Consider the following 57,671-nt stretch of genomic DNA (forward strand, 5'->3'; position numbering starts at 1 on the left):
ATAGTGCGTGTTCATAAAGGAGGATGAAAAGGACCGAGAAGTTCGAGGCGGCGAAGAGTTGAGTAGCGGAGCGTATGCAATTAATACGTGAGCAACGGAAAAGCGAGCCAACGAGCTTGCGCGTGTTGTGGTGACTTCTACGTTGCCCACAGGACGTGGGCGGTTTTAGTAGACCTATCGATGTGTCCTTTTCACCGGACTTTTTGAACAACCTCTTATAAGGCCGAGTTTAAAAGATTGGGACACGGTTACAACCCTACCGAAAAGATTAATGAGCGGTAGACTAAGTTCCAAAATCATTTATAAAGTGAATCTTCAATCAGTGGGGGTTTTTTTCATCCCCCACTGATTGTTAGATGAGCGAATCAAGAGTTTACTGCCTGCCCGACCCCCACTTATAATTCTTGAGGCATCTTGAATTCTTCTGGTTAAGGGTCTTACAGCCAGTTAATCACGTGATAAATACATCGCAGTTTATATCTACTGAACATTATAAGAACAACAAAACTTACGAAATGAGCCTTGCCTTTTATTCTTCCTTATCATGAAATCATTCGCTTTTAGTGTTCTAGTAAAGTCCCCAAGCCCCTTCATTTATAACACATTCCATTTCCGCAAAATCTTCTCTAATTGTTCATACGATTCCGTCTTGCTGCCATTGTTATTAATGACTGCATCAGCTATTTCCGCTTTTTTCTTTACTGGAATCTGTGAGCTAATCCGCTGTCTTGCTTCCTTTTCAGTAAAGCCATCTCTTTCCATTAAACGTTGTAATTGAACATCTTCATCGACGTAAACGACAATCGTTTTATCAACAAAATGTTCAAGTTTGCTTTCAAACAGTAAGGGAATATCCAGAACAACACTGGAAGCACCATCCTCTACAAACGCATCTCGTTTTTCCAGCATTCTTTTTCGAATGGCGGGATGGACAATACCGTTTAGCATATTTAACTTATCTTTGTCCGTAAATACGATTTCCCCTAGCTTATTCCGATTTAATGTTTTATCCTCCCGAAGAATTTCCTGTCCAAATAACTCAATGATTTCTTTATATGCTTCTTCACCAGGATAAACTACTTCTCTTGCAATTTTATCTGCATCTACAACAGGTATTTGAAAATCATCAAACATTAAACTAACCGTACTTTTTCCGCTTGCTATGCTCCCTGTAAGACCAATAATTAACGCCATAACATTCACCCCTTATCTTTTTGGCATGTTGTACAAATGTGGGTGCCGCGCCCTGCGACTCTTATCTTTATAATCGGACTTCCGCAATGTTTACATTCCTTGTTTTCCTGTCCATATACGAACAATTCCTGTTGAAACATTCCCATTTCACCTTGTCCATTCACATAGGAACGAATCGTTGTACCACCTTGCTTTACGGCATCACTTAGTGTCTGGATTGATTGTTCCCAAATCCTTTCCACTTCTCTTTTTGTTAATTTATTTGCTTTTTTAGCAGGGTGAACACCTGCACGAAATAATGCCTCGTCCACATAAATATTGCCTAGTCCAGTGACAATCGACTGATCCAGGAGAGCGGCTTTTACAGACCGTTCAGTCCTTTTTAATTTTTGATACAAATAATCTGACGTAAATGATTGATCAAAAGGCTCTGGTCCCAGTTTGTTTAACGGCTTATGTTGAAATTCCTGTCCAATGGGATAAACATGCATCGTACCGAACTTACGAACATCGTTATACCGGAGATCTTCTCCATCTGTAAAACGGAAAATAACATGTGTATGTTTAGCTACTGGTTCACCTGATGGAACTACCCGATACTTTCCTTCCATACGCAAATGAGAAACGAGAACATATTCCATCATATAAAACAAGAGAAATTTACCTCTTCTTCCGATTTTTTGAATGGTTTGTCCTTGAAGGATTTGTTTAAACTGTTCGACATCGTCAGGCTCTTTAACCATCTTTGGCCAGTATACATTCACTTCTTTTATCGTTTTATTGGTTACAAAAGGTATTAATGTTTTTCTTATTGTTTCTACTTCCGGTAATTCAGGCATGTTCGTTCTTACTCCTTATTTTAAAACTATAAATTCTTATAGCCATAATTAGTTATTAAATATTACCCACTTCTAGCCTAACATCCAGCAACGTACGAAAGTTCCCCCTGCACTCACAATAGTTGCTTCGCCAAAACGGACGGCTTTATTTCGCATCGAACCAGCTCTCACCGTATGCATAATCCACTTTAAGGGGAACTCTTAATTCCACGGTATTTTCCATCATAGCAGGGACGATTTCTTTTAGCTTATCGATTTCTTCTCTCGGTGCTTCCAGAATCAATTCGTCATGGACCTGGAGGAGCATTCGCGCTTGCATTTTTTCTACTTTCAGTTTTTCATTCAGGTCAATCATAGCTTTTTTAATAATGTCTGCCGCGCTCCCTTGAATTGGAGAGTTCATGGCCGTGCGTTCGGCAAAACTTCTTACATTAAAGTTTCGACTTGTAATCTCTGGCAAGTATCTTCTGCGATTCATAATCGTTGTGACATAGCCGTGTAATTTTGCTTCCTGGACAATGTCTTCCATGTAGGTTTTTACCCCTGTATAAATATTAAAATAGCGATCAATAAACTGCTTAGCTTCTTTTCTTGTAATCCCTAAATTTTGTGATAAACCATAATCACTTATCCCGTAGACAATCCCAAAATTAACTGCTTTAGCCTGTCTGCGCATATTTGGAGTTACTTCCTCATTCTCAACATGGAAAACATCCATAGCTGTTTGTGTGTGGATATCCAAGTCATTTTGAAAAGCTTGGACTAATTTTTCATCATTTGCAATATGTGCCAATACACGAAGTTCGATTTGTGAATAATCTGCTGCAAACATGATCCAATCTTTTTTGGAAGGTACAAAAGCTCTTCGAATTTTCCTTCCTTCCTCCAGTCGAATAGGAATGTTTTGCAAGTTGGGATCAATGGAGCTTAATCTTCCTGTCTGAGTTAATGCTTGATTAAATCGGGTATGCACTTTATTCGTATCCTTATGAATCACTTTTAACAAACCTTCAATATAGGTGGATTGCAGCTTCCCTAATTGTCTGTACAGAAGCAGTTTAGGTATAATTTCATGTTCATCTCTCAATTGTTCCAGCACATCCGCTGCAGTGGAATATCCTGTTTTTGTTTTCTTGATGACTGGCAGCCCTAATTTTTCGAAAAGAATTGGTCCCAGCTGTTTCGGTGAATTCAGATTGAATGTTTCACCTGCCAATTCAAATACTTCTTTCTCCAGTGTATTTAAACGGTCCTTTAGATCTTCCCCCATTTCCTTGATCCGATCAATATCAACCACTACCCCTTGATGCTCCATTTCACCTAAAATCAGTGCTAGCGGCATTTCTAATTTCTTCAACAGTGTATATTGTTCATTTGTCTTTAATTCTTCTTCCATCTTCTCTTTTAACACATATAATGTGTTTGTTTTACGTACAATATGTTCGGACAATTCGGGTTGTTCCGGGACTTTCTTTTTGGCACCTTTTCCATACACTTCTTCATCAAATAATACATCTGTTTTTCCCATACGATTTGCTATTGCAGGAATATCATGGTTATTTTCTGATGGATTCAACAAATACGATGCCAATACCATATCGAAGCCAATGCCCCTCAAGTGAATATCATGACGCAACAGGGATACTAATGTTTTTTTTGCATCAAAAACATATTTTTCTTGCGTACTGTCCTCTGCCCATTGTTTAAATGTATCAGACTGTAAGGCAATTTCGAGCGGTACAAAGTATTTTTTGTTTTCATTTGCAATTCCAAATCCTAATATCTCTTCTTTATGATAGTTATCTCCGAGCATTTCGACGACAAAAGCATCTTGGCCAGTGAACATACCCTCCTTCACTTCATCAACAACGGAAAAATCAATTTCTTTTAATTCTATTGCTTCCCCTTCTCCCGAATCATTACTAGATACTTTATCCAACAAGGATAAAAAACCAAGTTCCTTAAACATGGTACTAACTTTACTTTCCTGGTATCCTTCATAGACAATATCCTCTATTGTCACTTCAATTGGTGAGTTTCGGTTAATCGTAGCAAGCTTCTTACTCATAAATGCATCATCTTTATATGTAATCAATTTTTCTTTCAATTTCTTACCACTAACTTCATCCACATGTTCATATAGCTCTTCCAATGTCGGATATTGTTTCAAGAGCTTCACAGCCGTTTTCTGTCCAACACCGGGAACGCCTGGAATATTGTCTGAACTATCTCCCATCAACGCCTTTAAGTCGATAATTTGCTCAGGTGTCACTTCCATCTTCTCCATTAAATGATCCGGAGTATATTTCTCAACATCACTAATACCCTTTTTTGTGACGATCACAGTTACTTGTTCAGATACAAGCTGCAGCATATCTTTATCTCCGGAAATGACAGTAACATCAAAGTTACTTTCTTTTCCTTGCAGTGAAAGGGTTCCGATAATATCGTCTGCTTCATACTGATCCAGTTGATAATACTTTATTTGAAACGCGTCCAGTAATTCCTTTAATACCGGGAATTGTTCTGATAGCTCTGGCGGGGTTTTTTGGCGCCCACCTTTATATTCTTGGTATGTCTCATGACGAAATGTTGTTTTCCCTGCGTCAAACGCAACTAATAAATGGGTTGGTTTTTCTTCTTGTAAAATTTTCATAAGCATGGTTGTAAATCCATAAACCGCATTCGTATAAACCCCTTTATCATTATTCAACAAAGGCAATGCAAAGAACGCACGATAAATAATACTATTTCCATCAATTAATACTAGCTTTTTCGTAGACATATTAATAAATCCTCCATTTTCATTACACTTATCTTTCATTTTATCATTGACTAATGGGAAATAAAAATGTTAGAAGGGGTGTATATGGTACAGATAGAGAAAAAACACCCTCTACATGATAATAACAAGCCGTAAAAATTGTAAGACACTGTTAAAAAAGGAGCTGGCAATACTTTTCTAACGTAAAAAGGAGTACAAACCGCATAGTTTGTACCCCTAATCTGTATATCATTTACTGTAAGCCATGAATAACTGAACTCGTTACTCTCGTTAAAAAAGAGAATGTTATTTCTTCGGTAAATAAACGTGGACATTGGTTCCTTTGTTTACTTCACTGTCCATTTCAATTTTACCATCGTGGACATCAACTATATGCTTAACAATGGCAAGCCCTAAACCTGTACCGCCTGTATTTCTGCTTCTTGCTTTATCCACACGGTAGAACCGCTCGAAAATACGAGGTAGATCATTCTTTTCAATCCCCATTCCTGTATCAGAAACCTTTATATGTACATATTCTTCGGTTGATGTAACAGATAAGAAAACCTTCCCTTTATCCGGTGTATAATTCATGGCATTATCCAGTAAGTTAATGATGATTTGTTTGACCTTTTCTTTATCTGCTTTAAAATGAAGGTTGTTTTCAATGGAATGTGTAAAATCTAATTCTTTCTCTTTAGCTTTTATTTGGAAGGATGGGATAATATCTTTTAGTAAATCATTGACCTCAATTTTATTTAAAACAAGCTGAAAGTTCTCCTGTTCCAATCGGGAAAGGGTAAGTAAATCTTCAATCAGGAGCTGCATGCGGTCACTTTCGTTATAAATAATTTTGATAAATTCTTTTTCGGCCTCTTTATTATTTAAATCGTCTTCTAATAAAGTCTCTGCAAATCCCCTAATAGATGTAATTGGTGTTCGAAGTTCGTGTGAAACATTTGCTACAAAGTCTCTGCGCATTAACTCCAATTTTTTCATTTCTGTAATGTCATGTATAACAAGTACTGCACCCTTTAATCGGTTTTTTTCGTTAAAAACCGGTACACCAACAATTTCATAATATAATTTATCAATTCCTATGTAGTGGGAAAACTCATTTTTAACATTTTTTTCGTACAAAAAGGCTTGTTGAACCGTATCATGAAATACCTCTTCTTCCAGTACATCATAATAAAGATATCCATTATAATCTTTGGAAGTACGCCCATACATAGATAAAAATTTACGATTTACTAAATGGATATATCCTTTATCATCTATTAATACCAGTCCGTTATCCGTATTGTCGATAATCGTAGACAATTGTTCACGCTGCATTTTTTCCTGAATGGAATATTCACTTAAATTTCTTGCCAGTGAGTTGATTTTATAGCTTAATTCACTTAATAAATTATTGGAAGTATAATGAAATCTTGCCCGATAATTCCCTTTATTAATCTCACTTAATGTCTTTATTGCTTTTTTTAATGGTTTCAAATAATTTGTGAAATGAAATTGTAAAAAAACCAATATAATTATAAAGTTGATTAATAAAATAGAAGAAAGCAAGATCACATTATTTACAATAGGAAATAATAATAATCCAGTTAATAGAGTGACAACCAAAAATAAAATAACATAATTGATTACTGGCTTTTTAAGTAAATCCTTCATCCTGCTGGTTCCTCCAGCTTATATCCTAAACCGCGAACTGTCTTTATATATATAGGTTTCTTGGAATTCGGTTCTATCTTCTCTCTTAAATGACTTATATGTACATCCACTATACGTGTATCTCCAACAAAGTCATAATCCCAAACCCCACTTAATAACTGATCCCTGGAAATCACTTTCCCTTTATTAGTAGCAAGATAATAGAGTAATTCAAATTCTTTTCTGGTAAAGGTAATTAAATTGGAATTGATTTCCGCCTCATATCTCTCAGGATATATCAATAAATCCCCGATACGAATTGTACTAAAATTGTTCGTTGCTGCTTTCTTCGTTCTGCGTAATATCGCTTTAATTCTTGCAATTACTTCTTTCGGGCTAAACGGTTTTGTCAAATAATCATCTGCACCAAGTTCTAAACCCAGTACTTTATCAAATTCGTCATCTTTTGCTGTTAGCATTAATATTGGTATATCTATTTTATTATTTCGTAAATGTTTGCAAACCTCCATACCATCCAAACCAGGGAGCATTAGATCCAACACAACTAAATCATAATCATTGCTTTCAATTTTTTGGATGGCCTCTAGTCCATCATAAGCAACATCGGTTATAAATCCAGCTTTTTCGATATTATAGTTTAGTAATGTTACAATTGATTTTTCGTCGTCAACAATAAGAATTTTCTGATTCACGTAAAATACCCCCATCAATAAAGTGAAACTCATTCAGTAGGTTTGTTCACCCCCACTAAATGGTAATGAAACCGATCCGTTCTTATTGGCAGATCCAACCACAACTTCTGTTTTACCTTTCAATTCTGAATCGAAGGTCTACCCGCCAGATAAGACGTGACAAAAGTAGAAATATATCAAATTCTCTACTTCCTCATCTTACCATTGAATCAAATTTCTGCGAACCATTATAAGACTTTGTAAATAAAATTTTACACAAAAAATTAGAAAAACTCATATTTGCTCCTTTAGCAAATACAAGTTTTTCCTAAACGGATGATGTATAAATTTTAGTTATAGCGAGTCTGCTTCTTGCTAAAATTTATCCACTCTATTCTTTTTAATGTTAGCACCACAAGAGTGGTCTTACAGTCAGTTAATCAAGTGATAAATAACTATTTTAAGACACGTAGTACACTTTTAACGGAATCAGCAGATTTGTCTAATGCCGCCTTTTCTTCGTCTGTTAAATCCAATTCAATAATTTCTTCGATACCATTTCCACCTAGGATAGTTGGTACACCTAAATAAATATCGTTGTAACCATACTCCCCTTCAAGATACGCAATTGCCGGCAATACGCGGCGCTGATCTTTAAGAATAGCTTCAGCCATTACCGTTAAGGAAGCTGCGGGTGCGTAATAAGCACTTCCATTACCTAATAGATTTACAATCTCTCCACCGCCAGTACGTGTACGTTGTACGATTTCATCCAAGCGGTCTTTCGAAATTAGTTTTTCTAACGGAATTCCACCAGCATAAGAGTAACGGATTAGCGGAACCATATCATCTCCATGCCCACCTAAAACAAATCCTGTGACATCTTTAACGGAAAGATTTAGCTCTTCTGCTACGAATGTACGGAATCTTGCTGTATCAAGCACACCAGATTGACCGATAACGCGTTCTTTTGGAAAACCTGACTCTTTATAAACGGTATATGTCATTGCGTCAACAGGGTTTGTTAAGACTACAATAGTTGTATCCGGAGAATATTTCACAATTTCCTGTGTAACCGACTTCATAATTCTTGCGTTCGTATTTACTAAATCATCACGACTCATACCAGGCTTACGAGCAATCCCAGCAGTAATAATCACAAGATCCGAATCTTTAGTTTCCGCATAATCCGCAGTACCTGTTACCCTTGCATCATATCCTTGAACTGGAGCTGCCTCTGCCATATCAAGTGCTTTACCTTTGGTTGGATTTTCCATATTGGGAATGTCCACTAGTACGACATCACCTAATTCCTTTTGTGCAATCATTAACGCTGTCGTTGCTCCAGTAAAACCAGAACCAATTACGGAAATTTTATGACGTTTTAATCCCATTTTTACTATCCCCTTTTGTTGTATAGTAAACAGAAAAACAAACATGATAAGAAACCGGTTTGCAGCCGATTTCTTATCACAACATGTGTTATATATTTATTTTAAATTCTTAATTAGTTCATCTGCAAATTCTGAGCATTTAACTTCTGTTGCATTGTCCATTAGGCGGGCGAAGTCATAAGTAACTACTTTGGATGCAATCGTTTTATCCATTGATGCTGTAATTAAGTCTGCTGCTTCTCTCCATCCAAGATGTTCAAGCATTAAAACAGCTGAAAGAATAACAGAAGATGGGTTTACTTTATCTAAACCAGCATATTTCGGCGCTGTACCATGTGTTGCTTCAAAAATTGCATGACCAGTGTCATAATTAATATTTGCACCTGGAGCAATTCCAATACCACCAACCTGAGCTGCTAAGGCGTCAGATATATAGTCACCATTTAAGTTCATTGTAGCGACAACATCAAATTCTTTTGGTCGTGTAAGTACTTGTTGTAAGAAAATATCAGCTATGGCATCTTTAACAAGGATTTTCCCTTCTGCTAAAGCTGCGTCCTGTGCTTGATTTGCCGCATCCTTACCTTTATTTTCTACAATGCGGTCGTATTCAGCCCATGTAAATACTTTATCACCGAATTCTTCTTCAGCTACTTCATAACCCCATTGCTTAAATGCTCCTTCAGTAAATTTCATGATGTTACCTTTATGTACTAAAGTAACACTGTTACGTCCCTCATCTAAAGCATATTGGATTGCAGCACGTACTATACGTTTCGTTCCTTCTTCGGAAACTGGTTTTACACCTATACCAGAAGTTTCCGGGAAACGGATTTTATGAACTCCCATTTCATTTTGTAAGAATTCAATCACTTTCTTTACTTCATCTGATCCTTTTTGCCATTCAATACCAGCATAGATATCCTCTGTGTTTTCACGGAAAATAGCCATGTTGACATCCTCTGGGCGTTTAACTGGTGAAGGAACACCGTCAAAATAACGTACTGGACGTAGACATGTAAATAAATCCAGTTCTTGACGAAGTGCAACGTTTAATGAGCGGATTCCACCGCCAATAGGTGTTGTTAACGGACCTTTAATAGCGATTTTGTATTCATTTATTTTGTCCAGTGTATCCTGTGGAAGCCATTCACCGGTTTTATTATAGGCTTTCTCACCAGCATATACTTCCATCCACTCTATTTCTTTCTCCCCATCGTATGCTTTTTCTACTGCAGCCTCGATAACACGTTTTGATGCTGCCCAAATATCGGGACCAGTCCCATCCCCTTCAATAAATGGGATTACCGGATGATTTGATACATTCATTTTTCCATTTTCTACAATAATTTTTTCTCCTTGTGTCATGAACAAATACCTCCTATTGTTGTGCGGTGTAAATAGTTGGGTCAACCAGCTATTCCACAAACTATTCTAATAGATTCGTATATTTTGGTAAAATAAAAACCTCTGAAAACTGCGAATTAACCACGTTGTGAAACAGAAACATATTTTTGTTTGTCTGGGCCGATATACTCTGCACGCGGACGGATTAAACGATTGTCTCCATACTGCTCTAATATATGAGCTAACCACCCAGAGGTACGGCTAACTGCAAAAATTGGGGTAAATAAATCATAATCAATACCTAAACTATGATAAACAGAAGCACTGTAGAAATCCACGTTTGCTGGAAGTCCTTTCTTTTCCTTTACATACTCCTCAATTTTTATCGACATATTATACCATTTTTCCTGACCAGTCAGCTTCGTTAATTGTCTTGACATTTCTTTTAGGTGCTTGGCACGCGGGTCACCATTTCGGTAAACTCGGTGTCCCATACCCATTATTTTTTCTTTATTTGCCAGCTTTTTCTCGACATAAGGAATCGCATTTTCTTCTTCCCCAATTTCAAGAAGCATTTTCATTACATTTTCGTTGGCACCACCATGTAATGGACCTTTTAATGCTCCAATTGCTGCAGTAATACCAGAATAAATGTCTGATAGCGTTGCCACACATACTCTGGCAGTAAATGTAGATGCATTTAATTCATGGTCTGCATGTAATACTAAGGCTTTGTTAATCGCTTCCACTTCAATGTCATTTGCTTCTTTTCCATTTAGCATATATAAGAAATTCTCTGCATAGCTTAAATCCTTTTTCGGTTTAACCGGTTCCTGACCATTACGGATTCTTGCAAAAGCTGTAACGACTGTTGCAATCTTTGCTTGAATACGAATTGCTTTTCGTTCGTTTACATCCGCTTCCATTACGTCTGCTTCTTCATCATATAAACCAAGAAGAGAAACAGCAGTTCTTAAAGCGGCCATAGGATGAACCTTCGACAAATCATATGATTTTAAATGATTATAGATTTGTTCTGGAACTTCCATATTAGCGGCCAAATCCTTTTTGATAGCATCCAGCTCTTTTTGGTTAGGCAACTTCTTATTCCATAATAGAAAAACTACTTCCTCAAAACTAGCATTCTCTGCCAAATCATCAATCATATACCCTACATAAGTAAGCTGGTCATCAATGATAGAACTGATTTGTGACCTAGATGCTACTACCCCTTCAAGCCCTTTAGTAGTTGTTGTCATAAGAACCCTCTCCTTTTCTGTATATTGCTGTCTAATAAACAACTTTCTGACAATATTTATATTTATTATAACATTTATTCGTATTTAACGAAATATCACAACTATTTGATTTTTAGATTAGCGATATAATCTTATCGTATTCTATAAATATTGCCCCCCAAATCTAATTATAAAGTATTATGAATGTAATGTGAATTGAAACCGTTTAATTTTTTTAAAATAACGTAATTAGTGGATTGAGATGTGGTTATTTAGCGACATAAACTGAAAATTAAAAATTATCCCCCTCCATTCTTACGTCTATTTTAAGCTGATTCAACATATATAAGTATATAAGAAGAAAAAGTACAAGCAGTTATATCGGAGGATCAGACAAATGTATAAACAACATTTGATGCAATTATTTCGTTTTTTGATCGTAATTAGTGTAGTTGCTGGCTGTTACGTCGCAATAACTTTAACACTACCATATATTTATCCATTACTTCTGGCTGCTCTATTTGCTTTTATCATCAATCCATTTGTTAATTTTTTCCAAAATATATTGCATTTTCCAAGGGGATTAGCTGCGATTACAGTTATTTGCAGTATATTTATGCTCTTCATCGGGATGCTTTTTGTTATTATCATGGAGATTTATCAGGGGACTATATTTCTGGCAGAAAAAATACCAGGATATTTTCAGGATTTTGTACATTATGTGGAAATATTTTATAATACAAAAATATTACCTATCCAGGAGAGCATTCTATCCTATTTCATATCATTGGATTCCTCACAGCAGGATTCTATCAAAAATAGTTTAAATGAATTACTTAATCACATTGCAACTACCGGTTCAGCAATCTTACAGGAGTCATTATTAAATATACCAAGTATACTCTCTTTATTGCCCAATTCTATCACCATTTTTATATTTATTATCCTGGGGACATTTCTCATATCCAATGATTGGTATTCATTAAAGGGACAAACGCAAAAGTTGGTTCCTGCAAATATAAACAGTTCCACAAAAAAAATAGGCGCTCATTTAAAAAAAGCGCTTGGGGGATTTTTCAGGGCCCAAATTATTTTAATCAGCCTGTCCGGTATCATTATATTTCTTGGTCTAGTTATTTTAGAAGTCGAGCATGCTTTAACGATAGCGGCACTTAGCACACTCGTTGATCTCATCCCCTATGTTGGTACCGGGATTATCTTTGTACCGTGGATTTTTTATCTATTTATTAGCGGAAACTACCCATTAACTATCGGATTAACCATTCTATATATGGTCGTTATTATCAGCAGACAAATATTGGAACCAAAAATCTTATCTTCCAATATGGGGCTGCACCCACTTTTTGCGTTGGTTGGTTATTTTATCGGATTGCAAATTTGGGGACTATTCGGTCTGTTAATTGCTCCCGCCGTCCTTATCTTCATCCAAGCTCTTTATCAAACAGGAGCATTTCGATGGTTGTGGGCATTTATTAAAGGATAAATTTATCTACCATTTCCGGTAAATGATCGTGCCATTGTCAATTTTGCGTTTAATAAAAAGAAAAATTGCCCTTTTTAATGGTTTTCTCGTTATGGGTAGGACAAAAGTGAAACCGACTATGTCCGTTATAAAACCTGGCGATAATAAAAATACTGCACCAATAAAGATGCAGACACCATCCACAATTTGCTCTGTAGGGGCCTGTCCTTGATTCATAAGAATTCTTGCTCGATTCCATGTTTCCATGCCTTGTCTCTTTGCAATTGTAACACCAACGATGCCAGTCATCAAAATAAGCATAACGACCCACAATGGACCAATCATTCCACCAACCCATATAAATACACCAATTTCCGTTGCTGGAAGAATCAATAAAAGTAAAAATAGCCAGCGCATACGTGTAAATCCTCCTTTGAATTACACTAACATTCCATAAATGATAATTAGAAAAACTTACATTCACTCGTCTTTTTGTGAATGTATCGTTTATCTTATATTTTCTCACACCTGTTAATGTGTAAAAAAACTATTTTCTAAAAATGTTATTTTTGACGCAAAATACATAAACTGCGAACTAACTTTATATTTGTTGGAGCTAAAATACCGCTACGGAAATACACTACGCGCACCATAGGGCGGTTGGTGAGCCTACTCGTGCTGTCTTCTTTAGGTGTCTCACCGATGCCTCTTATCCCACAGAGGAGCACTATACTAGTTCGTACTTATAACAACTGCGACTATCAAAAAACAAAACTTACAAAAAGGGTCTAAAGAAACAATCTCTCATTATTAGGATTTTATACATTCCTGGTCATGGATAGTGCTAGATAGACATCAAAGCAATAAATTTTACTTTTTAACTTGTAAAAAAAATAACACATTCACTCATCCTTTAGCAAATGTGTTATTTTATCTATTACTTTTTGATTTATTATTTTACTACGGTGAATTTCCTATGCTATATTCATACTTCCAATCCATGAAATAATAGAAACCGGCATTATATTTACCGATTTCTATTGTTAACCCAATCTTTATAATAACATCAAAGATTACAGCACTTTAGCATGTCCTTTATAAACATCGCCTTTTGTACCATCAATCGTTATTTCCTGGCCTTCTTCAAGCACATCAAAGATATTTTGAACGCCAACAATTACTGGGATTCCTAGATTTAAGCCAACTACAGCAGCATGGGAAGTTAATCCACCTTCTACTGTTACGATACCACTGGCTTTTTCTAATGCAGGCATCATATCACGGTCTGTACCATATGCAACAACAATGTCTCCGTCTTGAACTTTCTCATTTGCTTCTTGAGCGTTTTTAACAAGAACGGCTTTTCCGTATGCACTTCGTTTGCCAATACCTTGACCTTTGGCAACAACATCACCAATAACATGAACTTTTAATAAATTCGTTGTTCCGCTTTCTCGAACCGGTACTCCTGCAGTTATAATAACACGGTTGCCACGGTGGCAAATGCCTGTCTCCAATCCACGGTCAACTGCAATATCCAGCATTTCATCTGTTGAACGTGCCTCTTTACCTACTACAGCATGTACCCCCCATACTAGGGAAAGTTGACGATTTACTTTTTCGTTAAATGTTACAGCTAAGATAGAAGCTTTAGGACGATATTTCGAAATCATTCTTGCTGTATGACCACTTTCCGTTGGAGCAATAATTGTATCAATATTTAAGTTCATCGCAGTATGGGATACAGATTGAGTAATGGCTTCAGCAATTGTCATATCTACATTTTTGGAACGATCATCTAAAATGACTTTATGATCCAATGCTGATTCAGCTTTTAGTGCAATGTTATTCATCGTTTGTACAGACTCAACCGGATAGCTGCCTGCTGCTGTTTCACCAGAAAGCATAATAGCATCTGTCCCATCAAAAATAGCATTTGCAACATCGGAAGCCTCTGCTCTAGTTGGACGCGGGTTGCGCTGCATGGAGTCAAGCATTTGAGTTGCTGTAATGACAGGTTTCCCAGCATTATTGCATTTTTTAATTAATTGTTTTTGAACAAGTGGCACATCTTCTGCAGGGATCTCTACCCCTAAATCTCCTCTTGCAACCATGAGTCCATCACTTACTTCCAATATGCGGTCAATATTGTCCACACCTTCTTGGTTTTCAATTTTAGGGATGATTTTAATATGGCTTGCGTTATTCGTTTCTAATACTTCTCTGATTTCCAACACATCGGAGGCACGGCGAACAAAGGATGCTGCAATAAAGTCTACATCTTGCTCAATACCAAATTGAATATCATTTTTGTCTTTTTCTGTAATTCCCGGAAGTTTCACAGATACATTTGGTACGTTAACACCTTTTTTGTTTTTAATTGTTCCACTATTTAATGCTGTTGTTTTAATTTCACCAGCTTTTTTATCAATAGCAACTACTTCTAATTCAATTAAACCATCGTCCAGCAAAATTTTTGAACCTTCATGAACATCGTCAATTAAACCTTCATATGTAACTGAGAAACGTTCTGCTGTCCCTTCTACTTCGTTCATGGAAATATATACTGTATTTCCTGCAACGATTTCATCCTGCCCATTTTTAAAATTACCAGTTCTAATTTCAGGGCCTTTCGTATCCAATAGAATGGCAACGGTCTTGCTTTTATTGTCTGCTGCTTTTCGAATGTTTTCGATACGCGCACCATGCTCAGCGTAATCTCCATGGGAAAAGTTCAGGCGTGCCACATTCATTCCAGAATCAATTAGTTTTTCTAACGTCTCAATGGACTCTGAAGCTGGTCCAATCGTACAAACAATTTTCGTGTTTCTCATTTTGTTTTTCCTCCTTGAAGACAAATTATATCGATAACTCTTTAGATAAGTTATACATTCCTTTATTAATAAAATGGTGTTCTGATAGAATCGTATCGATATCACTATCCACTATTTCATTATTTTGTATTCCAACCATGCGATCTGCTTTTTCTTCAAGCAGTAGTTCTACAGCTCTAGCCCCTAAACGGCTTGCTAATACTCTATCCTGTGCAGTTGGGGAGCCTCCACGCTGTATATACCCTAACACAGTGACTCTAGTTTCTAAGCCAGTTTCTTCTTTAATGCGTTCCCCATACTCAAAACCATTTCCAACACCTTCCGCCAACACGATGATACTATGTTTCTTACCGCGTTCACGTCCACGCTCCAGCCTGTTACAAATATCTCTAAATTCTTCATCCATTTCCGGAATAATAATGCTTTCTGCTCCACCAGCAAGACCAGCCCATAATGCTAAGTCACCAGCGTCTCTACCCATTGTTTCAATTATATATGTACGTTCATGTGAAGTAGCTGTGTCACGGACTTTATCAATAGCTTCCAAAACAGTGTTTAACGAGGTGTCAAATCCAATTGTAAAGTCACTTCCAGGTATATCATTATCTATTGTTCCAGGCACCCCAATACACGGAAAGCCTTTACTTGTTAGTTTCTGTGCACCACGGAAACTACCATCTCCACCAATAACAACGAGCCCCTCAATACCAAACTTCTTCAATTGCTCGATTGCCCTTTCTTGTCCTTCCTCTGTTTTAAATTCTTCACTTCTAGCAGTAGCTAGGATGGTACCTCCTCGATGAATAATATCCCCAACTGAACCAAGATCCATCTTGATGATATTACCTTCCATAAGCCCCTGATAGCCATATCTGATTCCATACACTTCTACATCATGGTAGATTGCTTTTCTAACGACCGCACGAATCGCGGCATTCATTCCAGGTGCATCTCCACCACTGGTCAATACACCAATTTTCTTTACCATTCCATTCACCTCGATATACTTAATATTGCTGCTTAGCAAACTGTATTAGCTCTTTAAATCAAACTGTATTATAGCTTTATATAAATATTAGATACATGTTAAAGATAAAGTAAAAACCTTTAAATATCAACAAATATCATTAGAAAATAACGAAAAATAAATTTTTAAAATTGAGCAACAATTAAAGGTTGATAACTAAGTATATCAACCTTTAATCAAAATAAATTACAACAGTTTGTAATCGCCTATTCTTTTATATTTTTCCCATCTTTTCTCAAGTAATTCCTCAGAAGTAAAATTGGATAATTGGTTGATGGATTGCTCTAGTACATCGTCAATTAATTTAGCCTGCTCTTGTACATTTTGATGTGCTCCACCCTTAGGCTCAGGGATAACTTCTTCAATGACATTTAAATCCTTTAGATCATTAGCAGTTATTTTCATGGATTCTGCTGCTTTTCTAGCCAGACTTGAATCTTTCCATAAAATAGAAGCAGCACCCTCTGGTGAAATAACAGAGTATGTGGAATTCTCAAGCATTAAAATGTGGTCGCCCACACCTAACCCCAAGGCACCACCACTTCCTCCTTCACCAATGACAATGCAGACAATTGGTACCGTAAAGCCAGCCATTTCCATTAAATTTCTTGCTATAGCTTCACTTTGTCCCCGTTCTTCTGCTGCTTTTCCTGGATAAGCACCTTTTGTATCAATAAAAGTGATTATAGGACGACGGAATTTCTCTGCCTGTTCCATATGACGGAGTGCTTTCCGATAGCCTTCTGGATGTGGCATCCCAAAGTTTCTTTGAATATTTTCCTTCGTATCTTTTCCTCGCTGGTGACCGATTACAGTGACTGGCTTGTCTTTATAATAGGCAATCCCTGCAACAATTGCTTTATCATCCCCAAAGCGCCGATCGCCATGAAATTCAATAAAGTTAGTAAACAATTGTTTCACATAATCAAGTGTGGTCGGACGTTCCGAGTGCCTCGCCATTTGTACACGGTCCCATGGCTTTAAATTTCCATAAATATCACTTTCAAGCTGCTCTAATCTATTTTCCAATGTTGTTATTTCTTCCGTCAGATCAATATCACTATCTTGAGTGAATTTTTTTAACTCCGCTATTTTTTCTTTTAAATTTACAATCGGCTTTTCGAATTCGAGAACCTGCTTCATGATTCATCGGCCTCCTTTTGATGCATTTCCAATAATGTGGTTAGAAGGCTTTTCATCTCATGGCGATGAATGATCTTATCCAGTTGTCCATGTTCCATTAAGAACTCCGACGTTTGGAAATCCTTAGGTAATTTTTCCCGGATCGTTTGTTCAATAACATTTCTCCCAGCAAATCCAATTAATGCGCCAGGTTCTGCAAAGTTATAATCTCCAATGGATGCAAAACTGGCCGACACACCACCTGTAGTAGGATGTGTCATGACAGATATCATCAAACCGCCATCATTACTAAAACGTTTAATAGCAATGGAAGTTTTTGCCATTTGCATTAAACTTAAGATACCTTCCTGCATTCTTGCACCACCTGATGCGGTAAAAATGATAAAAGGCAAGGACTCTTTACGTGCATTCTCAATAGCTCTTGCAATTTTCTCTCCGATAGCTGATCCCATACTCCCCATTCGAAAAAAGGAATCCATAACAGCAAATGCAGCTGCTTGTCCATTAATCTGCCCCCGACCAGTTACGACACCTTCATTTAGTCCCGTTTTTTCCTTGTCTTTAGCAATTTTGGACTCATATTCCGGAAAATCTAATGGGTTTGATGAAGTTAGATTTGCATCCCACTCCTCAAATGTACCTTCATCAAATAAACTCTCAATGCGGTCCCTTGCTGTTAGTGGATGATGATATCCACAGTTCGGACATACATTTAATGATTTTTTCATTTCTTTACGATAATATATTTTGCTGCAACCTTTGCATTTCTGCATTAACCCTTGTGGAACATCTATTTTACTATGTTCACTGGGAATGGTTGCATATTTCCTGCGCTTCGTAAAAATATCTTTAAGCTGCAAACTGTTTCCTCCTTATCTAGCACAACAACCTGAATTGTAATCCATCAATGGAAATAATCATACCAACGAGAAAGGTAGAAAAACTCTCATTCGATCATCTTTTAGTGAAGCAACTCCTAGAGTTACCGCATGATTTTCTACTTAAAACACCTTCTTGTGGATTTGCGAGGAGTGCTGCATGCCAAAATCATCCAGCACCATGACGAGTGCAATCTGTGCTTATTTTTCTTATACGGATAACATGGATCAACTGCACTTGAACCCACTTTTTGGCTGAAAATTAATACTTTCCTTTCGCGTCAAAAGGTGTTATGCCCACTCGATTCCAATCTCATTTGGAAGATGCTTGATTTACAAATAATTCTTCTATTGCTGAATATTCTTTTTTCAAATATAAGTGAATGAGGTCTTGATAGACGTGAGCATCATATCGTGGTTTTTCAAATGTCTGTGAGAATTCAGCGATCAATTGCCATATTTTCATGAGCAGTACATTTTCTGTTTTCATTAATAGATAATTAAAAAAATCCATATCCTTTTGACTTGAACTGGTATCCAGGTCGCAAATGATTTCGTTTAATACGGCAATATCCCTATCCTCTAATTTATTATATGCAAGCTTAGCTGCTTCTTTTTCGATTAATTTCTTTGTAGAAATCAGACTTTCTTTCGTAGTTTTTTCACTCAATATAAAGGAAGCTAATATTTCCACCGTTTGAAATGGACGATAAGTACTAAGGAATGTCCCTTCTCCATGCCTTGTTTCAATGATTCCCAACAGTTCCAGTGCCCGAAGCGCCTCTCTTACAGAAGACCTGCCTGTACCTAACGTTTCCGATAGTTCTCTTTCAGATGGAAGTTTATCTCCAGGATTCAAGTTGTTGGATTCAATGAATATTCGAATCTCCTCCAGTACTCCGTGATAAACTTTCTGATTGGGTAACATTGTCACTGCGCAGTTCCACTCCTTCAAAGCATAGAAATTTAAGCCTCCCTATTTTCAGAGGTTGTTAATATTCTTGTTTTTTCAGCAACCTTATCCGGGTCAATAGTAATTCGTGCAACCCCGGAATCCATGGCAGCTTTTGCAACACTTGCAGCAACAATTGGTGCAACACGATCATCAAAAGGTGCAGGAATCACGTAATCATCATTTAATTCTTCTTCGGTGATAAGTGATGCAATGGCTTCAGCTGCTGCAACTTTCATTCGTTCATTAATGCGTGTCGCGCGCACATCCAATGCTCCACGAAAGATTCCCGGAAACGCCAATACATTATTTACCTGGTTCGGAAAGTCAGATCGTCCTGTACCGATAACCCTGACACCTGCTTCTCTTGCATCCTCCGGCATGATTTCCGGATCTGGATTTGCCATCGCAAAAATAATTGGATTATCGTTCATTCTCGCTACCATTTCTTTAGAAAGGGCACCACCAACAGATACCCCAATAAAAACATCGGCTCCTTCTAAAACTTCCTCTAAACTGCCTTCAATTTTATTTCTATTTGTAAATTTAGCAACTTCATCTTTTACATTATTCATTCCGTATGTTCTACCCTCAAAAATTGCCCCTTTCGAATCACACATAATCATGTCGTGAACACCAAAGCTTCGAAGCAATTTTATAATGGCAATCCCAGCGGCTCCAGCACCGTTTGCTACTACACGTATATTAGAAAAGGTTTTTCCGACAAGCTTCAATGCATTAATAAGTCCTGCCACAGTCACAATGGCAGTGCCGTGCTGGTCATCGTGGAAAATGGGAATATTTGTTTCTCTCTTTAGACGTTCTTCAATAATAAAGCAATTAGGAGCGGCAATATCCTCTAAATTAACTCCACCAAATGTTGGTTCCATTAATTTAACGGTTTCCACAATTTTATCTACATCATGCGTGTCCAGGCAGATTGGAAAGGAGTCAACCCCTGCAAATGTCTTAAATAATACGGACTTTCCTTCCATTACAGGAAGTGCAGCTTCTGGGCCAATATTACCAAGCCCCAATACAGCCGATCCGTCACTAACAACTGCAACCATATTTCCCTTCATCGTATAATCATAAACCATTTCTTTGCGGTCATGAATCTCTTTACAAGGTTCGGCAACACCTGGTGAATAAGCTAGACTTAAGTCTCTAGCATTTCGAACTGGTACTTTGGATTGAGTCGTTAATTTTCCTTGATTTAATTTATGCATGTGTAGTGCTTCATCTTTAAAGCTCGCCATTTCTATTATTCGCTCCTTTTCGGTATCAAAATAATATATTAGGATATAATAGCATCTTTTTCCAAGTGGTCTGACCACCTATAATCCTACATTATATCAGATGGATTTATCATGTAAAGTAATCCATGTAATTGTTTATGAAAGAATACCTGATATACTAGAAAAAATCGCTATTATTCTTCTTTTTATTCTTATCCGTTTTTCGCAAAACAACATTTTCTTTTCCAAATTGTTTCCGAAAAGCTTCCAAGCAATCATAGGTGGCATGAATATAATAGTCACTAGCCAGTTGATATGTTTGCTTCGTCTCCTCCTGATAAACGATAATCGATGTACTGCCAGGATACTGTTGGGCTATCCGCTTGATGGATGGTAATGCATCTTGCTGCTTATCGCGAGTAACTTTCAGAAACAGTCGTTTGTTAGAAACAGACTGTAACTTTTTTTCATCAAAGGGATGAATTTCTTCCAATACCCATTGAAGTCGATTATTTCTTGACTCCATTTTTCCTATAATATAAATCATCATTTCTTCTTTCAGCCAGCGATTACTGTTTCTGTACAATTCCGGAAAAACAACGGCATCCATTTCATTTGTTTCATCACCAACAGTAAGAAAGGCCATCGGGTCACCACGCTTCGTTCGAATTGTTTTCAGTTCCTGTACGATGACAGCTGCTTTGATATGTCGCTTTCCGATTAATTTTTCCGCATTTCTCAATGGAATGTAACCATTTTCCCGAAGATTTGTCCGGTATTCTTTTATTGGATGACTGGAAACATATGTCCCGAGCAGTTCCTTCTCATCTGCTAATTTCTTCACAATACTGAAGTCGTCTATTCTGACATAGTCAATCTCCAATTCAATCTCATTCTGAAATAAACTAGTTTGATTGGAAAACTCACGGAAGAGATCACCTTGTTCAATCGCCTGATCTAACGATGCAAGTATACTTGCCCGATTAGAATAAGTTTCATCGAATGCTCCAGCCATGATTAAGTTCTCCATCGTCTGCCGGTTAACCAGCTTCACATCAACTCGCATACAAAAATCAAAAATATGTTTGAAACGACCATTTTTCCTGGCACGAATGATCTCTTTGACAGCTTGATTACCAACACCTTTAATAGCTGACAGTCCCATACGTATTTGGTTCTTTTCCACCGAGTATTTTCCAAAACTGTTATTGATGGACGGTGGAAGCATTCGTAAATTCATCTCTCTTATTTCTTTCAAGTAAAGATTCAATTTTTCCTGCTGATTTCGCAAAGAACTTAACAATTCCGCGAAAAAGTTTGCGGGGTAATGTGCTTTAAGATAGCTTAACTGATAAGAAATTTTACTATAGGCAACCGCATGACTTCTTGGAAAACCATAATTGGAAAATTTCACTATCCAGCTGAAAATTTCTTCTGCAACGCTTTGCTCATAGCCTTTTTTTAAACACCCATTAATAAACGCTTCCTTCTGTTCCTCCATTACATCCTGCTTCTTTTTACTGACGGCTCTTCGCAATATATCAGCTTGCCCTAAACTAAATCCGGCAATCCGATTGGAAATTTGCATAATTTGTTCCTGATACACTAACACACCATAGGTTTGTTTCAAAATTGGTTCCAAATCTGGATGTGGATAATGAACGGGTTCACGATTTTCTTTACGAGCAATATAGACGGGGATAAAATCCATAGGGCCTGGTCGGAATAGTGCATTAACAGCAACAATATCCTCAAAGGAATCTGGTTTAAGCTGTGTTAAAACCTGTTTCATTCCCTGTGACTCCAGCTGAAAGATTCCGTTTGTTTTCCCACTTCGTAGCAAAGAATACGTTTTCTCGTCATCATTTGGTATCGAATCCAGGGACATTTGGCGGTTTGCGGTATATTGAATCGATTGCAGTATTTTTTCAAGCAAGGTTAAATTACGCAAGCCCAGGAAGTCCATTTTCAATAAGCCCAGTGATTCCAAATCATTCATTGTAAACTGGGTAAGCCTTGTTTCATTGACTCCAACAGTTAATGGAACGTGCTCCAACAGTGGCTGTTGACTAATGACAACACCAGCAGCATGTGTCGATATATGCCTTGGAATCCCTTCTAACTTAACCGCAGCCGCAAATAGCATTTTCAATTTTGTTGATGTTTTAATATATTCCTTTAGCTCTTTTGATTCTTGAAGAATCTCGGTAAGCTTCTTCGATGTTTGTTGTGGAAGCTGTTTTAAAATATAATACGCATCCTGCTGTTCCACATCGAGCGTTTTCATTAATTCACGAATAAGGGAACGGGCCGCAAAGGTTCCAAACGTAATAATTTGCGCGACATGTTCAACCCCATATTTGTTGCGTACATATTCTATGACCTCATCCCGACGCTCATCGGAAAAATCAACATCGATATCTGGCATTGTTTTTCTCTCAGGGTTTAAAAACCTCTCAAATAACAGGTTATATTGAATCGGATCTACATCTGTTATTCCTAAAACATAGGCAACCAGTGATCCCGCAGAAGACCCCCGACCTGGCCCTACCAAAATATTTTTTTCTTTTGCATAGTGAATAAAATCAGCTACAATTAAAAAGTAATCACTAAATTTCATGGATTGAATAGTGTGAAGCTCGTACGCAAGTCGGTTGGAAATAGATTCTGTAATCGTTTCATACTTTTTCGTTACGTTTTCCCAGCATATTTTTTCCAAGTACTGATCGGCATCCATATCCTCTGGAACAGGAAAGGATGGCAATAATCGCTGTTCAAAATCAAACGTGACATGGCATTTCTCTTTAATCACTTCGGTTGCTTCCAGTACTTCTGGCCAGACAGACTGGAAATATTGCTCCATTTCTGCCTCTGACCGTAAATGCCTTTGCTTTACGGTTGGAGAAGATAACTTCATTGTCCATTGATTGCCTTTTTTCATTGCCTGCAAAATATCAAAAGCCATATCATCTTTTTCATCAAGATACCGTACATCACAAATAGAAACGACCTTGATTTTCGATGTTTCCTGGAACGCTTTTAAAGATTGGACAAGTTGATCGTTATAGTCGGCTTGAACTCCTAAGTAAAAATCTCCTGTTTCAAATAATACTCGCCATCTGGTTATGTATGCATCCACTTGATCATAGGGTTGATGAAGCAGCATATCAGCTATTGCATTGTTATTGGCAGGAAGAATTCCAATTAGCTGACTCGTATATTCAGATAACAGTTCGATTCCAATTGTAGTCTGTTGACTGAATTGTATTTTTGAACTCAGACTGACAAGATTTTGATACCCTTCGTTATTCTTCGCTAACAATACCAGTTCAAAAACGGCATCGCTGTATTCCACATGTACCATCATGCCTATAATTGGTTTAATTCCATTCTTTAAACAAGCTTTATAAAAGGGAATAACCCCGTAAAGTACATGTTCGTCCGTTAAGGCCAATGCTTCAAACTGCAAGTCCTTTGCTTTATTTACTAATTTATCAATCGTAATTGTACTGTTCATTAGGCTATAGCCACTTCTAACTTGTAAATGTGTATAAGCCATATTTATCCCGCCTTCTTTCTGCTACCTCTCATTATACCAGTTTAAACAGAACATGCATACGGTTAATATATTGATTATAATCATAACCTGTCCCATTCTATCATAAAATGTATAGAACCTTCCTGAAGGAGGATTGTATACATGGAAGAACGATTTTTTGAGTCATTTATTCATTGTTTTTTTATTGCGTTTGGTGTTGTAGTTGGTGGATCGATTATAGGAAGCATCGGAGCATTCGCAACTGGAGATGCACCGTTGACATCCATTGCCCGGCTTGCAAATAACTTACGAATATGGGCAGTTGTTGCTGCAATTGGTGGTACATTTGATGCAATAGAGAATTTTCAAAGAGGGCTACTTGGCGATGGAACTACAATGGACTTGGTCAAACAAGTTCTTTTAATATTGTCTGCAATGGGCGGTGTTAAAACCGCAACAACATTAATTGAATGGCTCATTCAGGAGGATATTACCTAATGCATATTCCACCATATTATAAGAAACCGTCGTGGCAATTTTTTATTGTTGGAGCAGTATTTGGAAGCCTAATTGCATATTTGATTCTCCTGTATATGTATGGTTCCATGTATGAAGATTTAATAAGAGAGAATCAAGAGCTGGAATCAGAAATAAGAGAACTCACCATTCAAAACGAAGCATTGATTGAAGATAATGAAGATTTAAACGAAAAAACAAATGAAGCACCAACTGTTGAAAGTCTTGAAGTAGAAATTCCCAATTGGGAGGAACTGAAACTTGACCGCCTTATCGTTCATGACCTGGAAGAAATGGTAAAAGAAGAGATTCATCATTTAATTGGAGAAGAAATATCCGTCGTAGCTGAAAGTGACTTTCTGCTTGAACGCGCGATTGAAAATAAAGGTTTTAAAATTGATGACGTGACATATTATTTTGAAGTCACCAAACTTACCATTTCCGAAACCGTAAAACTCACCTTGAAAGCCAAGTTATCCGATTCATAATACAAACAAAAAAACTTATATCCTTGCGAACCTTTCATGAAATATCTACATATAATGTAGAATCGACTGCTTATTTATTATATAATAAAAATTGAAAATAAAGAAATTTTCAACATTGTCGGAAGGGAGTTGAATATACATGATCATTAACAGAAACCGTTTACGTGATGAAAAAATTACCCAACTGAAAAGTGGATACAATGCCTATGCGGAATCACCAGAGCTGATTCGTTTAATGAAACGATATATTGAGAGAGAACATTTACGCGTTTTTTATGATGAAACAGAAACAGGGTGCTGGTTTATACCAATGGATGAGTGGAAAACCAGTTAAAAAGAGATGATTACACAAACAGATGAATCATCTCTTTTTTTGTACATGATTATGTTTAAATTGGCATAGAAAATTAAAGTGGGTCAATTAAGAAAAAACTACCCATTCGCTCAGGCACTTGCGAATGTAGGCCTACCTTTCTTTTTTATTCCTCCACAAAACTTTGACACACTTTATCTAAATCTTGGGTAACTGCCTCTGCTTCATTCCAGGAGAAAATGGTTGCTCCCGATGCTAATGGATGACCGCCTCCATTATATTTTTTAGCAATTTTATGGATTTCCGGACCCTTCGAACGAAGTCGTACCCGTATTTGATCATCTTCCTCAATGAAAAATGCCCATGCTTTAATTCCTTCAATTTCGCTCAAAACATTAACAAGCTGCCCGGTTTCAGATGGGGTAACCTTGTATTCAGCTAAAATATCCTTATTTAGTTTTATAATACATAAACCAGAAGGATAAAGGTTAAATCGTTGTAGTATATAACCTTTTAATCTGGAAATATTGTCTTTTACACTGTACAAATTCGTATATAATGCGGGGCGATTAAAATCATAGGTTATCAGTTCCGAAGCATACTGGAAGGTTTTCTTCGTCGTATTCGGAAACATAAATCTTCCTGTATCCCCGACAATTCCGGCAAACAATAGCCTTGCCGCAGCATCATTTAATTGTAATCCAGCTTCTTTCCCTTCTGCATACAATTCAAATATCATTTCACTAACCGAACTGGCTTCTGTATTTTCCCAGCGTAAATCTCCATATTCATCAACAACGGGATGGTGATCAATCTTAATCAGCTTCTCTCCCATATGATATCTTTCATCATCAATTCGCGGTGAATTCGCGGTATCACAAATAATAACAAGGGCATTTTGATAAACTTGATCATCAACCTGATCCATACGTGTTAAAAAGGTTAAACTCGGGTCCTCTTCACCAACTGCATACACCTGTTTTTTCGGGAAGGATGCACGAATGATTTCCTTCAGGCCCCCCTGTGAACCTAGCGCATCCGGATCTGGTCTGATATGGCGATGTATAATAATGGTGTCATATGCTTTGATGGTTTCTATTATTTTTTTTACTGGCATATAATTACTCCTGTTCTTATGTATTTAAATGCTATTTCTAGCATATAGACGAAAAAATAGTTACAATAAGATTGATGTATTATTCATAGCTTAGGAGAGATGATATGATTATTTTCCCAATTCTTATTGTTTTATCATTAGTATTTTATGTATATTATAAAGTTGCAATTTTAAAGAGTAAAGACGGCCTTACTCAAAGATATTTTAACGCAAGATCGAAAATTTGTCTTGGCAGTTTCGTTCTCTTTTTTGGAATCAATCAATACTTATTCTATTTAACACAGATTTCGTTGTTTATTGGAATTATTTTCATTCTACTCGGCGGTTATCAAATATATGATGGCTTTAAACAAACTAGGCATTATCGAAGTGAATGGAAGAGATTAAATCCTTCTGAGTAAGGCCAACTTGTTCATTTTGAAGAGCCAGCCATAAACACGTAAAATATTACACGGCTGTTTCCTAAAAGATTGTTGCTTTTACAGGAAAATGTTGTTCCATATGTAATATAAACTCCTGACTAATGGTAGGTCGATTAACTCCATTCCAAATCTTGAGAAAAAATTCTTATCAAACGAAAAATCCGAACTAATTCGAATTCTAAATAAAGAATTTTGAATCATTGTTCGGATTTTTCTTTAAGTGCGTGATCAAAAAGGAGGATGAAAAGCGAGCCAACGAGCTTCCACAGGATGTGGTGACTTCGACGTTCGACACAGGACGTGTCGGTACTTAGTCGAAGGTCCCCTTTCGATGTGTCACTTTCACCGGACTTTTTGAACATCCTCTTTAACTAAAACACTTTTACAAGCCTCATTTTAGCGATTAATCAATTGAGCCATAATCAGCCCTTTACCAACCAGTTTATGACCACTAAATACCTCTACATCAATTTTTGCATATACACGCCCAACATCTATCACGTTTGGTTTAATGGTTAGAATGCTCTCAATTTGCACCGGTTTGTTAAAATAAATAGTTAAGTTCTCAATCGTAATGTCTGCTTTTCTATCCTGCAGTAACACTCTTGAACTCGCTTCCGTGATTAAAGACGTGAACACACCATTTGACAAGGTTCCGAGCTGGTTTGTCATTTGCGGAATGACTTCTGTTTCAAATACGTTTTCCTCTTCACCCGATGCGCGCAAATTACGGGAAACAATATCATCTATCGTTTCTCCAACCTGAGGCTGCCGTTGAATTTGCTGTAATGCCTTCAATACGTCCTGTCTGGAAACAACTCCTTTTAACCTTCCAGAATTATCAACTACAGGTATGACTTCAATCCCTTCCCAAACCATCGTATGGGATACTGAAGCTAGCGATGTTTTTGACTGCACCACTAAAGGCTTCTTGCTCATCACCCGGTCAATAACAATATTTTTGTCTTTTCCGACAATGTCCTTTGACGAAACCATACCAATGACACGCAGCTTTTCGTCCACAATTGGAAAACGGGAATGACCGGATTTTTCGTTTAGCTCATACCAATTTTCAATCGTGTCTTTCGTTTTTAAATAGTTTGTCTCTTCCAGGGTGGTCGCAATGTCCCCAACGAAAATAATCTCTTTCTTAATTAATTGGTCATAAATCGCCCGATTGATCATCGCCGCAACTGTAAACGAATCATAACTAGTGGAAATTATGGGTAGCTCTTTTTCATCTGCTAATTTTTTAATATGATCTTCCGTATCGAATCCACCTGTGATTAATACAGCCGCTCCCTCGTTTAATGCGAGCTCATGTGCTTTAATCCGGTTTCCGACAATAAGTAAAGAACCAGCTTCTGTATAGCGCATCATCGCCTCCAGCCGCATTGCACCAATAACAAATTTACTCAATGTTTTATAAAGACCGTCTCTTCCGCCTAATACTTGTCCATCTATGATATTGACCACTTCAGCGAATGTCAGTTTTTCAATGTTTTCTTTCTTCTTCCGCTCAATGCGAATTGTACCTACACGTTCAATGGTACTCACTAACCCTTGATTTTCGGCTTCTTTTATTGCACGATATGCGGTCCCATCACTAACATTTAATTCCTTGGCAATCTGTCGTACTGAGATTTTATGTCCAACTTCGAGCGATATGATATGTTGTATAATTTGTTCGTGTTTTGTTGCCATTCCGATCACCAGCCTTCAACTGTACTATATCAATTTCATGGTTTTATTATACAGTTGAAAGATAAGAAACTCAATGCATATCCACTTGCCTTGATCTCAATTCTTCCTGTTCCATCACAGGAGGTTTGGTCATTTGTAAAAGTGTAGCTAAATTAGCACCGACTACAAGAAATAAAAACATTAGCCAGCTTCCCCAAAAAATCTGTTCCAGTGTAGACTGAGCATAAGGAAAAACAGGCCAGGCCACGTAAAGGAAAAAGCCAGCCAGAAGTAATCTTAAAATGGCATAGTGTTTCATCGTATTCCTCCTCTCTATAATATCAATATGAAAAAGAAGATTCTTTAAGAACAAAGTATATGAAAAAGGCCACTTCCTAAGAAAAGCGCAAGCGCCCGTTTAGCAAAAAAGAAAAGCACTTTCCAAAGTGTAAAAAAAGGATAGCCCTTTTCAAAGATAGAGCTATCCGTTATAAAATACTGTAAATGTAATATTTAAAGAAGCTTCATTGTCTGCTTGCTGTATATTCATTGAATCGATTCTTATAAGTCTTTCATTTTCCAATAAATGATCCATAAACTGATTCATATCAGACAAACTGGCTGCCGTTACTTCTAGTGAATAATTATTTTCCTGAATAACGGTATCACCGCTATCTTCCTCTAAAACGTCTGCTTTTGCAGACTCTACTAGATGAATGGTCACATTAGTATTCTGCGCCATTTGTTCTAACGAAATAAGAACATTGTCTGTCGCTTTATTACTAGGTACTTTTCCGGTAAGTTCATTTGCATCTTCCTCTGAATCGTCTGATTGATTTTGTGTGGAATCTAATTGTTTTTCATACATGGATACTTCATTTTCCAAGGAAACAGTTTTGATTTGTAAAGGTTTAATTATACTAAAATAGGAAATGCCATAAATAGCAGCAACTATAATAACCGCAAACAAAAGATACGTATAAGTCTTTGTCCAATTTTTAAGCATCGTCACCAAGCTCCTCGATCAGTATTTCCCTGTCAACCGTAACCGTCAATGTAGCTTGGTACATGGACTCATAAAGACCTGCGCTGTTAAGTTGTGAATCTGTAATATAGGCTTTTTCTTCGAGTGAACGAAGATAGTTTGCAACTTCTTGAAGGCTGGTAAACTCCGCTTCCGTAGTAAATTGATTTTCTGTAGAAAAATCATAACCAATTAGGTTACCTGGAGATTGTAAAAGCTGTAAAGTTTCTTTATATAAGGCAACAGCAGGAAACATTTCCGCCTCTAATGCCATAACCTCCTGCCGCAACTGCTGTAACACCCTATCGCTTCTTATTCTATCCTGATTCTCCATTAATACGGATTCTATTTGCGCTCTTTTACTTTCCAAACTCTCTATTTCACTTTGCAAATTATTCTTTTGTAAAACTATTACACCGCTGACAATAATTAATAATATAAGAGATAAGATGCCAGTCCAAAGGAAAGTAGTATGTTTTTTAGGTTGTTTCTTCATAAAATTTATTTCTGAATTCATCATCGCTCACCTTACACATCTTTTTTCAAAGCTAAGCCAAGCACATCGATATACCCGGAAGACAATTCTTCCTTTTCAAAAGAATGAATTGGAATCGTTACTTGTTCTGACAGTCTTTCTTTTACTGTTTTTATATATGGATAGTCCCCACATAATAACAGCTGATTAATTTGTGATTCTCCTTTTGAGATAGAATACTGATAAAAGTCAATAATACGATTAATTTCTATTAAATACTCATCAATAAACGATAGATCAACTTCCTCTTTACTATCATTTTCAACAGATAGTTTTATGTTTCTGGAAAAAATCGCCTTATCATTTTTAAATACAGTTAAGATTAGCGCATCGTTATTCCAGTGAATAAGGAGAACATGTTCTTTGTTTTCGTTCTTGGTCAAATAATAATAGCGATAGACGGAAAGTGAGGTAAGATCTGCTACGACAGGTTTTAGACCAGTCTTGGCAAAAGCCTCTTCAAAATCATCTATTTTATCTTTTGGATAGGCAAATAAAAGAATGTTTCGATTCGTTTCATCCGTATCTAAAAAATCAATTTCAATCGCTGGATTTTCAAATGGCAAATAAATGCTATTCCCGATTCTTGTTTGAACATAATCGATTGCTTCAACCTTTGTTAAGGCAGCTGGTATTTGCATTTGACGAATGACTACCGTATCATCCGGAATGGAAAAAAATAATTTCTTGCGTTTCCACTTATATTTTTGGACAAGCTGGTTTATTACCTTTAAAAAGACTACCTTATTCAGCTTTCCTTCCTGAAATGTATCCGTTGGTAATTCAATTTCCCCATATGTGACCAACCCCTCCAATGTATGATTTCGATGATATGTATAACGCAATACTTTATTTGTGATTACAATATTTACTCTGCCATTATTCATGAAACCCATGTAGTCACCTGCTTATAGTAAGTTAAAATACCAATTAATGAGTGAATCCCCATAAAAATAAACTATCAATGCACCAATAACAATATACGGTCCAAATGGAACTGCCTGCTTCCGATTAATTATCTTAAGTAGAAGTAAAATCATTCCTATAACTGAACCTATCATACATGATAGAAAAAATACGAGCAATACATGTTCCCAACCTAAGACGATTCCTAATACTCCAAAAAGCTTCATATCTCCAGCACCCATTCCACCACGACTGACCATAATAATAATAGCAAGTAATCCTATACCAATTCCAGCCCCTGCAAGTGGTGACCACCATGGTTCCAACGGTTCAACTAACCTCAAAACGATAAAAAAGGGCAAAAAGAAAAGAAGAACTTTATTTGGTATGAGCATGTATTTGATATCCGCTACAAGGATGATCATAAGCATGGAAACAAGTAACAATGCCGTAATTAGTTCGATTTGAACACCAATTTCCCAAAAGCTCAGTGCAAATAAGCATCCAGTTAACAGTTCAGTGGTTGGATAGATAAATGATATTTTCCCTTTACAATTCCTGCATTTCCCTTGCTGAATAACATATGACATCAAAGGAATATTCTCATACCAGGATAATTGGTGCTTGCAATGGGGGCATACAGAACGTTCATTAGTAAATGGAATATTTTTTGGCACGCGCAGACCAACTACATTGAAGAATGATCCAAAAATGAGGCCTAGAATGAAGAAAGATAGAGTTAGTTGAATGGTCAATTTCGTAATGCTCCTTCAAATTTTGTTAAAAAGTAAAAGCTATTCCTGAAGAAAACGCCTTGCGAAATGCAAGGCGTTAATAACTCCTTTAAATGTTATTATTCATGGAACTCAAAATTTAGACCGCCACTACTAGTTTCAATGACTTTTACTTTATCAGCTTTTTGGAAACCATCGGGAACCTCATCTAAATATCCTTCAATTGATAGTAAATTTAATGTATAAGCCGGCTGAGAGTCAGCAGTTGTATTTGTTGATAATCCTGATGCATGAGCCAATCTTGCAGCATTTTCTAACAACTCTTTATTTGCTTCCTCTGCTTCCCCTTCAGCTTTTCCAATCACATTTCCAATACTCGGCACTGCAATCGCAACAATAATCCCTAAAATCGCTATCACTGCCAAAAGTTCTACCAACGTAAATCCTTTTTCTTTCTTCATCCATTTCTTAAATCTTTCCAATTCTATTCCCACCTTTTTGTACTATAAAATAAATGTAAACGCTCTTCTCGCATTGCTTGTTGCTATAAATTTGAAATAAACTGCGACCAAACTTGAGATAATCTTGGTGCTACACCTATCACCACGGAAATACACTACGCTAGTTTTGTACTTTTATCTCCCTAACATTTGTTTAAGCTAAATAAAGTCTTAGCAAGTTAACCCTATTAAGCTGGTTGATTGGAGCGGAAGTGGTTGTTGCACTATAATAAGTCGCAGCCTAAAGAAAATGCGAATTTAAATCATTTGCAAAAAGCAAAACCTTATAGAAACAGCCAATTTAAAAAATCTAATACTATCAACTAGCTAATTAAAATGAACTGCTATCACATCCAACTTTTTTCCCATTTCTATATTAATTATATAGTATAAACAACTATTAATCTATTTCTTTTCGTAAAAATTTTGTTACATTTTTTGATGCTTCTTACATATTTTCAAACATGCCAAACATCGGTATAACGACTGCAGCAATAATCCCGCCAACAATAACCGTAAGAACAATAATCATTAACGGTTCAATTAGCGTTTTAATTCGATTCGATAATTGCTCTACCTCTTCCTCATAAAAATCTGCAGCTTTCAAAAGCATTTGATCCAAAGTTCCCGTTTTTTCACCAATTTGAATCATTTGTACGACTAAAGCAGGGAATACCCAATGGTCTTTCATCGGCTTAGCTATCGACTCCCCGGCTGATAGTGATTTTCTAACTTCTGACAGTACTCCTTGAATGACCCTATTTCCAACAACTTTCTCTGTAATTTCAAAAGACTGAAGAATAGGTACCGCACTATTTACAAGTGTACTTAGTGTTTGTGTCAATCGAACCAATGCCCCTTTATGAACTAATACACCAAGAAAAGGAAACTTCATTTTGATTACATCCATCCGATAAACAAACGCATCAAATTTCATGCAATATTTATAAACTGCAACCATCAAGGCAGCAAAGACAAAAAGTAACCACCAATATTTTCCAGTCCATTCACTTATATTTAAAATAAATTGGGTATACGCTGGAACATCCTCACCCATAGAATGAAACATACTGACAAACTGTGGAACAATGAAAACTAATAGAAAAATACTTAGTAAGACTGTTATAACTCCAACTACTGCCGGATATGTTAGTGCAGAGATGATTTTTTGTTTGTTTCGGTACTCTTTCTCATAGTAATCTGCCATTTCATTTAGTATATCATCCAGCCTCCCACTCGCTTCTCCAGCATGGATCATGTTAATCAACAGGTCTGGAAATACCTTCGGGTGAAGCTCGGCAGCTTTGGAAAGAGAGATTCCCTGGTCGAGCTTTTTATCGATATCTGTTAATGCTATTTTCAGTGTATTATCTTCCGTTTGACGGATCATCGTCTTTGTTGCCTCAGAGATGGAAATACCAGCATGTATTAGCGTGGCATACTGTCTTAAAAAAACAACAAAGTCACTTCTTTTTACCGATCGTTTGAGAACAATATCCCTATTCCAAGGCTTGGTTTCTTCAATTTTTAATATAATAATTCCGTTTCTTTCCAATTCGGCCAATGCTGCGCTTTTGGAATCGGCATCCACTTTCCCTTTTACCTTTTCTCCAGAGATTTTCTTTCCTTTATATTGAAAATTCATTGACTAAAATCCCCTCTCCTGGATAAAGGGAGCAGCTGTTTCATAGGTAATTTGGTCTTCCTGAATCAATCGTTTCAAATCCATTTCCAATGTATGCATTCCTTGATCTCTAGACGTTTGCAGAACATTTTGTACTTGATGCAGTTTCTCGTTGCGGATTAAGTTTTTTACCGCAGACGTATTCATTAAGACTTCGGTAGCCACTCGACGTTCCATTTGATCTTTCGTAATTAATAAGCGCTGTGAAATAACCGCCCTTAGAATGCTTGATAGCTGAATACGGATTTGTGCTTGCTGTTCAGCCGGGAATACATCAATGATTCTCTCGATGGTTGAAACAGAATCAGTAGTGTGTAATGTCCCTAAAACGAGATGACCTGTTTCTGCTGCGGTCATAGCAGTAGAAATGGTATCTAAATCACGCATTTCCCCAACTAATATTACGTCAGGATCCTGGCGCAGGCTAGCACGAAGTCCACCAGCAAAACTATTCGCATCAAATCCAATTTCACGTTGGTCAATAATGGACTGATTATGAGTATGCATATATTCAATCGGATCCTCCAATGTAATAATATGTTTTTTCATGGTTTCATTCATATACGCAATCATGGATGCAAGGGTTGTGCTTTTGCCGCTTCCTGTTGGCCCGGTAACCAATACGAGTCCTTGAGGAAATTGAACAACCTGTTTTGTAATGAATGGGAGCCGTAAGTCCTCAATAGACGGAATACTGGTTGGAATAATACGAATGGCAAGCGATAATTCCCCACGCTGATAAAATGTATTAATCCGAAACCGTGATACTCCACTAATCCCATAAGAGAAGTCTAACTCCCGTTTTTCTTCCAATTTACGAGAATGCTCGTCCGATATAATAGACTCTACCATCCGTTTCGTATCCAATGGCTTGAGGTTATCCACGTTTTCCTGTTCAACAAGTTCACCATTAATCCGAAAAATAGGAGCTTTGCCTATTGTTAAATGTACATCAGATGCATTTTGATGAAATGCTCTTATTAATAATTCGTCAAAGTTTTGTTTCATTGCTGTCAATTCCCCTTACATACTTATTGAAACCTGCATCACTTCATCTATAGTAGTTAAACCGGACTTCACTTTTTCTAAACCATCCTGAATTAAAAATGACATTTCCTGACTTTTTACATAATCGCGAATAGCTGTCATGGATTCGTTATTTAATAACATGGTTTTCATATTATCGTCCAGTACAAGTACCTCGTGTACTGCCAACCTGCTTCTATAACCTGTATGATGACAAACACTACAGCCTTTACCATAACTGACCTGACCTGCTTCTATACCGTTTTTAGCGAAAATTTCCTGTTCCATCGACGTGGGTTCCCGATCTACTTTACAATCCCGGCAAATTTGACGAACCAAGCGCTGGGCAACTACACCTGATAATGATGAGACAACTAAATAAGGTTCAATTCCCATATCAATTAATCGCGGGATCGTATCAAGGGCACTGTTCGTATGCAATGTGCTAAATACTAGATGCCCTGTTAACGATGCACGAACCGCTATTTCAGCGGTTTCCTGGTCACGTATCTCTCCTACCATGATGATATTGGGATCTTGTCTCAGAATAGATCGAAGCCCCTCCGCAAATGTTAACCCAATCGAGCTATTGACTTGAACTTGATTAATCCCCTCTAACTGATACTCCACGGGATCCTCTACAGTTATAATATTTACTTTCTCGGAATTCAGTCGATTCAGGGAAGCATATAATGTTGATGTTTTACCTGATCCTGTTGGTCCTGTCAGTAATAAAAGACCTGATGGCTGATTAAGTAAATGAACATATTTTTTGCGATTCTGTTCGGAAAAATGTAACTCACTTAGATCCATTAATGCATTATTTAAATCTAAAATACGGATAACCACTTTTTCACCGTGAACAGTTGGCAAACTGGATATCCTTAGGTCTACTGGTTTAGAGCCGACCCTTGTTTTTATACGTCCATCCTGTGGTAACCTTGTTTGTGTGATATTTAAATCTGCCAAAATTTTAATTCGGGCAACTAGTGAATTTTGCAGAGTTTTTGGTATGATTTTTTGTGTTTGCAAACGTCCGTCAATTCGATATCGGACATGAACATTGGTTTCCTGTGGGTCAATATGAATATCACTCGCTCTTAACTGTACACCCGTGTTCAGCAATTGATCCAGCATACGTACAACAACCGCTTCATCATCCTCTGAGGATTCTTCTATCATCATTTCAAATTCATTGGAAAAATAGTATTTATTAATGGCAAATAAAATATCATCTTTTGCGGCAATAACTGGAGAAATAGTAAAGCCGGTTGATAACTCTAAATCATCAATTACGAAATAATCCATGGGATCCTTCATCGCTACTACGAGTGCATTATTTTTAATTTCTAACGGGATGACATACTTTTCCTGTGCCAACTCCTTTGTAACAAAGCCCAGCACATTTTCATCTATCGGATATCGATAAAGGGAAACATGTGGAATTCCCAATTGAAATTCCAATACTTCTATCAGCTGTTGTTCTGTAATAAATCCAAGCTCCAGTAATGTGTCACCTAATTTTTGATTTTCCTTTTTATGTTCTAGTGCCTGATTGATTTGATTTTCTGATACAAGTCCAGCTTCCTGGAGGAGATCACCTAAGCGTTTCCTGGTAGGCATCGTCATACCTCTCTTTCTTTTACTCTATAATTAATTCGATATTTCCTTCAGCAGTATCTGATTGATTATAAGCTTCTCCTGTAACATGTACGGTAATAACATTTGAAGCATCTACATTCGTTTCAGCATAATTGATAGAGAAACGATGATTCTCATCCAGCTCAATAGTACCGTTATTTCCAACTTGTGGTATAAGTACATGATTCACAAATTCCGTAATATCATTGGCAGAATTAATATCTTCCTGTTCAAAAGTCCCGTCATTTAACATGGATTCCAATTCTTCTTTATTGGTCTCAACGAGTTTTTGAAAATAAATGACACCCATATCAGCTATATTTCCAGCATTTATATGTTTTTCCATCGTCGTTATTTGTTTGGTTGTATTCGTTATTTGAGTAAACAAACTCAAAACAAATAATAAAAGTAAACTAATAATCATTAATGTTAATACCAGTGCAAAACCTCTTTCATTTTTTAACTTACCCATCTACTACACCATCTCTATCTACATACGTGTATGTTTCACTTAATTTCCTACCGCCATCGTTTGTAAAAATCTGTATTTTAGTTCTATATAAGTTAACATTATTTTCATTTTCTATACAAACGTTTAACTGAATTTGATATTCCTGTCCATTGAATTGATAGTCATAGCTAATATTTGTCGGATTTTGTAAATCGCAATTTTTAATGTATTCAGCATGATCACTAATTATAGTCTTATTTTTCACTTCAAAGACCACCTGATCAATTAAGTTACTGGCAATTAATTCATCATCTGCTTGTTTGGACCAGCTCATCATTTGTGGAAAAAACGGTAAAAGTACAGCTATTATTGTTCCTAATAAAGCGATTGATGCTATAATTTCTATAAGTGTAAATCCATTACTATTTAATTTCTTCCATTTGGGATACAATAAAGTTCACTCCAACTTCGTGACTTTTCTCCTATTATATCATTTTATAGGATGTGTAAATATGAATAATCGACAAATTTTTAATGAAAAAGGGATGACCTTGGTCGAACTGCTTGCCTCATTAGGTCTTTTAGCCGTCTTTATTGGACTTTCTTCCACATTGATTTTTCAGTCGTTAAACAGCGAGGAGGAAGCAAATAAAGCCATTATCCTGCAGCAGGAAACAAATATTATTATAAACGAACTAAGAAATGATTATTTAACTAAAAGCAGGAATGCACCATTTGGTGATACGTTTCCTATTTGTTACACAGCAAACGATGAAATAGAAATCTATAAACTGACCATCAATGGGGAATTAAAAGATATAACAAATGGTTGCATTAATAACGTTAAAAAGCAGGAAAATCTGTCAGTAGAAATGGTTACAAGTAATTCCGGTGAATCCATCACCATTCAAACAACATGGACAAACAGGAAAAATCACAAAATCACACTAGAACTGGATACGGACGAAGATGATATAAATATTATTACAGAGGACGACTTAAAAGATTATTGCAATACAAAGGGAAATACCCTTTTCGATATACAAAACATTCATGATACCTATGCCTGTACGGTAATAGATGGGAATGCGACTTTTCCTAATGAATTATACTTCGATAAAGAAAACAATTTGAGAGGTTCACTTGAAATATCGGTAGATGGAAGTGCTATTTTTATGAAACCTCTCTATTTTCAGGAAACCGACTCCAACCTGGTAGACTTGACTATCAATGGAGATGCTGTTTTTGAAGATGACATTGTATTTGAAAAAAATCATCATCAAATTACAATTAATGGAAATGCAACATTTAGTGGGAAAATTTTATTGAATCATAAAATAAATAATAGCATTATCGTTACAGGAAGCGTACAGTGTGGAAATGAAGAATTAGGTAAGGATATGACCATCCAAGAAGACAAAGATTGTTCTTTGCCGGAATAGGAAAACGCGAGCTTTTAAAAGCTCGCGTTTTTTTTACAATGTCCAAGTTCAAATCTCTCCCCGGGACGTTTAACTAGAGGCTTTACTACAGCTCTAATCCTTCCCCAATCTTTAGTGCCTTCCCTTCACCGGTACGAACTTTCGCCGCAAATTCATCCGGATCCTGTTCAATCACCGGGAATGTATTATAATGTATAGGAACAACAATTTCCGCTTGAATCCAATCTGCTGCAACTAAAGCATCCTCTGGTCCCATCGTAAAGTTATCCCCAATCGGAATGAATGCCACATCGATGTCATTCATTTCACCATACATTTTTAAATCCGTAAATAATGCCGTATCACCAACATGATAAATGGTTTTCCCCTCTACCGTAAATAAAATTCCTCCTGGCATACCACCATAGATAACTGTCCCATCTTCTTCTGTATAGGATGAACCATGAAATGCTTGGGTGAATTTCACTTTTCCGAAATCAAATTCACGTGAACCACCAATATGCATTGGATGGGTGTTTAATCCTTTGGAAGCCAAGTATTCTGCAAGTTCATTCGGTGCAACGACTAGTGCATCATTGCGTTTTGCAATCTCAAAGGTGTCACCCACATGATCATTATGGGCATGAGTTAATAAAATAACATCTGCTTTTACAGTTTCAACATCCAGATCACAAGCTTCGTTTCCAGAAATGAATGGATCAAACAAAATAGTGTGATTTGCTGTTTCGACCTTTATGACTGAATGTCCATGATAAGATACTTTCATGTTAAACTCTCCCCTTCGAAATAGTATTTATTACTACTCTCATTCTACAAAAGGATTGCCAATTCCTCCAATATTTAATAGTTTTCCCAGGATTTCTCATAAATGCCAATTAAGTGAGGATCAATAAGGGTATTAGGCTTTAATTCAACTATTTCCCCACTTTCCGTTTCTATTTCGGAATCTTCATCTTTTCCGAAGTAAGTTAAACTAGGCAATAATTGATTGGTCAAAAATTTAGTAGGCGCTTCAATACTCAGCTCCTCAGCATGTATCTCCTCTCGACTTGCCATCACAAATCCCCAGTTACCAAAGCTTGGAATATCGGCATGGAAATTCTCTGTATACAAACCCGTTGAAGCAATGGTTTCTGAAATGGTCCAATATACTTCCGTTGCAAATACAGGGCTAGTTGCCTGAATCATTACTGCACCATCTGGTGATAAGTGATTTCTTAGCAGTGAATAAAATTCCCATGTATATAACTTGTTTAAACTTTCATCATTTGGGTCAGGCAAATCGACAATCATGACGTCATACAGTTCCTCACTGTTTTCCAGAAATTCAAAGGCATCGGTATTTATGACTTCCACCTTTTCATTTTCCAGTGACCCTTCATTCAACTGGAGGATTAAATGATTTGTATTTGATAATTCGACAACAGCAGGGTCCAAGTCAACTAATGTTATCGTTTCTACCTCATCATATTTCAGCACTTCTTTTGCCGCAATCCCGTCACCACCACCGAGTATAAGCACATTTTTCGGATTTTCAGTATACGCCATAGCAGGGTGAACAAGCAATTCATGATATCGATACTCGTCGGCCGAACTGAACTGTAAAGAGCCATTTAGATAAAGCCGAACATCATTGGTGTTATGATCCTCTGTTAAGATAATTTTTTGATAGTTGCTCTCCTCCATATGCATAATTGGATCTTTGTATATTTTCTGCTCAAAACTAAAAGCAGCTTCTTCCCCGAAAAATATTCCAATGATAAGCACAAGTAAAAATAGAACCCCAAAGAAAGCATGGATTCCAACGTCCCGAATTTCATGCCGAAACAGCCAGACAACCACCAGTGCAACAATAATATTAATGCACCCAACTAAAAATGCGGATTTAACGAGTCCAAACTGTGGTCGTAATAAAAAAGCAAAGAGCAATCCGCCTATTAGGCCACCTGCATAATCCGAAAATAAAACCCGAGCAGTACTGCGGTTTAACTGAACCCCAATATCATTAGCCTTTCGAATAAGAATCGGTAATTCAAAACCCGTTAATGCCCCAATTAATAGTGTAATAAAATACAAGAAAAATGCGTCCGTCCCGGTTGGGGCAAACGCGGTGATACCGAACATCATAAAACTGGAGAAACCGCCAATTAAACCAACCGAAAACTCAATCCATACAAACGCTAAGATTAAATTTTTCATTACTTTCTCACTGAGACTGGCTCCAATCCCCATTCCTGTTAGAAACAAGGAAATGGTAAGGGTGTATTGCGTCACGCCATCTCCTAATATGTAGGAACCTAAGGCACCAAACAACACCTCAAATATAATCCCGCAAATCGATACAATCCCACTTGCCCAGTATATAATGTTGCTTTTTCGTACTGCTTCATTATTCATTCTTATTTTCACTCCGGTACTATTTAAATACGTTCATTTTCGTATGTATTGTGGCTTATAACCTTCACAATTGATATAAACTGCGACATAACTTTAAATGATAGTCTGGTGCATTTAACCGCTCCGGAAATACACTTCACTTTCCGCGGGCGGCTGGTGAGCCTCCTCGTGCTGTCGCACTGCGGGTTTCACCGATGCCTCTTTTCCCGCAGGAGTCTTCGTGTATTTCCTCCGCTGTTTGGTGCTTTTATCATCCCAACATTGATTAGGTTAAATAAATTTTTAATATAGTTAACCACTAATAAACTGGTTGATTGGAGCGGAGGGCAGTCGACTCCTGCGGGAAAAGCACGTGTCCGAAGACCCCGCAGGAAGTGGTTTTCTTCCGAGGAGGCTGAGGCCGTGCCCTAAGGTCCGCGACTGCCCGGAGCGGAAATCAACAACGCACCTTATGTCGCAGTTTATCGATTTTGTGTCAAACACAAGTACTTTTTCTAAAAATCATCCCTTGAAAAACAACTCTAAAAAAGAAGGCCAAGCATTTGCCTGGCCGCTACCTTAGAACCTATTTTTCTATGTAATGGACGCTCCAACTACTAATCCTAGCCCAATCGATACACTCATGGATAAAATACCAACAGCAATATTGTTGTTTTTTAATTGCTCTTCAACCGAAAATTTACGAGTAAATAATTCAACAAGAAGATAAGCAATCATTTGCAATACGATACCGGCTGCACCCCAAATAATCGTATCATAAATATAGGCACTATGATAAATGGCAAAAGCAAGAATTAAGCAAATTCCTATTACCTTTCCGGCTACCGATAATGCTACTGCGACATTTCCATTCTTTATTTCCTCATAATCTTTATAATTACGTGTAATATTCTCAAAAATAATTAATCCAATTATTACAATAACAACTGAAATTACAAAATATGCAACTGTTGCAATCAATGCACTCATTTATATTTACCTCCTTTTATTTACCAGTGCTTGGTCCACCACCACGATAGGATGAGCTTCCCCGATTAGAGCTTCCGGACCCGGAACCTCCTACTGCAGTGGAAGATTTCTTACCTGTATAACCGCCATAACAACCACCCGTTTGACATGCCTCTGTCCTTCTCGTACTCCAATTATTTCCGAATAAGCTATCAAGCATCCGAATCGTAAAATATGTACTTAAAAAATTAGGTGAATAATTTCGTTCTACAAACCTTTCACTTGCCACTTCTATTAAAAGTACGTCGTCATCCGCTTCACTTGGCTTAAGCGTAACAAAATAATCAGGATAAATAAACATTTGCTGGTTGTCAACAACTTCACTTTCTTCATCTGGCTGGATTTTTTCTGTCAGTACAGCGCTTAATTCCTCCATCTGAAACTGTTTCGTTGCATAGATTTCAGCTTCCGTATCCTCTTCTCTAACCACATCAACTAATGGAAAATTGGAAGAAATGATATTGTCAACTTGACTGTATGTACTATCTGATATTGCTTGGGTAATCTCTTCCTTTGCTGGTTCATCTGGAATATCGTCAGCAGTTATTGGAGACTCTTGCTGAATACCTCTATTCGAACTGTCCAGCATAGGGGATGAACAGGCTGTTAAGAGTAATATGAATACAATAAGTCCAATCCATAACATCCACTTTTTATGCAAAGCAATCCCCCTCTCATATAAATAATTAAGTTAGAAGGAATGGAGCAGGATGAGCTGCTCCATTATGAATTATTTTCCTAACTTTTCTTTCAATGCTGCTAATTCATCATCTACGTCATCTTTTTCCAACTCATCAAATTCATCATCCAAAGAACGACTTTCGCGTGATAGGTCTTCAGTTGTTTCTGCTTCTGCTTCATATCGCAGTACTTTTTCTTCCATTCGTTCAAAACCTTGTTTGGATTCATCGCCACCAACAGAAGACATTGTACGATTGATTTTTGTTCTTGTTTTTGCTGACTCTGCACGAGCTTTTAAGGAATCCTTCTTCAACTTCATTTCATTGTATTCTTTTTTCATCTCATCCAATTTATCACGAAGCATATCTGCATCTTGTTTCGCACGTTCCCATGATTCATTTAACTGCTGTGCAGTCGCATCATGGTCTTTCTTATCCTGCAGTGCACGACGGGCTAAATCATCATTTCCAGATTCAATCGCCTTTTCAGCCTGCTGCTGTCTTTTTTCAACCATCGCCTTCGCATCATTTGCTTTTCGTTTTAACATTTTTTCGTTGGCAATTTGTTTCGCAACCGCTGCTTCTACTTCGCGGATATCCTCCGCCATATCACGCATATACTGATCCAGCATTTTTACCGGATCCTCCGCTTTATCAAGCACCGTATTTAATTCAGAACTTACCACTGTTTTTACACGTTTAAAAAATTTGAACATGCACTTTTTCCTCCTTTAATATGATCCTGCAATTATTTTTAATTCATATGGCTCAATGGAATAACCTACACTAACTTCAACCTCAGTCCCCCAGGATTCTAAGCTGAGAAAGCTTTCCTCCTCCTCATCAGCATAATCAGCATAATGTGTTTCCATTCCTTGTAAATTAGCGCTTCTTCCCTGCCCCAGTACCCTGGCATTTCCTTCTTCCTCTTTATAATAGGTTTTATTTTCATATTCTAATTGTTTAGGATATGGCTTAGATACTGGTAGCTGAACACGTTTATAAATCCCTAGTTCCAATTCATCGTCCATTTCTGCAGCTAACCAAATGGTCTCATGCCCACCTTCTTCCAGCAACTGATAACTCAGCCACTCATAGCTGCCATCCCGATAGGTAATTTTTCCCACTACCTCATAATCTGTTAAATCATAGGTAACAATATCCCCTATTTCTATGTTTAAGGCTGTTCTTTCCTTTGGTGCAGGCTTTTCTTGTTTTTTACTGGAGAAAAGTTTCGAAAATAACCCCACAACTTCACCTCTCATATCATTCATGTGTTAATTGTATTACGTACTTCCTAAGAAAAAGGTTTCAAAAAATGATTAAAAAATTTTTGAACATCCTCTAAAAGAAAAAGGATATATCTTTTGATATACTAATTATATTCTATCATAGGTGGTGAGATACATGGCAAGTAGAGTGACGAAATTATTGGAGGAACTGCAAAGGAAAAATCTGGACAGTATCTTAGTTACATCCAAAGCTAATTTTTATTATGTAAGTAATTACTATACTGAGCCACATGAACGTGTAATTGCCGCATATATCAGTCATACAATGGATCCAGTCATTCTTGTTCCGGCAATGGAAGTAGAAGATGCCAGGCATGCTGGGTGGAAAGAAAAAATTATAGGGTATTATGACCACGAAAATCCATGGCAATTACTGTTATCTTATTTAAAGAAAAATGAGAGCATACCGCAATCCATGGCCATTGAGCAGGACCATATTACCTTGGAGCGCTATAAAGCCATCACGAAAATGTTACCAAGTACTACCATGTTTGATGCCAAAGAAATGTTAGCAAGCCTCCGTATGATCAAAAGTAATAAGGAATATAACCTGCTTAAAGAAGCCGCAATTCTTGCCGATTTTGGCATCGAGACCGGAGTGAAAGCAGTCCAAGAAGGGATTAGTGAGCTGGAATTAATTGCTACAATTGAGTATGAACTCAAAAAACAAGGAGTTCAGGAAATGTCTTTTTCCACCATGGCACTTTCCGGAGCAAAAACCGCATCCCCACATGGAACACCATCCACCAGAAAAATAGCAGCTGGGGACCTTATTCTATTTGATTTAGGTGTTGTCTTTGAAGGTTATTGCTCGGATATAACAAGGACTGTTACCTTTAAATCGATAACTGAGGAACAAAGAAATATGTATAACACCGTATTAGAGGCTGAACAAGAAGCGATTCAATCAGCCCAAATTGGAACAGGGGCAGGAAAGATTGATCAATCTGCTAGAGAGATTATTTCCAGTGCAGGGTATGGTGAATACTTCACACATCGCATCGGACACGGCATTGGCATAGAAACACATGAATCTCCATCGATGCACAGTCACAACACACTCCCACTGCAAGCTGGTATGTGTTTTACAATTGAACCCGGCATTTACATCCCCAACATCGGCGGGGTACGTATTGAAGATATGATATTCACAACGAATAATGGACCTGAAGTGCTAACGAAATATCCTAAGGAATTGCAAATAATTGGGTGAACAAGAAATCGGTTGATTACCGGTTTCCTGTTTATTTGCTTTGATTTTTAAGCAAGGAGTATACATTAGTAAATTCCCTTAAAATGGTATCTTAAATGTCTTATGAGTAGGCTGTTTTCTAAAAGATTGTTGTTATTAATGAAAATTTTAAGTCGTATTTTATATAAAATGTGAATTAGTTTAATTTGAGATAATACCGCCGCTATGAATATTTTTAGATGGTTCCTCCGCTTCTACACAAATGCTAACCTTCCATTATTTATAAAACCAATCCACCATATCAAAAGTGGATTGGTTTTATGCACGCTTAGGCTTTACGATTGTTAAAATGGTGGACGCCAATGTTATTGTGCAATTCATCTTCCACTACACCGCTTTGATAACTTTCAAACAACTGATTTTGAACTGCCTGTACCCCATCTTTGTCTTCAATAAATTCCCGCTTCCTATTATTCAGCATTTGCGTGTCCATATGATTCTTATTTACCTTAGTCAAGGGAAATCACCTCCGTATGAGATAGTATGTCCTAAAAAGCTGTAACAATGTTGTAACTTTCTATCCAAAAATATAATTGTAGCGCTTACATTTTAGGTATATAATGGAAATGAAAGGGGAGAGTGCTATGGAATATAAAAATATTGTTGTAGCTGTTGACGGATCGGAAGCTGCGGAAAAAGCTTTTAAAAAATCGCTGGACATCACTAAACGTAATAATGGTCGGCTAATTCTTGCACATGTTGTGGATTCCCGTACATTTGCCACAGCTGAAACATACGATCGTTCCTTAGCTGAACGAGCTGAGGAATATGCGAAAGAACTGCTGGACAGTTACGTTGAAAATGCCAAAAATGCAGGTCTTACCGACTTAGTCCGTTGTATTGAATATGGATCCCCGAAAGTAAAAATCGCCAAAACTATTGCTGACAATTTTAATGCAGATTTAATTATATGTGGTGCAACAGGACTTAATGCCGTTGAACGTTTTATTATCGGCAGTGTTTCTGAAAGTATTACTAGGCATGCAACTTGTGATGTACTCGTTGTACGTTAGAACATATAAGAAAAGCGCAAGCGCCCGTTTAGCGACGTACGGAGGTGAGGGAAGTCCGCTAGTCGCTGGGCGATGGAGCTAGACATCAAAGCGCAAATTTATACTTTCTTATCTTTTTAAAAAGGGCTGTCTCACATTTTTAAGACAGCCCTTTTTTCATTCTTTACATATTAGTAGCTAATCGCACCGTATCTCTTGCAATCATAACTTCCTCGTTTGTTGGAATGACGATGACCTTAACTGGGGAGTGCGGGTAATTAATAAACTTTTCCTTTCCTCGTACATTATTACGGGTCGGATCCCAATAAATACCCATGAATTCCAGTCCGGTGAGGATTTTTTCTCTCATCGTAATACTATTCTCACCAACGCCTGCTGTAAAGATAATGGCATCGACACCTGACATTTTGGCTGCATAAGAGCCAATATATTTATGGATTCTGCCAGCAAAAACATTCAAAGCCAGTTTTGCACGCTCATCGGTATCTGACTTGCTTTCAATATCACGCAAGTCACTGGAGAAACCAGATAATGCGAGCAAACCACTTTCTTTATTCAATACATTGATTACTTCTTCTGCAGTTTTTCCCGTTTTTTCCATAATGTAAGGAATTAAGGCAGGGTCAATATTTCCTGAACGGGTTCCCATTGTAACACCTGCAAGTGGTGTGAATCCCATGGAAGTATCAATTGATTTCCCACCTTGAACGGCTGTAATACTTGCTCCATTTCCAATATGGCAGGATAATAGACGTAAATTCTCCAATGGTACGCCCATCAATTCAGAAGCTCGTTGTGTGACATACTTATGTGAAGTACCATGGAAACCATATTTACGAATGCCGTACTCTTCATAGTACTCATAAGGCAGGCTGTATAAATAAGATGATTTTGGCATGGTTTGATGGAATGCAGTATCAAACACTGCTACCATTGGTACATTTGGCAATATTTCTTTAAAAGCGTTAATTCCAGTTAAGTTTGCCGGATTATGCAATGGTGCAAGTTCTGATATTTCATCAATTTTTTGAATCACTTCATCTGTAATGACAACTGAATCATTAAAATATTCTCCACCATGTACTACTCGATGTCCAACCGCATCAATTTCATCAAATGATTTAACAACGCCTGTTGAAATCAGTGAATCTAATAGCATTTTAACTGCTACTCCGTGGTCAGGAATATCTTCTACCTTTTTCTCTTTCTCCCCATTTACTTCTATAGAGAAAATAGAATCATTTAATCCGATTCTTTCCACTAAACCAATTGCAGCAACTATTTCTTCAGGCATTTGAATTAATTGAAACTTTAATGATGAACTTCCTGCATTTACTGCTAATACGTTACTCATTGATGTCACTTCACTCCTACTGTTCAATTCTTTATTTAGTATGATACGTTTTGAACCATGCATTCATCTGTCCTAAAATATCTGCCATCGCGTTTGCATTTTTAAAAGAAGGCATTTGTACTAGAAGAGGTTGTTTCACCTCAGCAGTTTGTTTTCCTTTCTTTTGCAAAACGAGAATGCTTTTCGTGTTATTTTTTGACTTAAACGCCGTTTCCGGTAAACGTATCACGCCAATAATGTGTGCATGTTTATGAAGAAATTGATTAAGTTTGTCCGATTGGTCGCTATCAAACAAGAATTCAGGAATTATTAATACGAGATAACCGGCCTCTTTCGTATATTTCAAACTTTGTTCAATAAATAGATGATGGGCATAAGAGTGTCCTTCATCCGCCTTTAACTCATAATTGCCAGCCTGAAAATCATCGGGGTAATATCCAACAGGTAAATCCGCAACCACTAAATCAACCGGATCCAGCAAAAAAGGTCTTAGGCTATCTTGATGAAAAAATTCAATCTGCTTTTTCTGTAAGTTTGCATTTAACATACCCAGTCTAATTAATGTTGGATCAACTTCACTTGCGAAAGCTTCCACTTCCTGTTTTAACTGTTCAAGTACCGTTGAAATTAAATTCCCTGTACCACTGACAGGATCAAATAAACGAATACTTTTCTTACCTTCCATAAGCTTATCTGACAGGTACCCTACAATCATTGCCACTGTCTCTGGTGTCATCAAATGCTGTTGCTGTGTGGAATCTTTCATCCCTTTCAATATAGCTAATTGTACTGCTTTACGAATTTCCACTGTTTTAAATGAGGAAAACTCTATTTCTGATAATGCGCTCTGTATTTTATGTGATACGATTTCATCCAGCCCTTCAGGAGAATCCTGATAGAACAAGATTTCCATCGTTATTGCCAAGCTATCTAAGTATGTTTCATTCATATGCTGCTGGATGATCTCCGCATTATGATCCAGCCAACTAAAAAGTTTTTCAACATTTGACTTTTCCATGACAAAATCCTCCAATCGTTTCCTCTACAACTTATTTATTGTAGCAAAGTTCATAAGTATATGTAAAAAAATTACACTAAAGTAACAGGATTTGCGAATTTTATGTTAAATTATAGCCGAAAACGAAAGGAAAGTGAACATAAGAATGGCCTCCCAATAATAATTGGGGGCCATAAAAGTAATGATTTCCGTTTAACACTACATTAAACATGATTATTTTGCATTTTTAGCTGCTTCGATAGCGGCATCATAGTTTGGATGCGTCGTTACCTCTGGCACATATTCTACATAAGTAACTTTATTTTCAGAGTCAAGAACAAAAATAGCCCTTGCAAGCAAACGGTTTTCTTTCATTAATACTCCGTAGTTTTCACCGAAAGAAGCATCTCGATGATCTGATAATGTGTCTAAGTTATTTACTCCTTCTGCCGCACACCAGCGTGCTTGCGCAAAAGGCAAGTCCATACTTATTGTTAATACTTGTACATTATCTAATTGGTCCGCTTCTTCATTAAAACGTTTTGTTTCCTCAGCACATACACCCGTATCGACAGATGGCACCGCTGCGATTAATTTTATCTTCCCTTGATAATCATCTAAAGTAACCTCTTTAAGGTCATTGGACAGTACAGTAATATTAGGAGCTGTATCCCCTACTTTTACTTCGTTTCCCACTAATGTGACTGGTTCTTGTTGGAATGTAACATTCGCCATACGATTCATTCCTCCCTAATAATTTCTTCTATCTCATTATGAAGATAACTGTCGTCTGTGTCCAATAAAAAAGATTATATTTTTGTTAAATCTTTGTGAAATCCGTTACAGCATTAAATATCGTAATTGATGGAATCCTCTTTCTTGTCTTTTTTCTCATCGGTCTCACCTGACTTGTTTTTCGCTTCTTCTCCATCCTTTTTAGACGACTTTTCTTCCTTATCTATCGGCAGACTGATGCCTGCATCTTTTAGCATTTCCTGTATCTTTTGTACAACTTGCGGGGCATGATTCAACATTTTTTCATAGAAATGTGTTTGCTGATCAAGGTGAACCATCTTAATTCCATCTTTACTTAATACTAAAAAGGCGATTGGTGTAATCGAAACACCGCCACCACTACCTCCGCCAAAAGGCAATTCAGCACCAGAGTCTCCTTGGCCATCACTGGGAGTAAATTCACTCCCTCCTGCCGCAAATCCAAATCCCAGTTTAGAAACCGGAATAATAATGCTCCCATCAGGTGATTCAACTGGATCACCAACAATCGTGTTTACCTCAATCATATCTTTCAAATTTTCCATTGCAGTCGTCATTAAGCCTTGAATGGGATGCTCTTCCATTTAATTGACCTCCTTTATTTTTATTTAAATAAACGATTTACTTTGATAAATGCTTGTATAGCTTTTCCTATTCTTATGGAAACCATGCAATCCAAGTTTGTTTGAAAATACTCCTGTTGGAACTTAGGATTTACTTGAATGTCGGGATTACACATCAATATAAACTTTTCTGCAAAATAACCAATAATCGAACCTTTAATCGCCCAAATGGCACCACTTACTACACCAGTCGAACTTGCTTCACCTGTTCCAATCATAGTGGACCAATTTAATTGATGAAGTTTTGTATTTTTTAAAATAGAATGCAGTGCTTCCATTATTTTACGAAATGTTGCAATATAAGAATCGACTTCGGAACTGTCCAACATGTCATCCACATTATTAATGAATGGATAATCTTCTACCTTATTTAGTGGAATGCTTTTATTGATTATTCGAAACCTGGACAGCGCTATGGATACTTGTATTTGCTGTTTATTATCCTCAAAAGAATAATGGATTGTAATGTAAACCTTTAAAAGTAAAAATAGAGCAAGAAGAATAGGAATGAAGCCTAATAATACAGCAAATAACAACAACATAAACAGCACCTCTAAAAATTATTCATCCAGTTTTATTTTGCTACACTTTTCCAATTATACTCATGCTTTTTTCTTCGGGTTAGGATAACCGGTTGTATGCGTGTTAGAATAATCTAGAAAGAATTTTCAAACTGGATAAAGTGAATCTTCAATCAGTGGGTTTTTTTTCATCCCCTATTGATTGTTAGATGAACGAATCAGGAGTTTACTGGCTGCCCGTCCCCCACTTATAATTCTTGAGGCATCTCGAATTCTTCTCGTTAAGGGTCTTACAGCCAGTTAATCACGTGATAAAATGGAGGGTGTACATATGTCAGAACGAAATAACGTGTTTTTCTATTACCATAAGGATGAAGAAATTCTGAATAAATTAAATCCTTTATTTGATTTAGCGGAAAAAAATAATTTTAATGTCGTGGATGATGATAAAAAGGCCAATGTCATTATTAGTGTTGGTGGGGACGGAATGTTCCTGCAGGCCGTTAGAAAAACCGGTTTCAGGCAAGATGCTATTTACGCAGGGCTTGCTCGTGACAATGAATCAAGTTTATATTGCGACTTTAGTTTAGATAACTTTGATAAATTATTGCATTCCGTTTTACATGAGGAAATGGAAGTTCGTAGGTTCCCAGTAATTAAAACGCAGGTCAATGATGGAAGACCTTCCTACTGTTTAAATGAATTAACTATTCGCTCCACTATCGTTAAAACCATTGTTCTGGACGTTTTTATTGATGGCCAGCATTTTGAAACATTTCGCGGGGATGGAATGGTTGTAGCGACACCAACAGGAAGTACTGGATATAACAAATCTTCCAATGGCGCTGTCATTGATCCGTTGCTCGCTTGTTTTCAAGTATCTGAAATATCTTCTATAAATAATAACAATTTCCGTACGCTCGGGTCTTCTTTTATTCTAAGCAAGAGTCGTAAGTTAAAACTAATTGAAGTACAGGATGGAAATGACCATCCAATTGTAAGCTTTGACAATGAGGCTTTTCCAATCCGAAGAATAAATACAATCGAAGTTACAATGGATGATACCGTTGTGAAAACAGTAAAATTAAAAAACAACTCCTATTGGGATCGTGTAAAGCGAATGTTTTTATAAACAAAATACGAAAGGGCTATCCCGTCTAGGATAGCCCATGCCATCTATATTGAATTGTTCTTATTAAGCTTGACCGCCGAATTGTTGTTCAGCCATAGATACTAGACGTTTAGTAATTTCTCCACCAACTGAACCGTTAGCACGAGAAGTAGTATCTGCACCAAGTTGAACTCCAAATTCTTGAGCGATTTCTGTTTTCATTTGCTGAAGTGCTTGTTCTGCACCAGGAACTACTAATTGATTAGAATTGTTGCTGTTGTTATTTGCCATGATTGTTTACCTCCTTGAGAGTCAAAGATTTTGAGGCGAATAACTAATTAATTTTAATATAATAATTATTTAGCTTGACCACCAAACTGTTGTTCAGCCATAGAAACTAAACGTTTGGTAATTTCGCCACCAACAGAACCGTTAGCGCGAGAAGTATTATCTGCACCAAGTTGAACTCCAAATTCTTGAGCAATCTCAAATTTCATTTGTTCAAGTGCTTGTTCTGCACCAGGAACTACTAATTGATTTGAGTTGTTGCTGTTGTTATTTGCCATGTCTGTTCACCTCCTTGGTACTTATAGATTGTGCATCATGAGGTGAAACAATACATTTTTCTGACTGGGAATTCCTGTAAATCTCTTAAAGCTGTTTCGTCTGATTAAAACCTTAACTTCAAGTCCCAATCTTTTTTAGAAAACAACCTTTGTTTTACAAAAGATCGTGAAACGTTTCTGTTGGATCTTTCTTATCCGTAATTTTAATCGTTTCAATTCCATTAACCGCTTCTTGTATCGATGCAGTGAAATCATGAGTGGATTCATAATAATTCACTTTATCCCGTTTTGGTTTGGTTTTAGGTGATTTTGGAACAAAAATCGTACAGCAATCTTCATAAGGTAAAATCGACGTTTCATAGGTTCCAATTTCATGAGATAATTCAATAACCTCTTGCTTATCCATTGTGACAAGTGGACGAATAATCGGGTAGTTCGTTACTTCATTAATCGTATGCATACTTTCCATCGTCTGACTTGCTACTTGCCCAAGATTTTCCCCAGTTGTAAGGGAAAGAATAGACTCCTGTTCACAAACCTTTTCACTAATTCGAAACATCATTCGCCGCATAATCGTCATCGCATATGCATCAGGCATTTCCCTAAAGATTTCCTGCTGAAGCTTTGTAAATGGTACAATATGAACCTTAATTGACTTGCCATATTTCGTTAATTGTTTAGCTAAGTCCAGAACTTTCTGTTTAGAACGTTCACTTGTGTATGGTGGAGAATGAAAATGAATCGCCTCAATTTCAACTCCGCGCTTCATTGACAGAAACCCAGCAACCGGGCTATCTATCCCGCCAGATAAAAGTAATAACGATTTGCCTGAGGTGCCAACCGGAAGCCCTCCTAATCCAGGCACAACACTTGAAGTGATATAAGTTGCTTCATTTCGAATTTCCACTTTTACTTCCACATCTGGATGATGAACATCTACTGTAATACCATCTGTATTGGTAAGTAAATGTCCACCCAATACTTGGTTCATTTCTTGAGAACGGACAGGAAAATCTTTATTAATTCGTTTTACGGTGACTTTAAACTTATGAATATTTTCCCCATTGTTTAAAGCATACAGTGCCGCCTCTTTTATTTTTTCCACATCATTTTCTACTTTAACTGCCAGACTTAAACTCTGAGTGCCAAAAACATTTTTGCATTTTTCCATGACGGCTTTCGGATCATTTCCATTTAAAAGCACGAACATGCGCCCCTGTGTCCGTTTCACTTTAACACCGGGAAATTCCTTTATTTTTTGCTGGACATTCTGCTGCAGCTGGTTAATAAATTGTTTAATATTTTTTCCTTTTAATGCCATTTCTCCATACCTGATTAATATATGATCAAATTCCATCGTTATCTACTCCAGTGCTTTTTTAAATTCACTTATCGCACTCTTCAGTGCACCAATAAATGTTTTGATTTCTTCCATTGTATTATCATAAGACAAACTAATTCTTAATGCGGATGTCGTACGGTCTGCTTGGAAGCCACATGCTGCCAGTACTTTACTTTCGTCCTTTAATTTAGATGAGCAGGCAGATTTCGTCGAGATAAATATATTTTGCTCCCCTAACATGTGAATAATTACTTCTGGTTTAATTCCAGGTACAGAAATATTTACAATATGTGGTGCAGCCTCTTCGGGGGTATTCATGTTCACTCCATCTATAGCTTTTACCTCATTCATGATGAACTGCTGCATTTCGTACATCTTTGCAATTTCGTTCTTTTCTTTTTCTTTTATAAGTCGAAGTGCTTTAACCATCGCAACAATTCCTGCCAAATTTTCTGTACCTGAGCGCAAGGCTGACTCTTGACTTCCACCATGAAATAATGGAAACAGTTTTGTCCGCTTATTTACATATAACATCCCTGTACCCTTTAAGCCATGAATTTTATGTCCGGAATACGTACATAAATCAATACCACTTTTTTTCAGGTCTAACGGAACTTTACCCAACCCTTGAACATCATCAACATGGAAAAAAAGTTTTGGATAATTTCCAGCAATCGCACCTATTTCTTCAATCGGTTGAATGGAGCCTATTTCATTATTCACATGCATGATGCTAATTAAAATCGTATCGTCCCTAATAGCAGCTTTCAAATCACTGATTGAAATAACTCCTTTATCATTAACAGGCAAATAAGTAATTTCAAACCCCAATTTTTTTAAGCTTTCACATGCCTCAAAAACGGAAGGATGCTCAATTTCAGATGTAATAATATGTTTCCCCCGATTTTGATGCTCCAGTGCAACCCCTTTAATTGCCATATTATTTCCTTCTGTTCCACCAGAAGTGAAAATGAGCTCTTCCTTTTCCACTTGTAAAATCTCTGCTGCCTGTTTTTTTGCAGTAATAAGCAGTTTTTCTGCCGTCCCGCCAAACTGATGAATCGAAGAAGGATTTCCATAATATTGTCTGGATACTTGATTAAAGCTTTCCAACACAGCTGGATCTGGTTTGGTTGTTGCACTATTATCTAAATAAATCATCTATAAAAACTCCTTATTTCAGGTATCTTATCTCTTAAAGAGGATGTCCAAAAGTCCGGTGAAAATGACAAATCGAACTTCTGGATCCTTTTCACCCTCCTTTTGAAAACTCAGTATAAACAAAATTAAGAGCTTATCATTAAGCAGGCTAAATATCCCCCAGCTTAACGAAAGCCCTTATCATCAAATATTAATTGCAGCTTGTGTTTCTTCAATTCTCTTGAGTGCACCAGGTTCTATCTCTTCTACTGCTTTTGCTGCAGTTTCCAATGCCAATTCATACTCATAGGATCGAAATAGCCGCTCCGATTCAGCTAATTTTGCTGCTAAAATCGGATATTTACTGCGATACCGGTTCGCATACTGTATTACCCGCTCAGTCAAATAGGCCTGATCAAGCATTATATGTGTTTCCTCAATAGTGCGGTCGAGCGCTTTTTTCGATTCAGCTAATGATTCTTGAACTACAGCCATATCCAATGGTGTTTTCTCTAACGCTGCAATAACCTGACTGTTTTTATTTGCTGTTTCTTCTATAAGATTCCAAATAAATGTTGGGACTCCAGGGATATTGCTCTTCTTCAGTTTTCTATTTAGATTGTATAGCTGACTGCGCATTTCTGCAAGTCTGTCCCTTGCTTCCATTTCATCCTTGCGTAGGTTTTTAATGCTTTCTTTAAATTTTTCCAGATTCTTTTCCAATTCTTCCAGCTTCTGGTAACCATTTTCCAGTCGATCACGCAATTCCGAATGGCCAACATCCTTCTTATTCATATTGGAGGATATATCTTCCAATTCATCTTCTATAGAAGAAATTAATTTGCCAAGATTTAAATACTTTTCCAGGTCACTGTCTTCAAAATAGTATGCCTTCTTCAGTTCCTCTACCTCAGCCTGTGTAACCTGGTATTTTTTACTAATTGCTTCCAATGTTTCCTTGAAGTTTGGCATTTTTGTCTCGAGATAATTCTTGGCAATTGCTTCCCTTTCCAGCAATTGATACATTTCTTTTATTCTTTCGTCCACATCATCCAGGAATTGTTCTGCTTCATCTGTTTGGCCTCTTTCCAATTGTTGCAGTAAATCCAGGAATCGACCCTGATATGTATGAATTTCTTTTTCAAATCCTAAATGTTCGACACGATATCCTTCTTCTTTCATTTCCTTAATTCCAGCTATAAGATTATCTAATTGGGAAGGTACATCATGTTTGCATCTTTTATAGATAAGTGGAAACTTCTCGATTAACTCTTCCAGTTCTTCTTTATTCTGTTTAATGTTACTTACAAGTTCCTTGGCCTCAAAATAATTTCCTGCATCCACTAATTCATGGTATTGTGTAAATGCCTCTTCCAATTCATCAATCTCGACATCGAAGAACAATTCGGCCTTCCCGTATTGATAGCGGTTTTTAGAAAGTGTTTTCCGTAATTCCTTAATACTCGGCTCCAGTTCTTCCATTTCTTTTCTGCTGACTTCTTCTGATTCTAAAAGCTCATCCAACCCGGCCAGTAGGTCTTCAATATCATTTTCTATCGTTTGCAGGACCTTTTCTGTACTATTTAGCACCATTTTTGCTTTGGAAATGAAAAATCGGTCTGCCGCTTCCTCCGCATCAAGCAAATGTTCTTCTATATCCGGCAGTTCCTTTGTTACAATATATTCCCAGCGTTCTTTCCATATTTCAAACCGCTCCTGTGTTTCACCGGAAAGATTTAAACTTTTAATTCGACTGAGCTGTGAGGCAATATTCCTGCTCATGATATCCAATTTCCAGTTTTCCAGCCGGTCTACTGTATCATAAATCCGTTTTCTTAAAATAAGTCCAATAATTATTAATACAATGACGAATAGTATAATCCCTATAAAATATGCCATAAAAAGCCTCCCAACCAATTTCAACAAGAGGATACTCCACAAGTATAAGTTCCATTCACATGAAGGTAAATTAAATTTAAAAATTATATAACTATGATACCATGGAATTGCTATTTTTGGCTAAAATTATACAAATAAATTCACCATTCGTCATTTATTTTTTAATGAACCACTTTTCTTTTCATTTCCTGTTCACTCATTATCGTAAAATCCAGCCAATCATGAATGACTTTCACATATTTTTTTATAAAGATTTGGTGGGAATACTCCCCAATAACCTGATCTTTCCAATCATTATGCAAAATATATGGTGTAATTAACATTCCTTTTAATTGCATTAATAAATACTGTTTGTATTCACTCTTCACCCGGTTACCCAATGCATCAAAAAATGTTTTTCGGATATAAAAATTCTCCTTTGCAAGGTAGGTTACTGTCATTTCCCTTACAAACACGGAATCCAGTGAAAGCTCCCGCTGAATAAAACATGTTAATTGATAGTTGCTTTGCTTATACTGTATAATTGTTGAAATTAGCTCCTGCAACTTTTCAATAGGGCTTAATAAGTCACACTGCTGCAAGGTGTCTTCAATGGATGCTAAATAATCTTCATAATAATGAGTAACAGCATATTCCAATAACCCTTGTTTACTATTAAAATAATAGCTAATGGATGACACATTTACAGAAGCCCTGTCGGCAATATCTCTAACAGATGTTCCATGAAATCCTTTTTGAAAAAATAAGGTAGATGCAGCATTAATCACTTTTTGTTTAGAAGGATTATTCTTCATATCGACTCAACTCCTTACTTGTTGATTACGACGTTGGAACGATTTATCCTTCATTTTTTTCTCGACAAATACTGTACGCACTGTCGAAATTTGAGACCATATAAAGGAGAGGTTTTTATGTTTGAAACAAGCATATATTCAGGTGATAAAACAAAAGATTATGAACTGACAATCAAACAGCTGGAGGCATTAATTGAGGGGGAGCAAGATGA

General features: G+C 36.9%; 57 protein-coding genes (1 of these 57 running past the window's edge). 10 read left to right on the forward strand and 47 right to left on the reverse strand.

Translation table 11 applies throughout. The features are described from left to right. Positions 1-594 precede the first annotated feature (594 nt). The 8 genes from coaE to citZ all read right to left on the reverse strand — a co-directional run bounded on the left by coaE (position 595) and on the right by citZ (position 11,142). On the reverse strand, positions 595-1,194 hold the full coding sequence (gene coaE / locus GMJ66_RS16565) for a dephospho-CoA kinase (protein ID WP_156291432.1): 600 nt from the start codon (positions 1,192-1,194) through the stop codon (positions 595-597). Between the two features lie 5 nt (positions 1,195-1,199). After that, positions 1,200-2,033, reverse strand: coding sequence for a DNA-formamidopyrimidine glycosylase (gene mutM / locus GMJ66_RS16570; protein WP_156291433.1), 834 nt, complete (start codon positions 2,031-2,033; stop codon positions 1,200-1,202). 145 nt (positions 2,034-2,178) lie between these two features. Next, positions 2,179-4,818, reverse strand: a complete 2,640-nt coding sequence (gene polA, locus GMJ66_RS16575; protein WP_156291434.1) for a DNA polymerase I — start codon at positions 4,816-4,818, stop codon at positions 2,179-2,181. A gap of 285 nt (positions 4,819-5,103) precedes the next feature. Continuing rightward, positions 5,104-6,471, reverse strand: coding sequence for a two-component system histidine kinase PnpS (pnpS, locus tag GMJ66_RS16580; RefSeq protein WP_156291435.1), 1,368 nt, complete (start codon positions 6,469-6,471; stop codon positions 5,104-5,106). Continuing rightward, positions 6,468-7,163 (reverse strand): response regulator transcription factor, encoded by a 696-nt coding sequence (locus GMJ66_RS16585; RefSeq protein ID WP_156291436.1) that lies wholly within the window; start codon positions 7,161-7,163, stop codon positions 6,468-6,470. The genes pnpS and GMJ66_RS16585 overlap by 4 nt, the downstream gene beginning before the upstream one ends. A gap of 434 nt (positions 7,164-7,597) precedes the next feature. Further along, entirely contained in the window at positions 7,598-8,536 is a 939-nt protein-coding gene (mdh, locus tag GMJ66_RS16590) for a malate dehydrogenase (protein ID WP_156291437.1), read from the reverse strand. Between the two features lie 96 nt (positions 8,537-8,632). Further along, the gene (icd, locus tag GMJ66_RS16595; protein ID WP_156291438.1) at positions 8,633-9,904 is read right to left on the reverse strand and encodes an NADP-dependent isocitrate dehydrogenase; all 1,272 of its coding nucleotides are present in this window, start codon (positions 9,902-9,904) and stop codon (positions 8,633-8,635) included. Between the two features lie 116 nt (positions 9,905-10,020). Next, positions 10,021-11,142 carry a citrate synthase gene (citZ, locus tag GMJ66_RS16600; protein ID WP_156291439.1) on the reverse strand — a complete coding sequence of 374 codons (1,122 nt, stop codon included), beginning with the start codon at positions 11,140-11,142 and terminating at the stop codon, positions 10,021-10,023. Positions 11,143-11,518: 376 nt separating this feature from the next. On the opposite strand from citZ, the gene ytvI reads away from it, so the two are divergent. Next, a complete protein-coding gene (ytvI, locus tag GMJ66_RS16605) occupies positions 11,519-12,625 on the forward strand; it encodes a sporulation integral membrane protein YtvI (protein ID WP_156291440.1) in 1,107 nt (368 codons plus the stop codon). Between the two features lie 6 nt (positions 12,626-12,631). Here ytvI and GMJ66_RS16610 read toward each other — a convergent pair whose 3' ends face one another. The 8 genes from GMJ66_RS16610 to dnaE all read right to left on the reverse strand — a co-directional run bounded on the left by GMJ66_RS16610 (position 12,632) and on the right by dnaE (position 24,235). Further along, positions 12,632-13,021: an FxsA family protein gene (locus GMJ66_RS16610; protein ID WP_156291441.1), complete on the reverse strand. Its 390-nt coding sequence runs from the start codon at positions 13,019-13,021 to the stop codon at positions 12,632-12,634. A 656-nt stretch (positions 13,022-13,677) separates the two neighbouring features. Further along, the gene (gene pyk, locus GMJ66_RS16615) at positions 13,678-15,438 is read right to left on the reverse strand and encodes a pyruvate kinase (protein ID WP_156291442.1); all 1,761 of its coding nucleotides are present in this window, start codon (positions 15,436-15,438) and stop codon (positions 13,678-13,680) included. Positions 15,439-15,463: 25 nt separating this feature from the next. Beyond that, positions 15,464-16,426, reverse strand: a complete 963-nt coding sequence (gene pfkA / locus GMJ66_RS16620; RefSeq protein WP_156291443.1) for a 6-phosphofructokinase — start codon at positions 16,424-16,426, stop codon at positions 15,464-15,466. Positions 16,427-16,651: 225 nt separating this feature from the next. Continuing rightward, positions 16,652-17,608, reverse strand: coding sequence for an acetyl-CoA carboxylase carboxyl transferase subunit alpha (accA, locus tag GMJ66_RS16625; protein WP_156291444.1), 957 nt, complete (start codon positions 17,606-17,608; stop codon positions 16,652-16,654). After that, a complete protein-coding gene (accD, locus tag GMJ66_RS16630; RefSeq protein ID WP_156291445.1) occupies positions 17,605-18,468 on the reverse strand; it encodes an acetyl-CoA carboxylase, carboxyltransferase subunit beta in 864 nt (287 codons plus the stop codon). The genes accA and accD overlap by 4 nt, the downstream gene beginning before the upstream one ends. A 331-nt stretch (positions 18,469-18,799) precedes the next feature. After that, positions 18,800-19,414 carry a FadR/GntR family transcriptional regulator gene (locus tag GMJ66_RS16635; RefSeq protein WP_331279694.1) on the reverse strand — a complete coding sequence of 205 codons (615 nt, stop codon included), beginning with the start codon at positions 19,412-19,414 and terminating at the stop codon, positions 18,800-18,802. A gap of 38 nt (positions 19,415-19,452) precedes the next feature. Further along, a complete protein-coding gene (locus GMJ66_RS16640; protein ID WP_156291447.1) occupies positions 19,453-20,697 on the reverse strand; it encodes an NAD(P)-dependent malic enzyme in 1,245 nt (414 codons plus the stop codon). 157 nt (positions 20,698-20,854) lie between these two features. Next, entirely contained in the window at positions 20,855-24,235 is a 3,381-nt protein-coding gene (dnaE, locus tag GMJ66_RS16645; RefSeq protein ID WP_156291448.1) for a DNA polymerase III subunit alpha, read from the reverse strand. A 141-nt stretch (positions 24,236-24,376) separates the two neighbouring features. On the opposite strand from dnaE, the gene GMJ66_RS16650 reads away from it, so the two are divergent. From GMJ66_RS16650 to GMJ66_RS16660, 3 genes are all read left to right on the forward strand, one after another. Continuing rightward, positions 24,377-24,712 (forward strand): YtrH family sporulation protein, encoded by a 336-nt coding sequence (locus GMJ66_RS16650; RefSeq protein WP_156291449.1) that lies wholly within the window; start codon positions 24,377-24,379, stop codon positions 24,710-24,712. Then, on the forward strand, positions 24,712-25,218 hold the full coding sequence (gene ytrI, locus GMJ66_RS16655; RefSeq protein ID WP_156291450.1) for a sporulation membrane protein YtrI: 507 nt from the start codon (positions 24,712-24,714) through the stop codon (positions 25,216-25,218). Before GMJ66_RS16650 ends, ytrI begins: the two co-directional genes overlap by 1 nt. A 139-nt stretch (positions 25,219-25,357) precedes the next feature. Further along, the gene (locus GMJ66_RS16660) at positions 25,358-25,552 is read left to right on the forward strand and encodes a hypothetical protein (RefSeq protein WP_156291451.1); all 195 of its coding nucleotides are present in this window, start codon (positions 25,358-25,360) and stop codon (positions 25,550-25,552) included. Positions 25,553-25,697: 145 nt separating this feature from the next. Here the strand turns inward: GMJ66_RS16660 and GMJ66_RS16665 are convergent, their stop codons facing one another. Continuing rightward, positions 25,698-26,648 carry a DHH family phosphoesterase gene (locus tag GMJ66_RS16665; protein WP_156291452.1) on the reverse strand — a complete coding sequence of 317 codons (951 nt, stop codon included), beginning with the start codon at positions 26,646-26,648 and terminating at the stop codon, positions 25,698-25,700. 104 nt (positions 26,649-26,752) lie between these two features. Between GMJ66_RS16665 and GMJ66_RS16670 the strand changes: the two genes are divergently transcribed. Beyond that, complete coding sequence (locus GMJ66_RS16670; RefSeq protein WP_156291453.1) at positions 26,753-27,049, forward strand: YtpI family protein; 297 nt, start codon at positions 26,753-26,755, stop codon at positions 27,047-27,049. A 417-nt stretch (positions 27,050-27,466) separates the two neighbouring features. Here the strand turns inward: GMJ66_RS16670 and GMJ66_RS16675 are convergent, their stop codons facing one another. From GMJ66_RS16675 to GMJ66_RS16730, 12 genes are all read right to left on the reverse strand, one after another. Beyond that, positions 27,467-28,774 carry a DRTGG domain-containing protein gene (locus GMJ66_RS16675; protein ID WP_156291454.1) on the reverse strand — a complete coding sequence of 436 codons (1,308 nt, stop codon included), beginning with the start codon at positions 28,772-28,774 and terminating at the stop codon, positions 27,467-27,469. 70 nt (positions 28,775-28,844) lie between these two features. Further along, the gene (locus GMJ66_RS16680; RefSeq protein WP_156291455.1) at positions 28,845-29,072 is read right to left on the reverse strand and encodes a hypothetical protein; all 228 of its coding nucleotides are present in this window, start codon (positions 29,070-29,072) and stop codon (positions 28,845-28,847) included. 162 nt (positions 29,073-29,234) lie between these two features. Beyond that, positions 29,235-29,759, reverse strand: coding sequence for a type 4a pilus biogenesis protein PilO (gene pilO / locus GMJ66_RS16685; protein ID WP_156291456.1), 525 nt, complete (start codon positions 29,757-29,759; stop codon positions 29,235-29,237). After that, a complete protein-coding gene (locus tag GMJ66_RS16690) occupies positions 29,752-30,294 on the reverse strand; it encodes a hypothetical protein (protein ID WP_156291457.1) in 543 nt (180 codons plus the stop codon). The genes pilO and GMJ66_RS16690 overlap by 8 nt, the downstream gene beginning before the upstream one ends. Before the next feature lie 11 nt (positions 30,295-30,305). Beyond that, entirely contained in the window at positions 30,306-31,208 is a 903-nt protein-coding gene (gene pilM, locus GMJ66_RS16695; RefSeq protein ID WP_156291458.1) for a type IV pilus biogenesis protein PilM, read from the reverse strand. A gap of 12 nt (positions 31,209-31,220) precedes the next feature. Then, a complete protein-coding gene (locus tag GMJ66_RS16700; RefSeq protein WP_156291459.1) occupies positions 31,221-31,973 on the reverse strand; it encodes a prepilin peptidase in 753 nt (250 codons plus the stop codon). A gap of 98 nt (positions 31,974-32,071) precedes the next feature. After that, positions 32,072-32,434: a competence type IV pilus major pilin ComGC gene (locus GMJ66_RS16705; RefSeq protein WP_231514968.1), complete on the reverse strand. Its 363-nt coding sequence runs from the start codon at positions 32,432-32,434 to the stop codon at positions 32,072-32,074. Between the two features lie 466 nt (positions 32,435-32,900). Then, positions 32,901-34,097, reverse strand: a complete 1,197-nt coding sequence (locus GMJ66_RS16710) for a type II secretion system F family protein (RefSeq protein ID WP_156291460.1) — start codon at positions 34,095-34,097, stop codon at positions 32,901-32,903. A gap of 3 nt (positions 34,098-34,100) precedes the next feature. After that, positions 34,101-35,144, reverse strand: coding sequence for a type IV pilus twitching motility protein PilT (locus GMJ66_RS16715; RefSeq protein ID WP_156291461.1), 1,044 nt, complete (start codon positions 35,142-35,144; stop codon positions 34,101-34,103). A gap of 15 nt (positions 35,145-35,159) precedes the next feature. Beyond that, complete coding sequence (locus GMJ66_RS16720; protein ID WP_156291462.1) at positions 35,160-36,785, reverse strand: GspE/PulE family protein; 1,626 nt, start codon at positions 36,783-36,785, stop codon at positions 35,160-35,162. A 19-nt stretch (positions 36,786-36,804) separates the two neighbouring features. Further along, positions 36,805-37,275: a hypothetical protein gene (locus GMJ66_RS16725; RefSeq protein ID WP_156291463.1), complete on the reverse strand. Its 471-nt coding sequence runs from the start codon at positions 37,273-37,275 to the stop codon at positions 36,805-36,807. Beyond that, entirely contained in the window at positions 37,268-37,705 is a 438-nt protein-coding gene (locus GMJ66_RS16730; protein WP_156291464.1) for a prepilin-type N-terminal cleavage/methylation domain-containing protein, read from the reverse strand. The genes GMJ66_RS16725 and GMJ66_RS16730 overlap by 8 nt, the downstream gene beginning before the upstream one ends. Positions 37,706-37,766: 61 nt before the next feature. Here GMJ66_RS16730 and GMJ66_RS16735 point away from each other — a divergent pair, with 61 nt between their 5' ends. Then, positions 37,767-38,696 (forward strand): type II secretion system protein, encoded by a 930-nt coding sequence (locus tag GMJ66_RS16735; RefSeq protein WP_156291465.1) that lies wholly within the window; start codon positions 37,767-37,769, stop codon positions 38,694-38,696. A gap of 85 nt (positions 38,697-38,781) precedes the next feature. Here GMJ66_RS16735 and GMJ66_RS16740 read toward each other — a convergent pair whose 3' ends face one another. From GMJ66_RS16740 to GMJ66_RS16765, 6 genes are all read right to left on the reverse strand, one after another. Further along, positions 38,782-39,462, reverse strand: a complete 681-nt coding sequence (locus GMJ66_RS16740) for a metal-dependent hydrolase (protein ID WP_156291466.1) — start codon at positions 39,460-39,462, stop codon at positions 38,782-38,784. 74 nt (positions 39,463-39,536) lie between these two features. Beyond that, positions 39,537-41,093: a polyamine aminopropyltransferase gene (locus GMJ66_RS16745; RefSeq protein ID WP_156291467.1), complete on the reverse strand. Its 1,557-nt coding sequence runs from the start codon at positions 41,091-41,093 to the stop codon at positions 39,537-39,539. Between the two features lie 573 nt (positions 41,094-41,666). Continuing rightward, complete coding sequence (locus GMJ66_RS16750; RefSeq protein WP_156291468.1) at positions 41,667-42,062, reverse strand: DUF350 domain-containing protein; 396 nt, start codon at positions 42,060-42,062, stop codon at positions 41,667-41,669. A gap of 16 nt (positions 42,063-42,078) precedes the next feature. Then, complete coding sequence (locus GMJ66_RS16755; protein ID WP_156291469.1) at positions 42,079-42,762, reverse strand: DUF4247 domain-containing protein; 684 nt, start codon at positions 42,760-42,762, stop codon at positions 42,079-42,081. A gap of 69 nt (positions 42,763-42,831) precedes the next feature. Further along, positions 42,832-43,497 (reverse strand): PspA/IM30 family protein, encoded by a 666-nt coding sequence (locus GMJ66_RS16760; protein WP_156291470.1) that lies wholly within the window; start codon positions 43,495-43,497, stop codon positions 42,832-42,834. Positions 43,498-43,512: 15 nt separating this feature from the next. Next, on the reverse strand, positions 43,513-44,031 hold the full coding sequence (locus GMJ66_RS16765) for a DUF4178 domain-containing protein (RefSeq protein ID WP_156291471.1): 519 nt from the start codon (positions 44,029-44,031) through the stop codon (positions 43,513-43,515). Between the two features lie 157 nt (positions 44,032-44,188). Here GMJ66_RS16765 and GMJ66_RS16770 point away from each other — a divergent pair, with 157 nt between their 5' ends. Continuing rightward, positions 44,189-45,286, forward strand: coding sequence for a M24 family metallopeptidase (locus tag GMJ66_RS16770; protein WP_156291472.1), 1,098 nt, complete (start codon positions 44,189-44,191; stop codon positions 45,284-45,286). Positions 45,287-45,593: 307 nt separating this feature from the next. On the opposite strand, the gene GMJ66_RS16775 is transcribed toward GMJ66_RS16770, so the two are convergent. Next, positions 45,594-45,782 (reverse strand): hypothetical protein, encoded by a 189-nt coding sequence (locus tag GMJ66_RS16775; RefSeq protein WP_156291473.1) that lies wholly within the window; start codon positions 45,780-45,782, stop codon positions 45,594-45,596. 127 nt (positions 45,783-45,909) lie between these two features. Here GMJ66_RS16775 and GMJ66_RS16780 point away from each other — a divergent pair, with 127 nt between their 5' ends. Continuing rightward, entirely contained in the window at positions 45,910-46,338 is a 429-nt protein-coding gene (locus GMJ66_RS16780; protein ID WP_156291474.1) for a universal stress protein, read from the forward strand. Between the two features lie 163 nt (positions 46,339-46,501). Here the strand turns inward: GMJ66_RS16780 and GMJ66_RS16785 are convergent, their stop codons facing one another. The 5 genes from GMJ66_RS16785 to GMJ66_RS16805 form a co-directional block, all read right to left on the reverse strand. Continuing rightward, positions 46,502-47,692, reverse strand: a complete 1,191-nt coding sequence (locus GMJ66_RS16785) for an acetate kinase (RefSeq protein ID WP_156291475.1) — start codon at positions 47,690-47,692, stop codon at positions 46,502-46,504. Positions 47,693-47,723: 31 nt separating this feature from the next. Beyond that, positions 47,724-48,710, reverse strand: coding sequence for a class I SAM-dependent methyltransferase (locus tag GMJ66_RS16790; protein ID WP_156291476.1), 987 nt, complete (start codon positions 48,708-48,710; stop codon positions 47,724-47,726). 213 nt (positions 48,711-48,923) lie between these two features. Then, positions 48,924-49,424 (reverse strand): thiol peroxidase, encoded by a 501-nt coding sequence (tpx, locus tag GMJ66_RS16795; RefSeq protein WP_156291477.1) that lies wholly within the window; start codon positions 49,422-49,424, stop codon positions 48,924-48,926. A 113-nt stretch (positions 49,425-49,537) separates the two neighbouring features. Then, positions 49,538-50,047 carry a GerW family sporulation protein gene (ytfJ, locus tag GMJ66_RS16800; RefSeq protein ID WP_156291478.1) on the reverse strand — a complete coding sequence of 170 codons (510 nt, stop codon included), beginning with the start codon at positions 50,045-50,047 and terminating at the stop codon, positions 49,538-49,540. A 20-nt stretch (positions 50,048-50,067) separates the two neighbouring features. Continuing rightward, positions 50,068-50,628: a DUF2953 domain-containing protein gene (locus GMJ66_RS16805; RefSeq protein WP_156291479.1), complete on the reverse strand. Its 561-nt coding sequence runs from the start codon at positions 50,626-50,628 to the stop codon at positions 50,068-50,070. 310 nt (positions 50,629-50,938) lie between these two features. On the opposite strand from GMJ66_RS16805, the gene GMJ66_RS16810 reads away from it, so the two are divergent. Further along, positions 50,939-51,739, forward strand: a complete 801-nt coding sequence (locus GMJ66_RS16810; protein ID WP_156291480.1) for an NAD kinase — start codon at positions 50,939-50,941, stop codon at positions 51,737-51,739. A gap of 63 nt (positions 51,740-51,802) precedes the next feature. Here the strand turns inward: GMJ66_RS16810 and GMJ66_RS16815 are convergent, their stop codons facing one another. The 6 genes from GMJ66_RS16815 to refZ all read right to left on the reverse strand — a co-directional run bounded on the left by GMJ66_RS16815 (position 51,803) and on the right by refZ (position 57,459). Further along, positions 51,803-52,009, reverse strand: a complete 207-nt coding sequence (locus tag GMJ66_RS16815) for an alpha/beta-type small acid-soluble spore protein (RefSeq protein WP_156291481.1) — start codon at positions 52,007-52,009, stop codon at positions 51,803-51,805. 65 nt (positions 52,010-52,074) lie between these two features. Continuing rightward, positions 52,075-52,284 carry an alpha/beta-type small acid-soluble spore protein gene (locus GMJ66_RS16820; protein WP_156291482.1) on the reverse strand — a complete coding sequence of 70 codons (210 nt, stop codon included), beginning with the start codon at positions 52,282-52,284 and terminating at the stop codon, positions 52,075-52,077. A gap of 154 nt (positions 52,285-52,438) precedes the next feature. Further along, entirely contained in the window at positions 52,439-53,641 is a 1,203-nt protein-coding gene (gene thiI, locus GMJ66_RS16825) for a tRNA uracil 4-sulfurtransferase ThiI (protein ID WP_156291483.1), read from the reverse strand. Between the two features lie 6 nt (positions 53,642-53,647). Beyond that, positions 53,648-54,787, reverse strand: coding sequence for a cysteine desulfurase family protein (locus GMJ66_RS16830; protein ID WP_156291484.1), 1,140 nt, complete (start codon positions 54,785-54,787; stop codon positions 53,648-53,650). 183 nt (positions 54,788-54,970) lie between these two features. Next, a complete protein-coding gene (ezrA, locus tag GMJ66_RS16835; RefSeq protein ID WP_156291485.1) occupies positions 54,971-56,665 on the reverse strand; it encodes a septation ring formation regulator EzrA in 1,695 nt (564 codons plus the stop codon). A 161-nt stretch (positions 56,666-56,826) separates the two neighbouring features. After that, entirely contained in the window at positions 56,827-57,459 is a 633-nt protein-coding gene (gene refZ / locus GMJ66_RS16840; protein WP_156291486.1) for a forespore capture DNA-binding protein RefZ, read from the reverse strand. A gap of 117 nt (positions 57,460-57,576) precedes the next feature. On the opposite strand from refZ, the gene GMJ66_RS16845 reads away from it, so the two are divergent. After that, on the forward strand, positions 57,577-57,671 hold the beginning of the coding sequence (locus GMJ66_RS16845; protein WP_156291487.1) for a GAF domain-containing protein. 385 nt of this gene lie beyond the right edge of the window; only the first 95 of its 480 coding nucleotides appear in the window; its start codon is at positions 57,577-57,579; its stop codon lies off the right edge, out of view.

The sequence above is a fragment of the Oceanobacillus salinisoli genome (assembly GCF_009733865.1).
Classification (GTDB): Bacteria; Bacillota; Bacilli; order Bacillales; family Amphibacillaceae; genus Oceanobacillus; species Oceanobacillus salinisoli.

Coding starts and splice junctions, on each gene's coding strand:
- coaE (WP_156291432.1), bottom strand. CDS start 1,194: ATGGCGTTAATTATTGGTCTTACAGGGAGCATAGCAAGCGGAAAAAGT.
- mutM (WP_156291433.1), bottom strand. CDS start 2,033: ATGCCTGAATTACCGGAAGTAGAAACAATAAGAAAAACATTAATACCT.
- polA (WP_156291434.1), bottom strand. CDS start 4,818: ATGTCTACGAAAAAGCTAGTATTAATTGATGGAAATAGTATTATTTAT.
- pnpS (WP_156291435.1), bottom strand. CDS start 6,471: ATGAAGGATTTACTTAAAAAGCCAGTAATCAATTATGTTATTTTATTT.
- mdh (WP_156291437.1), bottom strand. CDS start 8,536: ATGGGATTAAAACGTCATAAAATTTCCGTAATTGGTTCTGGTTTTACT.
- icd (WP_156291438.1), bottom strand. CDS start 9,904: ATGACACAAGGAGAAAAAATTATTGTAGAAAATGGAAAAATGAATGTA.
- citZ (WP_156291439.1), bottom strand. CDS start 11,142: ATGACAACAACTACTAAAGGGCTTGAAGGGGTAGTAGCATCTAGGTCA.
- ytvI (WP_156291440.1), top strand. CDS start 11,519: ATGTATAAACAACATTTGATGCAATTATTTCGTTTTTTGATCGTAATT.
- GMJ66_RS16610 (WP_156291441.1), bottom strand. CDS start 13,021: ATGCGCTGGCTATTTTTACTTTTATTGATTCTTCCAGCAACGGAAATT.
- pyk (WP_156291442.1), bottom strand. CDS start 15,438: ATGAGAAACACGAAAATTGTTTGTACGATTGGACCAGCTTCAGAGTCC.
- pfkA (WP_156291443.1), bottom strand. CDS start 16,426: ATGGTAAAGAAAATTGGTGTATTGACCAGTGGTGGAGATGCACCTGGA.
- accA (WP_156291444.1), bottom strand. CDS start 17,608: ATGAAGCAGGTTCTCGAATTCGAAAAGCCGATTGTAAATTTAAAAGAA.
- GMJ66_RS16635 (WP_331279694.1), bottom strand. CDS start 19,414: ATGTTACCCAATCAGAAAGTTTATCACGGAGTACTGGAGGAGATTCGA.
- GMJ66_RS16640 (WP_156291447.1), bottom strand. CDS start 20,697: ATGGCGAGCTTTAAAGATGAAGCACTACACATGCATAAATTAAATCAA.
- dnaE (WP_156291448.1), bottom strand. CDS start 24,235: ATGGCTTATACACATTTACAAGTTAGAAGTGGCTATAGCCTAATGAAC.
- GMJ66_RS16650 (WP_156291449.1), top strand. CDS start 24,377: ATGGAAGAACGATTTTTTGAGTCATTTATTCATTGTTTTTTTATTGCG.
- ytrI (WP_156291450.1), top strand. CDS start 24,712: ATGCATATTCCACCATATTATAAGAAACCGTCGTGGCAATTTTTTATT.
- GMJ66_RS16660 (WP_156291451.1), top strand. CDS start 25,358: ATGATCATTAACAGAAACCGTTTACGTGATGAAAAAATTACCCAACTG.
- GMJ66_RS16665 (WP_156291452.1), bottom strand. CDS start 26,648: ATGCCAGTAAAAAAAATAATAGAAACCATCAAAGCATATGACACCATT.
- GMJ66_RS16670 (WP_156291453.1), top strand. CDS start 26,753: ATGATTATTTTCCCAATTCTTATTGTTTTATCATTAGTATTTTATGTA.
- GMJ66_RS16675 (WP_156291454.1), bottom strand. CDS start 28,774: ATGGCAACAAAACACGAACAAATTATACAACATATCATATCGCTCGAA.
- GMJ66_RS16680 (WP_156291455.1), bottom strand. CDS start 29,072: ATGAAACACTATGCCATTTTAAGATTACTTCTGGCTGGCTTTTTCCTT.
- pilO (WP_156291456.1), bottom strand. CDS start 29,759: ATGCTTAAAAATTGGACAAAGACTTATACGTATCTTTTGTTTGCGGTT.
- GMJ66_RS16690 (WP_156291457.1), bottom strand. CDS start 30,294: ATGAATTCAGAAATAAATTTTATGAAGAAACAACCTAAAAAACATACT.
- pilM (WP_156291458.1), bottom strand. CDS start 31,208: ATGGGTTTCATGAATAATGGCAGAGTAAATATTGTAATCACAAATAAA.
- GMJ66_RS16710 (WP_156291460.1), bottom strand. CDS start 34,097: ATGAATTTTCAATATAAAGGAAAGAAAATCTCTGGAGAAAAGGTAAAA.
- GMJ66_RS16715 (WP_156291461.1), bottom strand. CDS start 35,144: ATGAAACAAAACTTTGACGAATTATTAATAAGAGCATTTCATCAAAAT.
- GMJ66_RS16720 (WP_156291462.1), bottom strand. CDS start 36,785: ATGCCTACCAGGAAACGCTTAGGTGATCTCCTCCAGGAAGCTGGACTT.
- GMJ66_RS16725 (WP_156291463.1), bottom strand. CDS start 37,275: ATGGGTAAGTTAAAAAATGAAAGAGGTTTTGCACTGGTATTAACATTA.
- GMJ66_RS16735 (WP_156291465.1), top strand. CDS start 37,767: ATGAATAATCGACAAATTTTTAATGAAAAAGGGATGACCTTGGTCGAA.
- GMJ66_RS16740 (WP_156291466.1), bottom strand. CDS start 39,462: ATGAAAGTATCTTATCATGGACATTCAGTCATAAAGGTCGAAACAGCA.
- GMJ66_RS16745 (WP_156291467.1), bottom strand. CDS start 41,093: ATGAATAATGAAGCAGTACGAAAAAGCAACATTATATACTGGGCAAGT.
- GMJ66_RS16750 (WP_156291468.1), bottom strand. CDS start 42,062: ATGAGTGCATTGATTGCAACAGTTGCATATTTTGTAATTTCAGTTGTT.
- GMJ66_RS16760 (WP_156291470.1), bottom strand. CDS start 43,497: ATGTTCAAATTTTTTAAACGTGTAAAAACAGTGGTAAGTTCTGAATTA.
- GMJ66_RS16770 (WP_156291472.1), top strand. CDS start 44,189: ATGGCAAGTAGAGTGACGAAATTATTGGAGGAACTGCAAAGGAAAAAT.
- GMJ66_RS16780 (WP_156291474.1), top strand. CDS start 45,910: ATGGAATATAAAAATATTGTTGTAGCTGTTGACGGATCGGAAGCTGCG.
- GMJ66_RS16785 (WP_156291475.1), bottom strand. CDS start 47,692: ATGAGTAACGTATTAGCAGTAAATGCAGGAAGTTCATCATTAAAGTTT.
- GMJ66_RS16790 (WP_156291476.1), bottom strand. CDS start 48,710: ATGGAAAAGTCAAATGTTGAAAAACTTTTTAGTTGGCTGGATCATAAT.
- tpx (WP_156291477.1), bottom strand. CDS start 49,424: ATGGCGAATGTTACATTCCAACAAGAACCAGTCACATTAGTGGGAAAC.
- ytfJ (WP_156291478.1), bottom strand. CDS start 50,047: ATGGAAGAGCATCCCATTCAAGGCTTAATGACGACTGCAATGGAAAAT.
- GMJ66_RS16805 (WP_156291479.1), bottom strand. CDS start 50,628: ATGTTGTTGTTATTTGCTGTATTATTAGGCTTCATTCCTATTCTTCTT.
- GMJ66_RS16810 (WP_156291480.1), top strand. CDS start 50,939: ATGTCAGAACGAAATAACGTGTTTTTCTATTACCATAAGGATGAAGAA.
- GMJ66_RS16815 (WP_156291481.1), bottom strand. CDS start 52,009: ATGGCAAATAACAACAGCAACAATTCTAATCAATTAGTAGTTCCTGGT.
- GMJ66_RS16820 (WP_156291482.1), bottom strand. CDS start 52,284: ATGGCAAATAACAACAGCAACAACTCAAATCAATTAGTAGTTCCTGGT.
- thiI (WP_156291483.1), bottom strand. CDS start 53,641: ATGGAATTTGATCATATATTAATCAGGTATGGAGAAATGGCATTAAAA.
- GMJ66_RS16830 (WP_156291484.1), bottom strand. CDS start 54,787: ATGATTTATTTAGATAATAGTGCAACAACCAAACCAGATCCAGCTGTG.
- ezrA (WP_156291485.1), bottom strand. CDS start 56,665: ATGGCATATTTTATAGGGATTATACTATTCGTCATTGTATTAATAATT.
- refZ (WP_156291486.1), bottom strand. CDS start 57,459: ATGAAGAATAATCCTTCTAAACAAAAAGTGATTAATGCTGCATCTACC.